General features: G+C 72.2%; 47 protein-coding genes and 1 pseudogene (2 of these 48 only partly in view). 10 read left to right on the top strand and 38 right to left on the bottom strand.

All coding sequences use genetic code 11. From position 1 onward, the window contains the following. The 3 genes from ACFWXC_RS04565 to ACFWXC_RS04555 all read right to left on the bottom strand — a co-directional run. On the bottom strand, window positions 1-101 hold the 5' portion of the coding sequence (locus ACFWXC_RS04565; protein WP_384472947.1) for a hypothetical protein. 304 nt of this gene lie to the left of the window's left edge; the window shows 101 of its 405 coding nt (coding positions 1-101); it begins with the start codon at window positions 99-101; its stop codon lies off the left edge, out of view. 153 nt (window positions 102-254) lie between these two features. Continuing rightward, entirely contained in the window at window positions 255-428 is a 174-nt protein-coding gene (locus ACFWXC_RS04560) for a CsbD family protein (RefSeq protein ID WP_384472944.1), read from the bottom strand. Between the two features lie 330 nt (window positions 429-758). Then, a complete protein-coding gene (locus tag ACFWXC_RS04555; RefSeq protein WP_384472941.1) occupies window positions 759-956 on the bottom strand; it encodes a hypothetical protein in 198 nt (65 codons plus the stop codon). Between the two features lie 394 nt (window positions 957-1,350). On the opposite strand from ACFWXC_RS04555, the gene ACFWXC_RS04550 reads away from it, so the two are divergent. Then, window positions 1,351-1,629 carry a hypothetical protein gene (locus ACFWXC_RS04550; RefSeq protein WP_384472939.1) on the top strand — a complete coding sequence of 93 codons (279 nt, stop codon included), beginning with the start codon at window positions 1,351-1,353 and terminating at the stop codon, window positions 1,627-1,629. A 102-nt stretch (window positions 1,630-1,731) separates the two neighbouring features. Here ACFWXC_RS04550 and ACFWXC_RS04545 read toward each other — a convergent pair. The 3 genes and pseudogenes from ACFWXC_RS04545 to ACFWXC_RS04535 all read right to left on the bottom strand — a co-directional run. Then, window positions 1,732-1,923: pseudogene (locus tag ACFWXC_RS04545) on the bottom strand (DUF5994 family protein); the annotation flags it as partial. A gap of 149 nt (window positions 1,924-2,072) precedes the next feature. After that, entirely contained in the window at window positions 2,073-2,333 is a 261-nt protein-coding gene (locus ACFWXC_RS04540; protein ID WP_384472936.1) for a hypothetical protein, read from the bottom strand. Between the two features lie 5 nt (window positions 2,334-2,338). Next, complete coding sequence (locus ACFWXC_RS04535; RefSeq protein WP_384472933.1) at window positions 2,339-2,677, bottom strand: hypothetical protein; 339 nt, start codon at window positions 2,675-2,677, stop codon at window positions 2,339-2,341. Between the two features lie 498 nt (window positions 2,678-3,175). On the opposite strand from ACFWXC_RS04535, the gene ACFWXC_RS04530 reads away from it, so the two are divergent. Next, window positions 3,176-3,433, top strand: coding sequence for a three-helix bundle dimerization domain-containing protein (locus ACFWXC_RS04530; RefSeq protein WP_384472930.1), 258 nt, complete (start codon window positions 3,176-3,178; stop codon window positions 3,431-3,433). Window positions 3,434-3,587: 154 nt separating this feature from the next. On the opposite strand, the gene ACFWXC_RS04525 is transcribed toward ACFWXC_RS04530, so the two are convergent. The 4 genes from ACFWXC_RS04525 to ACFWXC_RS04510 all read right to left on the bottom strand — a co-directional run bounded on the left by ACFWXC_RS04525 (window position 3,588) and on the right by ACFWXC_RS04510 (window position 6,226). Then, window positions 3,588-4,304 carry a GAF and ANTAR domain-containing protein gene (locus tag ACFWXC_RS04525; RefSeq protein WP_384472927.1) on the bottom strand — a complete coding sequence of 239 codons (717 nt, stop codon included), beginning with the start codon at window positions 4,302-4,304 and terminating at the stop codon, window positions 3,588-3,590. Window positions 4,305-4,380: 76 nt separating this feature from the next. Then, on the bottom strand, window positions 4,381-5,142 hold the full coding sequence (locus tag ACFWXC_RS04520) for an ANTAR domain-containing protein (RefSeq protein ID WP_384472924.1): 762 nt from the start codon (window positions 5,140-5,142) through the stop codon (window positions 4,381-4,383). Continuing rightward, complete coding sequence (locus ACFWXC_RS04515) at window positions 5,139-5,804, bottom strand: hypothetical protein (RefSeq protein WP_384472921.1); 666 nt, start codon at window positions 5,802-5,804, stop codon at window positions 5,139-5,141. The genes ACFWXC_RS04520 and ACFWXC_RS04515 overlap by 4 nt, the downstream gene beginning before the upstream one ends. Then, complete coding sequence (locus ACFWXC_RS04510; protein WP_384472918.1) at window positions 5,801-6,226, bottom strand: STAS domain-containing protein; 426 nt, start codon at window positions 6,224-6,226, stop codon at window positions 5,801-5,803. The genes ACFWXC_RS04515 and ACFWXC_RS04510 overlap by 4 nt, the downstream gene beginning before the upstream one ends. 710 nt (window positions 6,227-6,936) lie before the next feature. On the opposite strand from ACFWXC_RS04510, the gene ACFWXC_RS04505 reads away from it, so the two are divergent. Further along, on the top strand, window positions 6,937-7,341 hold the full coding sequence (locus ACFWXC_RS04505) for an SH3 domain-containing protein (RefSeq protein ID WP_384472915.1): 405 nt from the start codon (window positions 6,937-6,939) through the stop codon (window positions 7,339-7,341). On the opposite strand, the gene ACFWXC_RS04500 is transcribed toward ACFWXC_RS04505, so the two are convergent. Beyond that, entirely contained in the window at window positions 7,326-10,187 is a 2,862-nt protein-coding gene (locus ACFWXC_RS04500) for a BTAD domain-containing putative transcriptional regulator (RefSeq protein ID WP_384472912.1), read from the bottom strand. The genes ACFWXC_RS04505 and ACFWXC_RS04500 overlap by 16 nt on opposite strands. Window positions 10,188-10,640: 453 nt before the next feature. Between ACFWXC_RS04500 and ACFWXC_RS04495 the strand changes: the two genes are divergently transcribed. Continuing rightward, a complete protein-coding gene (locus ACFWXC_RS04495; RefSeq protein ID WP_384472909.1) occupies window positions 10,641-11,090 on the top strand; it encodes a hypothetical protein in 450 nt (149 codons plus the stop codon). 89 nt (window positions 11,091-11,179) lie between these two features. Here ACFWXC_RS04495 and ACFWXC_RS04490 read toward each other — a convergent pair whose 3' ends face one another. From ACFWXC_RS04490 to ACFWXC_RS04455, 8 genes are all read right to left on the bottom strand, one after another. Next, window positions 11,180-11,839, bottom strand: coding sequence for a TetR/AcrR family transcriptional regulator (locus ACFWXC_RS04490; protein ID WP_384472906.1), 660 nt, complete (start codon window positions 11,837-11,839; stop codon window positions 11,180-11,182). 83 nt (window positions 11,840-11,922) lie between these two features. Further along, a complete protein-coding gene (locus tag ACFWXC_RS04485; protein ID WP_384472904.1) occupies window positions 11,923-13,185 on the bottom strand; it encodes an oxygenase MpaB family protein in 1,263 nt (420 codons plus the stop codon). 14 nt (window positions 13,186-13,199) lie between these two features. Next, the gene (locus ACFWXC_RS04480) at window positions 13,200-13,649 is read right to left on the bottom strand and encodes a hypothetical protein (RefSeq protein ID WP_384472901.1); all 450 of its coding nucleotides are present in this window, start codon (window positions 13,647-13,649) and stop codon (window positions 13,200-13,202) included. Then, window positions 13,646-14,506 carry a fumarylacetoacetate hydrolase family protein gene (locus tag ACFWXC_RS04475; protein ID WP_384472898.1) on the bottom strand — a complete coding sequence of 287 codons (861 nt, stop codon included), beginning with the start codon at window positions 14,504-14,506 and terminating at the stop codon, window positions 13,646-13,648. The genes ACFWXC_RS04480 and ACFWXC_RS04475 overlap by 4 nt, the downstream gene beginning before the upstream one ends. Before the next feature lie 15 nt (window positions 14,507-14,521). Further along, on the bottom strand, window positions 14,522-16,204 hold the full coding sequence (locus ACFWXC_RS04470; RefSeq protein ID WP_384472896.1) for an FAD-dependent monooxygenase: 1,683 nt from the start codon (window positions 16,202-16,204) through the stop codon (window positions 14,522-14,524). Then, window positions 16,201-16,752: a VOC family protein gene (locus tag ACFWXC_RS04465; protein WP_384472893.1), complete on the bottom strand. Its 552-nt coding sequence runs from the start codon at window positions 16,750-16,752 to the stop codon at window positions 16,201-16,203. Before ACFWXC_RS04465 ends, ACFWXC_RS04470 begins: the two co-directional genes overlap by 4 nt. 68 nt (window positions 16,753-16,820) lie before the next feature. Continuing rightward, window positions 16,821-17,936 (bottom strand): NAD(P)-dependent alcohol dehydrogenase, encoded by a 1,116-nt coding sequence (locus tag ACFWXC_RS04460; protein WP_384472891.1) that lies wholly within the window; start codon window positions 17,934-17,936, stop codon window positions 16,821-16,823. 28 nt (window positions 17,937-17,964) lie between these two features. After that, entirely contained in the window at window positions 17,965-18,744 is a 780-nt protein-coding gene (locus tag ACFWXC_RS04455) for an MBL fold metallo-hydrolase (protein ID WP_384472888.1), read from the bottom strand. A gap of 158 nt (window positions 18,745-18,902) precedes the next feature. Between ACFWXC_RS04455 and ACFWXC_RS04450 the strand changes: the two genes are divergently transcribed. Continuing rightward, window positions 18,903-19,865 carry an amidohydrolase family protein gene (locus ACFWXC_RS04450; protein ID WP_384472885.1) on the top strand — a complete coding sequence of 321 codons (963 nt, stop codon included), beginning with the start codon at window positions 18,903-18,905 and terminating at the stop codon, window positions 19,863-19,865. A 164-nt stretch (window positions 19,866-20,029) separates the two neighbouring features. On the opposite strand, the gene ACFWXC_RS04445 is transcribed toward ACFWXC_RS04450, so the two are convergent. Together ACFWXC_RS04445 and ACFWXC_RS04440 are read right to left on the bottom strand one after the other, a co-directional pair. Beyond that, window positions 20,030-21,331: an amidohydrolase family protein gene (locus ACFWXC_RS04445; protein ID WP_384472882.1), complete on the bottom strand. Its 1,302-nt coding sequence runs from the start codon at window positions 21,329-21,331 to the stop codon at window positions 20,030-20,032. Between the two features lie 218 nt (window positions 21,332-21,549). Continuing rightward, a complete protein-coding gene (locus ACFWXC_RS04440; RefSeq protein WP_384472879.1) occupies window positions 21,550-22,719 on the bottom strand; it encodes a trans-sulfuration enzyme family protein in 1,170 nt (389 codons plus the stop codon). Window positions 22,720-22,872: 153 nt separating this feature from the next. On the opposite strand from ACFWXC_RS04440, the gene ACFWXC_RS04435 reads away from it, so the two are divergent. Next, a complete protein-coding gene (locus ACFWXC_RS04435; RefSeq protein WP_384472876.1) occupies window positions 22,873-23,316 on the top strand; it encodes an Lrp/AsnC family transcriptional regulator in 444 nt (147 codons plus the stop codon). A gap of 16 nt (window positions 23,317-23,332) precedes the next feature. Here the strand turns inward: ACFWXC_RS04435 and ACFWXC_RS04430 are convergent, their stop codons facing one another. Then, window positions 23,333-24,175 (bottom strand): PhzF family phenazine biosynthesis protein, encoded by an 843-nt coding sequence (locus ACFWXC_RS04430; protein ID WP_384472873.1) that lies wholly within the window; start codon window positions 24,173-24,175, stop codon window positions 23,333-23,335. 350 nt (window positions 24,176-24,525) lie between these two features. On the opposite strand from ACFWXC_RS04430, the gene ACFWXC_RS04425 reads away from it, so the two are divergent. After that, the gene (locus ACFWXC_RS04425; protein WP_384472870.1) at window positions 24,526-25,551 is read left to right on the top strand and encodes a helix-turn-helix domain-containing protein; all 1,026 of its coding nucleotides are present in this window, start codon (window positions 24,526-24,528) and stop codon (window positions 25,549-25,551) included. A gap of 69 nt (window positions 25,552-25,620) precedes the next feature. Here ACFWXC_RS04425 and ACFWXC_RS04420 read toward each other — a convergent pair whose 3' ends face one another. From ACFWXC_RS04420 to ACFWXC_RS04410, 3 genes are read right to left on the bottom strand one after another with little or no spacing between them, the layout of a single operon-like run. Next, complete coding sequence (locus ACFWXC_RS04420; RefSeq protein ID WP_384472867.1) at window positions 25,621-26,370, bottom strand: D-Ala-D-Ala carboxypeptidase family metallohydrolase; 750 nt, start codon at window positions 26,368-26,370, stop codon at window positions 25,621-25,623. Between the two features lie 45 nt (window positions 26,371-26,415). Next, the gene (locus ACFWXC_RS04415; RefSeq protein ID WP_384472864.1) at window positions 26,416-26,835 is read right to left on the bottom strand and encodes a hypothetical protein; all 420 of its coding nucleotides are present in this window, start codon (window positions 26,833-26,835) and stop codon (window positions 26,416-26,418) included. A gap of 27 nt (window positions 26,836-26,862) precedes the next feature. Further along, complete coding sequence (locus ACFWXC_RS04410; protein ID WP_384472861.1) at window positions 26,863-28,554, bottom strand: GH25 family lysozyme; 1,692 nt, start codon at window positions 28,552-28,554, stop codon at window positions 26,863-26,865. A gap of 358 nt (window positions 28,555-28,912) precedes the next feature. Between ACFWXC_RS04410 and ACFWXC_RS04405 the strand changes: the two genes are divergently transcribed. Further along, window positions 28,913-29,728: a hypothetical protein gene (locus ACFWXC_RS04405; protein ID WP_384472858.1), complete on the top strand. Its 816-nt coding sequence runs from the start codon at window positions 28,913-28,915 to the stop codon at window positions 29,726-29,728. 100 nt (window positions 29,729-29,828) lie between these two features. On the opposite strand, the gene ACFWXC_RS04400 is transcribed toward ACFWXC_RS04405, so the two are convergent. Continuing rightward, window positions 29,829-31,454 carry a protease pro-enzyme activation domain-containing protein gene (locus tag ACFWXC_RS04400; RefSeq protein WP_384472855.1) on the bottom strand — a complete coding sequence of 542 codons (1,626 nt, stop codon included), beginning with the start codon at window positions 31,452-31,454 and terminating at the stop codon, window positions 29,829-29,831. A 140-nt stretch (window positions 31,455-31,594) separates the two neighbouring features. Next, window positions 31,595-34,483, bottom strand: a complete 2,889-nt coding sequence (locus ACFWXC_RS04395) for an AAA family ATPase (protein ID WP_384472852.1) — start codon at window positions 34,481-34,483, stop codon at window positions 31,595-31,597. A gap of 1,141 nt (window positions 34,484-35,624) precedes the next feature. Between ACFWXC_RS04395 and ACFWXC_RS04390 the strand changes: the two genes are divergently transcribed. Beyond that, entirely contained in the window at window positions 35,625-36,503 is an 879-nt protein-coding gene (locus ACFWXC_RS04390) for an alpha/beta fold hydrolase (protein ID WP_384472850.1), read from the top strand. Between the two features lie 24 nt (window positions 36,504-36,527). Here ACFWXC_RS04390 and fxsT read toward each other — a convergent pair whose 3' ends face one another. The 5 genes from fxsT to ACFWXC_RS04365 all read right to left on the bottom strand — a co-directional run bounded on the left by fxsT (window position 36,528) and on the right by ACFWXC_RS04365 (window position 45,184). Continuing rightward, window positions 36,528-40,472, bottom strand: a complete 3,945-nt coding sequence (gene fxsT / locus ACFWXC_RS04385) for an FxSxx-COOH system tetratricopeptide repeat protein (protein WP_384472847.1) — start codon at window positions 40,470-40,472, stop codon at window positions 36,528-36,530. After that, the gene (locus tag ACFWXC_RS04380) at window positions 40,469-41,758 is read right to left on the bottom strand and encodes a TIR-like protein FxsC (RefSeq protein ID WP_384472844.1); all 1,290 of its coding nucleotides are present in this window, start codon (window positions 41,756-41,758) and stop codon (window positions 40,469-40,471) included. Before ACFWXC_RS04380 ends, fxsT begins: the two co-directional genes overlap by 4 nt. A gap of 121 nt (window positions 41,759-41,879) precedes the next feature. Continuing rightward, window positions 41,880-42,662, bottom strand: a complete 783-nt coding sequence (locus ACFWXC_RS04375) for an aminoglycoside N(3)-acetyltransferase (RefSeq protein ID WP_384472841.1) — start codon at window positions 42,660-42,662, stop codon at window positions 41,880-41,882. Continuing rightward, complete coding sequence (gene fxsBH / locus ACFWXC_RS04370) at window positions 42,659-44,848, bottom strand: radical SAM/SPASM protein FxsBH, inactivated beta-hydroxylase extension form (RefSeq protein ID WP_384472838.1); 2,190 nt, start codon at window positions 44,846-44,848, stop codon at window positions 42,659-42,661. Before fxsBH ends, ACFWXC_RS04375 begins: the two co-directional genes overlap by 4 nt. A 156-nt stretch (window positions 44,849-45,004) precedes the next feature. Continuing rightward, window positions 45,005-45,184 (bottom strand): hypothetical protein, encoded by a 180-nt coding sequence (locus ACFWXC_RS04365; RefSeq protein WP_384472835.1) that lies wholly within the window; start codon window positions 45,182-45,184, stop codon window positions 45,005-45,007. 256 nt (window positions 45,185-45,440) lie between these two features. Between ACFWXC_RS04365 and ACFWXC_RS04360 the strand changes: the two genes are divergently transcribed. Next, window positions 45,441-46,358, top strand: coding sequence for a DUF4231 domain-containing protein (locus ACFWXC_RS04360; protein WP_384472832.1), 918 nt, complete (start codon window positions 45,441-45,443; stop codon window positions 46,356-46,358). Window positions 46,359-46,395: 37 nt separating this feature from the next. On the opposite strand, the gene ACFWXC_RS04355 is transcribed toward ACFWXC_RS04360, so the two are convergent. From ACFWXC_RS04355 to ACFWXC_RS04330, 6 genes are all read right to left on the bottom strand, one after another. Next, entirely contained in the window at window positions 46,396-46,932 is a 537-nt protein-coding gene (locus tag ACFWXC_RS04355; RefSeq protein ID WP_384472829.1) for a hypothetical protein, read from the bottom strand. A 123-nt stretch (window positions 46,933-47,055) separates the two neighbouring features. Continuing rightward, complete coding sequence (locus tag ACFWXC_RS04350; protein WP_384472826.1) at window positions 47,056-48,093, bottom strand: rod shape-determining protein; 1,038 nt, start codon at window positions 48,091-48,093, stop codon at window positions 47,056-47,058. Between the two features lie 138 nt (window positions 48,094-48,231). Beyond that, on the bottom strand, window positions 48,232-53,016 hold the full coding sequence (locus tag ACFWXC_RS04345; protein WP_384472823.1) for an SAV_2336 N-terminal domain-related protein: 4,785 nt from the start codon (window positions 53,014-53,016) through the stop codon (window positions 48,232-48,234). Continuing rightward, window positions 53,006-54,031 (bottom strand): AAA family ATPase, encoded by a 1,026-nt coding sequence (locus ACFWXC_RS04340; RefSeq protein WP_384472820.1) that lies wholly within the window; start codon window positions 54,029-54,031, stop codon window positions 53,006-53,008. Before ACFWXC_RS04340 ends, ACFWXC_RS04345 begins: the two co-directional genes overlap by 11 nt. Window positions 54,032-54,061: 30 nt before the next feature. After that, a complete protein-coding gene (locus ACFWXC_RS04335) occupies window positions 54,062-55,726 on the bottom strand; it encodes a trypsin-like peptidase domain-containing protein (RefSeq protein ID WP_384472817.1) in 1,665 nt (554 codons plus the stop codon). After that, a protein-coding gene (locus tag ACFWXC_RS04330; RefSeq protein ID WP_351691914.1) for a CU044_2847 family protein crosses the window boundary here: on the bottom strand, window positions 55,723-55,797 show its 3' end. 264 nt of this gene lie beyond the right edge of the window; the window shows 75 of its 339 coding nt (coding positions 265-339); its start codon lies beyond the right edge, outside the window; its stop codon occupies window positions 55,723-55,725. Before ACFWXC_RS04330 ends, ACFWXC_RS04335 begins: the two co-directional genes overlap by 4 nt.

Below are 55,797 nucleotides of genomic sequence, written 5' to 3'. Positions count from 1 at the left end.
TCCGGACCGGGTTCGCGATCGGAGCTGCCGGCATCCGCCTCGATCACGGCCTTCTGCGGTGACTCGACGAACTGCTCCTGGACAGCGTCCCATCGGGCCATGCGGTGCTCGTGAACCTCGGGCGAAAACGGCAGCTCCGTACTCGGGGCCGAAGCGCCGCCAGACCGATGACGATCACAGCGGCTCGGCTCATTGAGCGTTGAGGCCTGCCGGGTGGCGTCCGCAGGGTCCGGGAACGGCCGGGGCGCTTTCTGTCACAGCTTGAAGCCGTCCTTGGCGTTGTCGCCGGACTGCTTCAGGTTTCCGGAGACCTGGTCGATCCTGCCGCGCCGCTCCAGTCGCCTGTTGCGAGTGGTCCGGCCGATGCGTTCCGTGACCAGGCCCTTCAGCACCTGCGTCTTGTGCTTGATCATCTGTCCGACGCTCATGGTCGGCCTCCTCATGGTGTGCGGGCGGGATCGAGTCTCGGAGCGGGCTACCTGCGGCTGTGTCGGCGCCGGCCCCCGCCTCGCCCGCGCTTCGCGAAGCCGAGAATCCAGAGGACCAGAAGGGCAGCGGCGACCCACCAAAGGGCCTGGATGGTGAAGCCGAACCCGAACACCACCAGGATCAGCAGAAAGAGAAGAATCCACAGGAGCACTGCCGGGCCTCCGGATCGCGGGAACTTACCTGACTTCCGCGGGGTCCGGGCGAAGCGGGAAGGCGGAATGCGTCACCCGAGTGATCCGGAGTGGCATGGCCCTGCACCGTGCTGTCAGTCAACGCCGGGCGACCTCCCTTGTCAACGGAGTGTCGACACTGAGGAGTTCGGTGAGCGGGGCAGGAGAAAGCGGAGCCTCGCCGGAGGCTTCGGCCGGCTCGGCCGGCGGCAGGATGCGGTCCTCCCACCAGGACAGGCCCAGCACGGTGGCGAGCAGGACGAAGGGGGTCGAAGCCGGAACGATCAGCGCGTACATGTGTACCGCCTGTCGGGAAATGCGTGCGACGCGGCGGGCAGCAGAAGGGTGCCCGCAGGGAGCGCATCGATAACGCGCCAGGAGCGAATCGAGTGGGGACGGCGGGCGCCGGAGTCGCCCGTCGGCGACGGGGCGGATTCCGGCACTGATGCGCGAGGTGCGCCCTCGGAGGAGCGCGAGAGGTGATCGACGCTGCCGGGGGCCAGGGCCGCACCACGCACGCTAGCCCTCGCCGTACTCCCCGGACAGATGCCAAGTGGCCATCCGGTTCCCACCGCTTCGGTCGGAAGCCGCGGACAAGGTCGCTGTCCGTAACCTCCAGGGAGGGCTAGTCTGTTGGAACAGGCCCCGGCCCCCGGCACTGATGCGTTGCTCCGCTCCGGGGAGGCCCGCCGTGTTCGCTCTGCTTCTCGTCCTGACCGTGGTCCTGTTCGGCCTCGGCTTTCTCCATCCCTTCTGGTGGGTGGCCGCGGCCGTGTTGCTCTTCGGCGTCACCCGCTACGGCCGCGATCGCGGGGGAGGCTGGATCCGTGGCGACGGGTCCGATCTCGGGGACTACCAGGACTACCGGGAGCGCCGGGACCGTCAGGACCGCTGGGACCGCCGCTACAGCCGGCAGAACCGGGCGCGCTGGAGGCGCGAGGACCGTCGGGACGATGAACACCGTGGGTGACCGGTGAACCGGCCTGGCATCCGGAGAATCCCGAGCGGCTACCGCCATGGCCATCGCGGCGCGTGCGGGCGCGGGAGCCGTCTCCGGAGGGATCACCAGGAACAGGAAGTGGTCCTGGTCGCCCCGGGTGACGATCATCGTGCTGTCCCCGATGGCGGACCAGTCGATACGGACCGGACGCCCCTCGACGACCAGGCGGCCCGGTGCGCTGTCCCACCCGCTCGCGTCGAGGCCGACGCGGGCGATGGGGCCCAGCCGTGCGGCCAACGCGATGAGCAGTCCGGGAAGCTGGCTCTCAGGGTCGCGCGTCCTCGGCCACCACGCGCCGTCGAACGTCCCCGTGCGACGGGGCGTCGTCGCAGGACCGCGGTGCCGGGGAGCACCGGCTCACTGCTGGTGTCCGCCAGAAGCCTGACGGGTTGCGTGGCGGGGAGCATGGCGACTCACTTCTCTCCTGCCCGAGTCCGGCGCCGTGGCCGGAGCCGTCCGCGTCCCCCGTCGTGGTGGTCACCGGTGCCGCTCGTTCCGGCACGACCGCGAGTCTTCTGCCGGGCCGACGGCGCAGATCCCCGGACAGCGGTCCGGGAGCGGCCGTAGGGGAAAGCGCTGATGCGGTCGTCGTGCTGGTTGTTGAGCAGATGGATCAGGAACACACCCACGGCCACCATCGCCAGCAGCACGACCACGGTCACGAAGGTCTCCATGGCCATCACGCCCTTTGCGCCGGATTCGGTGTCGGAAGAGCTACTGGCCTGATGCCGAGTACCGCACCGGTGACGGCCGGGATCCGTGGGCGTGTGATCGGAGCGCGTGCCTCGTGGCCTCCTTCGGCATCCCAGACGGCCTGCACGGCCCGGTCGGTCTCCGTCACGGTGCGCAGGCGCGCCGCCTCCTCCATCAGGCGGCCCGTGGTCGACGTGCGCAGTGGCTCGCTCACGGCGGCCATCAGCCAGGCGGCCGAGACGGGCGTCGCCTCGGTACCACGGGAGTGGGGCCACCAGGCGTCCTGCAGCAGTGCCGGTGCCGAACCGGTGAGAGACGACGGCATGCGGAGGGAGGGAGAGGAGGGCCGGTGTCCGAGGGTTGGTGTGTACGAAACGGCCGCAGTCATGATGCGAACCCTGCTCCGGACCGGTCGGAACCGCCCCGGCGTGATCAATCGCCGAAAATGACACGGGCGTGGGGGCCGGTGCGCGAAATACCCTCGGTAACTCCAGGCTACTCCGCCGGTCGGCCGTACGGACTCCGCCCACCGGTCGCGATGACACGCGACCGGTGGGCGGGGTCGGGGGCCGGGGCCCGAAAGACCCGCCTCACCCCCTGGAGCCTCCGCCGCTCGACATACCCCACCCCCCCCCCCGGGGCCCACCCCCCGCGACCGGTGGGCGGAGTCGACCCATCCGAGATGGCCAGTGGATGAACACATCCGGCGGGCCGTTGCACGGACGCGATCCGTGCAAGTGTGGGAAGCGGACGGCCCGACGCCGAGCACCCGGATACTGATCGGCTGCCCAGGCCGACCGTCTGTCAGAGTAAGGAGCGCGCCATGAGCGCGAACACGGCCGAGACCCGGTTGCCCGACACCCTTGAGAAGCTCACCGACCATCTGACTGCCCTCTACGCCGACCTGCTGACGGCCGCAGTCGTGCGGGACGTCGTGCAGGACTGCTACCAGCCGCTCAGCAACGCTCGCATCGCCACCTACGTGCCGATCCTCGTCGAGCACGACAGCCGCACCGTGCTACGACGACTCGCCCGGCGCCCCGGTCCCATGACTCCCCTTCGCGAGGAGTCCGACACCTGACCTGCGCGGCATGGACACCGTGCCCGTGGGGGGTTCCCACCAGTCCCGCCGCCGCGGAGAACAGCGCACGAGAAGACGGTGGAGGGGGCCTCACATCCTTGTGGCCACGGTCGTCGTCGCACAGTGGCGGCGGCCGTCGGTGGCGCCGATGGGGTCAGGGCCCCAGTCCGGGGAGGGGTTCGAAGCCGTCGATGAAGGCGCGGGCCACATCGGACAGGCGCCGGTTGTGGGAACGGGCGTAGCCACGCAGGGTGGTGAAGGCCTGTTCCATGTCGATGCCCTGGCGTTCGGCGAGTTTGCCTTTGGCCTGTTCGATCAGTACGCGGCTGTTGAGCGCGGTCTGCAGTTGTTCGTTGAGGATCGTGCTGCGGTGGGTGGAGCGCTGTTGCAGGAGGCTGATGGTGGCGACGTCGGCCAGGGCCTGGGCGATGAGTGTGCCCGCCGGGTCGAAGGGGCCGGGAGCGGCGCGGAAGAGGTTGAGGGCGCCGACGACCTCGTCCCGCAGGCGCATGGGCAAGGCCTGGACCGCCCCGAACCCGCTGCGGTGGGCCGCCGTGGCGAAGCGCGGCCATCGGCCGACCTCCAGGGTCAGGTCGGCGACGATCACGGGTGTGCCGGAGCGGAAGCACTCCAGGCACGGTCCTTCATCACTCTGGAGCTGGAAGAGTTCCAGCAGCCGTACCTGTTCGTCGGAGGCGGCCATCACCCGCAGTGCGCCGTCGTGGTCCGCGAGCAGCACCCCGGCGGCGTCGGCGCCGAGCATCGCCACGCAGCGGTCGGTGAGCAGGCGCAGGAAGTCGATCAGGTCGAAGTCGGCGACCAGGTTGTCCGCCAGTTCGACGAAGGTCTTGGCCAGGAGCTGCTGATTCATCGTGTCACCCTCGATTGAGACTATTCCCCCCGGAAGGGGCGGGAAGTCAGCCGGTTCAGCGATCGGCGCCGGTGCGTCAGGTTTGCTCGTCGTCCTGGTCCGGCTCCGCGTGCGGGGAGAAGCGAAGCCGGTGGGCCACCACGTCGGCGGCCACGTCCGCGAGCCGGCGCCCCTGCAGGTAGGCGTGGGCGCGCAGTCGTACGAAGGCTTCGTTGATGCCGACGCCGAGTTGGACGGTGAGGATGCCGGTGGCCTGGGCGATTTCCGTCCGGTATCCGCCCAGGTCGTCGAAGCCGCGGTCCGGCGACGGCCCGTCGGCCGGCTCACCCGTCTCGTCGATCCGGGCGTCGAGCAGGAGCAGCGTCGCGAGATCGGCGAACGCCAGCGCATCGGCCAGCTCCTCCGCGTTCAGCACGGTCGGCACGTCGGCGTACAGGTCCAGGACGCCCGGACAGATCGCCCCCATCTGCAGGGGAAGCGCGAAGACGGCGCGTGCCCCGGCTTTCAGGGCCGCATCCGTGAACACGGCCCAGCGGTCGTGCAGTTCAACGGTCAGCAGATCGGGAGTCAGGACGGCCGAGCCGTGCAGGAAGGCATCCACACAGGGCCCCTCGCCCAGGGTGAGCTGCAGCTCCTCCAACTGCTCGCTGATGCTGTCGGTGCTGCACAGCGGATGGCTGGCCGCGCCGCGGGACATCGCCGACAGCCCGGCCCCGCCGACCGGCAGCGCGGCCACGGCCGCGGTGCAGACGTCCACCACACCGACCCGGGTGCCGCGTCGCGCCGTCTGCTCGGCGACCAGCATCTGGATGCGGGCCGACCGGCTGCCGGACCTCACCCGGGCCACCGCGTCCAGGCGTCGTGCGCAGGTCCCCGCAACCGCGCCGTCGTTCGTTCACCGACGGGAAGCACCAGCACGCGGAGAAGTGTGGCGCCGATCGGCATCCAGGTCTCGCCCACGTCCAGCCACCCCCAGGAACGGAGCGCGGCGAGGGCGGGGAGATCGGCGCCGTCCACCAGGGTGGCGCCGAGCTTCGCCTGATGGCCGGCCAGCAGCCGGTCCTGTAACCGGCGGGCCACGTGCGCACCCCGCGGATGCGGACGGACCAGGATGTCGGTGACCGCGAAGACACCGCCCGGCGCGGTGAGTTGCCCGATTCCGCGCGACAGTGCCGCGTCGACCCCGAGCCACAAGCAGCCGTCGCCGCGCACCGGGAAGCCGAATGCGCATCCCACGAGGCGGTCCGTCTCCGCGATCACCAGGGCGAAACCCGGCCGCCGGATGTCGGCGGTGAGACGGTTCAGAAAGCGCCGGCGGCTGAGACGTCGGCACGCCTCAGGAGGCGACGTCTCGCGGGAGTCCACGTACAGATCCGTCAGCTTCCCGCTCAGATCCTGCGCCTGCCAGCGGTTGACCCGACGCAACCGGACCGCGTCCATGGTGGACGACTCGCTGTCATGGCGCTTTCGGGGTTGTCCCAGCCCTGCCCGGGCCGTCACCGCGCATCACCTGGGAGCACAGAGGCAAGCGGATGTGTCCGGCGCGGTGGGATGTGGGCGGCCGGAGCCGGGACACCCCCGGGAGGAGGCGACAGATGCCCGGACGGAACGCCGAGGAGCAGGAACCCGGAGCCGGTCAGGTCGAGTATCAGGCCCAGTGTCGGTGGCGGGTGGTGCAGTCGCAGGGTTCCGCCGGCCTCGGTGGATTTCTGCGCGGCGTGAAGGAAGGTGTTGAGGCCGCTGCAGTCGCAGAAGGTGACGGGAGTGAGGTCGATGTCGATGATGCGGATACCGTCGCTCAGGCACTGCGCCAGTGCCCTGCGTACCAGTGGGGCGGATTCCAGGTCGATCTCGCCGGCCAGGGTGATGAGTGCCCGATTCCTTCGGTCATGACGGTAGACGGTGAGCTGGGGGAGGGGCATGACGCCTCGGTTCGGAGGACCGTACGGCAGCGGACGCGGTGACGCCGGGAAATCCCGGCCTCCTTGGCGTGCTCTCGGCCAGGGCGTAGGTTCGGCGGAGGTGAAGCAACGGCTGGGTCCGCGGCCTGTGGTGCAGAAGAGCGGATCCACCCGGTTCCTTCCAGTGATGCGCCGGGTGGCGGCCGAAGACTCCGCTTCCCGCAGCCATCTTTGTCGATCAACGACAAGCCGCCGGGGTCTGGGACGTCCGTACAGCAGCATAGTCCTCAACCCGGTCCGGCGGGCGGTTCGCAGCCGTCCGCTCCTTGTACCGGGGCGATGCCAGGAGATGCCGCCACGCGGGTACGTCCCGTCTGCTGCACGGTACTTGGGCGGGCAGCGCGAAACACGGTGACCGACGGCCGCCTGGATACGACGGTCGGTGCACTGTCCGAGGAGTGGAACGGGTGACGGGCCTGGCAGCCGTCGTGGTGAACGTCGCGGTCAGGTGTGAGTGTTGACGGGTGGAGCCTCTGCGGGCTTCGTCCCTGTCAGGGGTCCTTGCCAGGCGCCGTGCCGGACGTCGCCGGACAGGCGGCAAGGTTCCGGCAAGGTTCCGGCAAGGCGGCCTGCCCATCGTCGTCATGTGCACCGAGGCGACCGCACCGGCCACCGGAGCGGAAGGTGCCGACGGCGCACGTCATCGCACATCCGCGTGCAGGGGAGGAAAAGTGAACAGGAACTTCAGCTCCAGGCTGGCCAGGTACGGTCTCGTACCCGTCGCAGTGGCCGGACTCGCCGTTCCGGCGGCCGTGGTCGGACTGGCCGCGCCCGCGTCCGCGTCCGCGGCGGTGACCTGCAACGTGACCGGCCCCAACATCGACCCGAGCCCCTATGTGAGGCAGACGGCGGGCGTCTCCGCGAACATGCGCTCAGGGCCCGGCACCGCTTGCGGTATCACCGGCTACGCGGACAACCGGGACGCCCTGAACTACTTCTGCTTTACCGGGGGCTTCGGGGTCTCCTGGACGTACCTCCAGAACGTCACCGACGGCACGTACGGGTGGGTGAGCGACTCCCTGCTGCCGAAGAACGCCGACGGGGTCAGGGGTTCCACGTCCTACTGCGGCTTCTGACCCGGAGCACCCCGGCCCCGGCCGTCGCCCGGCGGGCCGAGGTGGTGCAGCCGGGCGCGGACGCCGTCCGAGTCCGGGACGCCGAGTTCGTCGAGGATGTCCGCCGCGCGCCGGGCGGCCCGCCGTGCCGCTTGGGGCTCGCCGGCGGCCCGGTGGCTCTCGCTGAGGTGGGCCAGCACGTCGGCCTCGAAGTAGCGGTCCCCGAGACCGTGGAACAGCGCGACGGCGTTGCCGTAGCAGTCCGCGGCCCGGCGGTGGTCGCCGAGGTGCTGGTGGGCGTAGCCGAGGCTGTCCCAGGTGTCCGCCTGCCCGTCGCGGACGCCGAGTTCGGTGAAGAGCTCCAGCGCCTGCCCGCACAACGCCACACACCGGCGGTGGTCGCCGAGCTGCGCGTGATACCAGCCGACCGAGTTCAGGGCCCGGGCCTGCCCGGCCCGATGGCCCAAGGAGATGTACTGGTCGAGGGCCTCCTGGGCACAGGCCAGCGCTTCGGGGTAGGCGTCCCGCCGGGCGTGCAGGCGGGCCAGGTCGAGGTGGGTGTGGGCCAGCTCGGTCCGGTCGCCCAGGGCCTTGTGGAGATCCAGGGCGCGGGCCAGGTGGGTGAGCGCGTCGTCCAGCCGCATCAGGCGGGTGCACGCACGACCGAGGCCGCGGTGGGCGTCGGCTTCGCCGACCGGGGAAGCCGAGCGCAGTGCGGCGTCCAGCGCGGCCTCCTGCGCCGCGGCCCAGTCGGACCAGTGGCCGCGGCGCTGCAGAAACGTGGTCAGGGCGCGGGTCAGCTGCCAGGTCGGGGCATCCGGTGCGTGCGGGGCGGTGCCCGACCGGTGCACCACCGCGAGGAGTACGGGGTGCTCGGCTGTGAACCAGGCAAGGGCCTCTCCGTGGTCCGCGGCGTGTTCGGGGGAGACGCCGGGGACCGCGGGCGGCAGTGCGATCGGGTCGCGGTGCGGATCCAGCATGCGGTCGGCGGAGTGGGCGGAGTGCAGGTAGTGGCCGAACACGCGGTCTTCGGCCGCTTGCGTCTCGGCGGCGGCGTCCGCGGTCCCGGCGAGTTCGGCGGCGTACATCCGTAACAGGTCGTGGAGTACGTATCTGCCGCGCGAGTACTCCGTGACCAGGCAGCTGTCGGCCAGCACGGTCAGCAGCCGGCCCGCGTGCTGGAGGGGGAGCCCGGCCAGGCTCGCGGCGGCGGCCACGCTGATGTCCGGGCCGGGGTGTACGCCGAGCAGCCGGAACATCCGGGCGGCCTGAGGGCTCAGGGTGCCGTACGACCAGGAGAACACGGCCCGGATGTCCGCCCGGGTGTCCTCGTCGCCGAAGCTGTCCAGCCCGTCGGGGGAGTCCTGGGCGTCCCGGAGTTCGGCGGCGAGCCGGGCCAGGCCGAGCCGTGGCTCGATCGCCGCGCGGGCCGCCACGATCACCAGGGCCAGCGGCAGCCGTGCGCAGCGGCTCACGATCTCGTCCACCGCCAGGGGCTCGGACATCACGCGCTCGGCACCTGTCCGGCGGGCGAGCAGCCGTCGGCACTCCGCCGCGGGCAGCACGTCCAGGACAAGGCTCCGGGCGCCTTCCAGCGCGATCAGGCCGGAGAGCCGGTTTCGGCTGGTCACCAGGGTGAAGCACCCTGGACTGTCGGGCAGGAACGCCCGCACCTGTTCGGCGTCGCGGGCGTTGTCGAGCAGCACCAGCATCCGCCGTCCCGCCAGCAGGCCGCGGTACAGACCGGCCTGCGCATCCAGGCTCACCGGCATGTGCTGGGGGAGCACGCCCAATGCCTCCAGCAGCCGGGGCAGTGCTTCCGCCGGGGTCACGGGGGGCCGCGAAGGCTCGAAACCATGGAGGTTCACGTAGATCTGGCCGTCCCCGAACCAGTCGGCCACCCGGTGCGCCCAGTGGACGGCCACAGCCGTCTTCCCCACGCCCGCGGTCCCGGAGAGGGTCGAGACCACCGCCACCCCGGGGCCGCCGATGCCCTCCGCGAGGATCTCGTCGAGCTGGGCCAGCTCCTTCTCCCGGCCGGTGAAAGCCGGTACGTCCAGGGGCAGACGCGCCAGGACCGGCGCGGACCGCGGCCGTGCCGCAGGCGGCGGACCCTTGGCCTCGGCCGGCCCCGATGCGTCCTGAAGGATCGCCCGGTGGAGTCGCCGGAGCTCGGTCCCCGGATCGGCGCCCAGCTCGTCGGCCAGCCGCTTCCGGGCCTCGGCGAAGCACTCCAGGGCCTCGGAACCGCGCCCGGACTCGTACAGCGCCCGCATCAGCACGGCCACCAGCGGCTCCATGAGCGGGTGTTCGTCGATCAGCTCGGGCACCCGGCCGATCACCACCGCGTGGTTGCCCACTGCGGTCTCCGCGTTGGCCCACGCCGTGACCGCGTCCAGCCGCTGCCGCTGCCAGGTGTCGCGCATCCGCGCCACCCACTCCCCGGACAGTCCGGCGAGCGGCTCCCCGCGCCAGAGGTCAAGGGCCTCACGGAGCATCGTCACCTGCTCCGCGTCGCCCCGGCCGGCTCTGCGGGCGTCGGCGACCAGGCGATGGAACCGGTGGAGGTCCACCTCCTCGGAGTCGGTGTCCAGCACGTAACCACCGTCCCGCCGAGCCAGGCCCGGCGTGCGAACGGCGCCGGCGGCCGCCAACACCCGCCGGATGCGGGCCACATGCGCGTACAGCGCCTGACGCGCCCCCTCCGGCGGATCCTCACCCCACACGCGCCTCATCAAGGTCTCGAGCGGCACTGCCCGGCCGGCGTCCACCGCGAGCGCCGCCAGCACGCTCCGCCGCTGCGGAGGACCCACGTCGACCGGGCCTCGGCCCCACACCTCGACGGGTCCGAGAAGTCTGAACGTCACCACGACAACCCCCGGCGATCAGACGCGCACACCGTCCGCACCTTCCCCTGGCCGGTCGTCCCTTTCGCAGGCGTCGCTTCGGCGACACCTCCCAGGCACCAGGCCACGACACACGCTACGCACGCGTAAGACAGCCCGACAAGGTTGCGGCCAGCCAGGTCTCCTCCAGTGCGGCCGGACATCGGGCGGTCCGTCTCGGAGCGGGGCCGGGTGGCGCGTTCAGTGCTTTCGGGATCTGACCGGCGGGCGGGTGCGCGGGTCGTGATCCGGTCGGCCGTGGTGGTCTCCCCGGTGCGGTCGCACCCGCAACCGGCCCGACGACCGTCCCCGGATTCCCAGGAGTCCGGTCGGGGCGGCAGGGTGATGCCGCTCCCTGTCGTCCCGCGAGCCGCCGGTAAAATGAGGACCTCTGAGACCTGTGGGCCGGAGCGGTCGGAGTGGTTGGCGATGGACATGACGCTTCGAAGGATTTCCGCTGCGGACGCGGACAAGGGATTCCGGCATGTCGTATCCGGATTCTCGGATGAACGCGGCGGTGTGGAGGGCGAGTGCTTTCTCGGCCGCGAGTGGGAGGTCCTGGAGCGGATCCTGCTGGCTCAGGGGCCTGAGGAGATCGGCGAACTCCCCATCACCATGGGCGATCTCCTCGGTGACGACGACCTCGGCACCGCCTGCTTCTACCTCCCGCCGGACGAGGTGGCGGTCGCCGCCCGTTTCCTGGTCGCCGTCGACGCCGAACGGTCCGTCGCCGCCCACGCCGACGAGATCGCGAGGACGTTTCGCCACGGCGGCGTCCCGGCCGGCTACCTGGAGAACCTCGGCCGTTACCTGGAGAAGGTCCGTGATCTCTACACCGCGGCCGATCAGGCAGGCGAAGGCGTCGCGAAACTCGTCCAGGGCTGAGACCCGCCGCTCCGGACGACGGCCGGGGTGGCGGGCGTCGCACCCAGGTGAAGGGAATGCGGCGGCCGTGACGGTGCCGAACCGTGCGTTCAGCTGGGCAATGACAGTCCGTTGAGGAGCACTTCGGCCACGTTCTCCGCGTAGAGCCGCACGCGCGTCTCCTCCGTCGACGTCACCTCCGGATTCATCATCGAGGCGAGCGCGATCTGGCCGTAGAGCGCGGATCCGCCCGAAGTGAGCAGGAAATAGAAGGTCTCGTAGGGGATTTTCTTGATTCTGCCCTGCTCGTGCAGAAGCTCGAACACGGGCAGGTAGCGTGATCTTATCGGCTCGATGTAGTTGTGGTAGAGATAATCGAGCCGATCCGTGGCGGCCGCGCCTTCCAACGTGACAAGGCGGGCCAGATAAGGGCGAGTCGCCGAGTACTCGATGAAATTCCGGATCAGCATTCTCAGCCGCACCATGGGGTCGGCCGATTCATCGTCCGAGGCCACCAGGTAATCCACGAGGGGGCGAAAAGCCCAGTCGACGGCCGCCTGCCACAGTTTCGCTTTCGAGCCGAAGCGTTGGTAGAGCAGATTGCGGCTGACGCCCAGCTCGTCATTTACTGTCCGCAGCGACACTCCGTTGTATCCATGCACCGAGAAAGCTTCGATCGCGGCCGCCATGACCTGGTCGGTCGGGGCGAGTTGCGCGTCTTTGGGTGGACGTCCTCGTGGGCGGGTGACGCGTGGCGGATTTTCAGGCATGGGGTCAGCTTAGCGGCCCCGTCCTCTCCTGCGCGGGGGCGGCGGAGAGGACGGGGAGGCGGGTGGACAGGGTGGCTGTTCCTTTACCGGGTGAGTTTGTCGACGGGCTTGAACTTCGCTTCGCCGCCTTCGAGGTTCGTATTGAGGAATGCGTGGCGATCACGGCGGTTGACCTGGTCGATCCATCCGGCCACGCCGGGGACGTTCCGGCGCAGGGTCTCGCGCGTCAGGTTTCCGGGCACTCGGGCGAGAGGAGCGAAGCGCCACAGGCCGGCGCCGGGCAGGCCGGTATTCCGATAGCTTTCCTCGCCCAGGTAGAAGCGCGCATGACCGAGCTGTGCTTTGTAGCGCAGCTTTCCGTAGACCTGGCGCAGTCCCTTCGCGTCCTCCGGGGGAAGGTAGGTGTCCATGAACGACCGGCACAGTTCGCGGGAGTCGTCGTCGATCTTCGGCTGCTCGGAAAGCCCGAGCAGCAGGTTGGCCTTGAAACCCTCGGCCACCGTCTCCGGGTACCACGGCGCCTCGACGCCCATGAGATGTCCGACATAGCGCCAGTGGTGCATCATCGCCTCGACGTCGGCGTCGGTGGGGCGGTAGCCGAGCAGCTTCAGCTGCATCCCGGGGGCGAACGAGCTGAGCAGCAGGGTTCCGGTCTGCGCGAACTGGCTGATGGGCATGCCCAGCCGGTCCCGGTCCCACTCGGGGTGCGGCAGCAGGGTGTGCCGGATCATCGAGTGCAGGACGCGTACGAACACCGCGGAGCGGCGTCCCACGGCACCGGGCCGCATGGCTCCGGGCTCGGTGGTGTCGGTCCAGAGACGGGAGGTCTCCACGAACCGGCCGAACGCCGACCCGCCGGTGTAGGCGCCGGTCAGCGCGAGCGGCTTGGCGACGGTCTCCAGGCCGTACGCGTTGAACGTGGACATTCCGAAGAACGGGTACAGCTCCTTGTACCGCCGGAAGACCTCGGCACCGTGCTCGACCTTGTCCCAGTCCACCCACTCGGGGTCGGTGTTGATCTGGTCGAACAGCGCCACCAGTTCCGGGGACGGATCGCTGACGTTCTTGATGCCGCCGTGCAGCGCCAGCTCGACGTCCTTCCGGGCACGGGACCTGCCCCTGGGCGAGGCGAATGCGGCGCCGATGTAGGCGTCGCCCAGCCGGTCTCCGGTGTTCATGGCGCGCCCGAAGGCCTTCGCCAGGTCCTCGGGGACGTCGAGCCGGCACTTGGCGAAGCGCTCGAGTTGCGCCTTGAGGGCCTGGCCCTTGGGGCTCGCGGCCGTCTCGAAGTACGTGAAGATCGTGGGGATCGCCACTTCGGTCGGCTGCGTCGTCGACTGCGTCATTGATCTCACCGCTTTCAGGTGATCGGGGTGTTTCCGGTGGCCAGGTCGCCCGCCAGGTCGCGGGCGACGCGGAGGGCGGCCGCTTCGTCGGCCAGGGACGGGTCGCGGCGCAGCAGTCCGGTGACGAACGCCGCGCCGCGCAGGTCTCGTCGGGGCGGGCCGAGCAGCACGTGGGTGTGGGGACTGCCCTCGCCGAGCGAGTAGGTGTAGACCCGTTGCGAGCCGGTCACCCGCGTCACCGCGGCGCTCAACCGGGCGAGGAGCGGGCCGAGTTCGGTGGCCTCGGCGTTGTCCAGACCCGCGAGGCCCTCGGTGTGCCGCAGCGTCTGGACCGCGACCCAGCCGGGCGCCGGCAGCGCCGGATGCCCGGACACTCCCCAGTGCTCCGTCCGCAGCAGCCAGCCGGGATCCGCGTGCGCGAGCGCGAGGGCCCGTGCGCAGAGAAGGCATCCGTCGCTCGTCATGCCTCCGCCCGCCGTGCGCCGGCATGCGGAGGCGCGATCGTGCTGGTCAGCGTGCCGATCCTGGCGAGCGTCACCGACACCACGTCGCCCGCCGCCAGGAACCGCCCGTCCGCGATGCCGGTCCCTCCGGGCGTTCCGGTGAGGATCACGTCACCGGCTTCCAGGGTCAGGAACGAGCTGACGTACGCGAGGAGTCGAGGGACCGGGAAGATGAGCTCCGCCGTCGAGGAGCGCTGGCGTACGACACCGTTGACCTCGGTGGTGAGGTCCAGCGCGTCGTGCAAGCGCAGTTCGTCGGCGGTGAGCAGGGCGGGCCCGAGCGGCTTGAAGCCGTCGAAGCCCTTGGCGAGGGCCGGGCCGGCCATCGGCAGCGCCGGGTTCTCACCGAACTGGACGTCACGCGCAGAGATGTCGTTGGCGACGGTCCCGCCCGCGACGAAGTCCCAGGCGGTCGCCTCGGGAATGTCACGGCCGGTTCGCCCGATCACGACGGCCAGCTCGCCCTCGTAGTCGACCCGCTGCGGCGCGGAAGCCGGCAGGTGGACGACGGCACCCGGGGCGGTGACGGCGGAACCGGGGATCAGGTGGAAGCGGGGCCGGGCGGGCAGCGGGCTGCCCGTCTCGGCCGCGTGGTCCCGGTAGTTGAGGCCGATGACGACGATCTTTCCCGGACGCCTCACCGGGGGCGCGAACGTGGCGTGCTCCGGGCTGATCTCCTTGCCGGGCCGCAGGCCCGCCACCTCGGCCAGCCGGCCCTCGACGACGAAGTCCTCCAGCGATCGGCCAGGGGCGTCCAGAAGTCGCAGTCCGTCGGGGCCGACCCGTGCGATGCCGTCGCCGGTCTGTGCGAGCAGCATGATGGTCTCCGTTCCTCAGTTCGCGGGTTCCCGGGCGTCCCGGTGCCCGGCCGACCGGCCGACTACCTGGTCCACCAGCGCGTCGGGGTCCGCGGGGCAGGCGTCACCGCGCCAGGCGACGATGCCGTCGGGGCGTACGAGCGCGATGGCGCACCCGTACACCTGGCGGGCGCCGTCCGTGCCCACCCACTCCTCGTCGAGGGGGATGCCGCGGGTACGGAACGCCTGGGCCAGGGCCCCGCTGTCCACGGCGGGGGCGAGGTTGAGCAGGGTGAAGTGCCCGCGGAAGAGGTCGAGTACGGAGCTCCCGTCGGCCAGCGGGACATGCGGGGCGCGATGCCCGGGGCGCGCTGTCGGCACGTACTCCTCCGGGGCGGCGGGGGGCTCCGGGGTGCCGTCGGAGACGACGAGCGGCGACTGCGGGTAGTGCAGGCCGAGTTGGACGCCGAGTGAGCGCCACTCGGTCCGGCGGGTGGCCATGATGCGCTCGCCGACCAGGTCGCGCGCCTCCTTCCGGGCCGGGTCGTCCAGGGCCGGGTCGGGCAGGATCGCGTTGTCCGCACGGTAGTTGTGCCAGGCACGGCGGACCATGCGCTCGGCGTGCGGGCGGCGCTCGGTGGTGTACGTGTCGAGCAGGGCGTCCGGAGCCCAGCCTCGCAGCACGCCCTCCAGCTTCCAGCCGAGGTTGGCCACGTCGCCGAGACCGGTGTTCATGCCGTGCCCGCCCGAGGGCCACATGCGGTGTGCGGCATCTCCCGCCAGCAGCACACGGCCCGACCGGAAGGACTCGGCCACCACCGCGTCGCCGCTCCACTCCCGGGCGTCGAGCACCTCGACCTCTGCGACCGGGCAGTCGAGCGCGTCGGCGACGGTGGCACGCACCTCGGCGGCGGCGGGCGACTCGCCGTCCGCGAGGGGATAGGTGACCCGCCACAGGGCATCGCCGTCGAGCGAACCGAGGATCATGCGGCGGGGGTTGAGCAGGTAGTACTGCACGGCCGGGGCGTGCGGGACGCGGTCGCGCAGCCAGGGAAGGCTGACGAAGGCTCCCTGCCAGCGGGCCCGGACGTCGGCCGAGTCCCGCAGCGATCCGATGCCCAGGGCCTTGCGGACCGGGGAGGCCGCGCCGTCGCACGCCACCAGGGAGCGCGCCCGCACCGTCCGGCGGCCGTACGCCTGCGAGGAGAGCCGTACGGTGACACCGTGCGTGCCGTCCTCGAACCCGTCGCACGTCCACCGGTAGCGCAGGTCCACCGTGGTCTCGGCGGCGGCGCGCTCCCGCAGGGCGAGGTCGAACCAGAACTTCGGCCACCACACGCCCCCTTCGGGGCTCAGCCCGTGCGTGGTGTCGCGCCGGTCCGCGTTGCAGGGGCGGGGGAAGCGGGCCAGCTCGTACGTGGTCATGCGGGAGACGAAGGAGATGTCCCGCCGCGCGTCGGCGGGGAAGCCGCTGCGGAGTACGGCGGAGTCGGCGATGCCCCAACGGCGCAGGAGTTCCATGGACGCGGCGTCGACGGACTCCGCTGTCGGGTAGCGGACCACGCCGTCCTCGCGCTCCACGAGGAGCACGGACAGCCGGCGGGAGCCCAGTTCGACGGCGGCCGCGAGGCCCACCGGACCGCCGCCGACGATCACCACGTCGTACGTCGTGCCGTCCGGGAGGTTGCCGGTGGGGCCCGGCTCCGAGGTGAGTCTCATCGTTCCCAGACCAGTGCGCTCAGGTCCCGGCCGGACTCGCGGCCCGCCAGCAGACGCTCCGGGTCGAGCGGGAAGCCGCCCGGGTTGCTCCTGAACTCCTCGGTCGTCATGAAGTCCCCCATCTCCTGCCGAGAGGAGAAGTTGAGGGACGACAGCTCGACACGGTTCCCGTCCGGGTCAAGGTAGTAGAAGCTCGTCCCCGGGCCGTGGTTGGACGCCTCCACCGGAAGGAAGCCGGCCGCCTTCAGGGTGCTGTAGAGGTCCAGCAGGGCGTCGGCGGTCGGTGTCCGCAGCTGGAAGTGGTGCAGTCCGCGCGAGGACCTGCCCGGCCCGAGGTCCGGGCACTCGAAGACGGCGATGCGCTCGGTGTAGGGGTGCTCGAAGTAGAAGTCGAAGAAGCAGATGCGCGACGGCTCGTCCGGGTCGTCGGACGGGGGCGGTGTCATCTCCACGCTGCGCGGCTGACCGAGCAGCAGCGAGTAGAAGTCACAGAGGCGGTCGTAGTCGGTCGTCCGCAGCACGACCTCGGACAGACGAATCCCTGACATTGTCTTTCGTCCTTGCCTGATAGGGGAGTTGGCGGCACATAAGGGGCAGTTCACAGGGGGTCGGCGGCTCAGTGGACGAGGACGGCCTTGACGGCCGTCCCCGAACGCACCTCGTCGACGGCCTTGTTGATGTCGTCCAGGGCGTAGGTGCGGATCATGGCCTCCAGCGGGAAGCGGCCCTTGCCGTGGAGGCCGAGGACGCGGGGAACGAGGACCGCCGGGGCCTGGTGGCCGACGATCGAACCGGTCACGGTCCGTCCTTCGAGGAGCGCGAACGCGCTGGTCCGCAGGTCCGCGTCCGGGGCGACGCCGAGGATCGCGGCACTTCCCAGCGGGGCGAGCGCGGCCACGGCCTGCGCCATCACCTCGGGCACGCCGCTGGACTCCACGCTGAAGTCGACGCCCGGTCCGCCGGTCAGCTCCCGTATCCGCTCGACGGCGAGACCGTCGACGGCGTCGGTGGCGTCGACCACGTCGGTCGCGCCCAGGTGGGCGGCGAGGTCGAGCCGTGCGGAGTGCGGGTCGGTCACGATGATCCGTGCGGCGCCCGCCGCCGCGGCCGCCATGACCGCGCTCAGCCCGACGGCTCCGGCGCCGAAGACGGCCACCGTGCTGCCCGGTTCGACCTTCAGCAGGTTCCAGACCGCGCCCGCGCCGGTGATGACGCCGCAGCCGAGGGGAGCGAGCACGTGATCGGGCAGGTCCGTCTCGCCGACCTTGATCAGGCTGCTGGGCCGGCACAGCCCGTGTCCGGCGAAGGACGACTGTCCGAAGAAGTGATCGTGCACGGGCTCGCCCGAGGCGTCGCGCAGTCCGACCGAGCCGTCGGAGCGCCGGGCACCGAAGTTCAGCGGGAAGTGGAGGGGGCAGTACGCGGGCCGTCCGCTCAGGCAGTTCCGGCAGGTACCGCAGTAGCTGAAGCCGGCCACCACCCGGTCGCCGGGCCCGAACCCGGTGACGGCGGCGCCGACCGCCTCGACCACACCGGCCCCTTCGTGCCCGGCGACGACGGGGAGGGGCGTGGGCATACGTCCGGCGGCCACCTCCAGGTCCGTATGGCACAGTCCGGCCGCGGTGAAGCGCACCAGCACCTCGTCCGGGCGGGGATCACCGATGCTCAGCTCCTCCAGCGCGAAGGTCTCCTCGCTGTCCGGCCGGCACACCGCCGCTTTCACACTGTTCATGGCAAGCCCTTCGGAGGGGGCGGCCGGTTCATCGGAGCGAGACCGGTCGCAGTTCGGGGAAGTGCGGGCCGACGAGCGGCGTGTCCGTGGCACGCAGCGTCTCCAGCCAGACGGCCCGGGTGGCCGCCGCGGCCGGCGCGTCCCAGTCGAAGCCGCAGCGCCAGTGCGGGTGGTCCAGTGCCGCCGGGTGGTGGAAGAGGTCACCGACCAGGGCGAGGCTCCGGCCCCGCGACTCGATGAGGGCGACGGATGCGCCCGGTGTGTGACCCGGCGCGTGCACGAGACGCAGCCAGTCGTACGGGGAGACGGAACCGCCCTCCCACAGCACGGCCGCGTCCCGCAGCGGAGCGACCTTGCCGCGTACGGCGTCGTCGGCCTCGCCGTCCACGAAGTGCTTCCAGTCCTCGGCATGGATGTGATGCCTGGCCCGGGGGAACGTGGGCACGCCCGCGGTGGAGGCCCAGCCCACGTGATCGATGTGCAGATGGCTGAGGACCACGTCGGTCACGGAGCCGAGCGGGCAGTCCAGCTTCTCCAGCCGCTCCGGGAGGAGTTCGCGGACCGGGGGCAGCGCGCCGTCGGGCAGCAACTGCGGGGCGAGCCCGCCGCCCAGGTCGAAGAGGACGCGATGTCCGCTCCGGTCTCTGGCCAGGAATCCGCCGAACGGGATCTGAAGCATCCCGTGCCGGTCGAGGACGCCGGGCAGCGCCTGCCAGACGGACACCGGAACGTCCGGGTAGAGCAGGTTCGGCGGCATCGGTATGACGCCGTCGGTGAGGGGTTCGACTGTCACATCACCTATCTGCATGCCTCGACCGTAGCCATTAAAGTGTCGAGCGTCAATTTAATAGGTCCTGAGGATGGCGCCATGGTTAGGCTCGGGCTGCTGCTATGGGCGTTTAAATTGACGATTGACATTTTGCTGCTTAGGGTCGGAGGCACACCACAGAGCAGAGGAGCACCGTCGTGCCCGGTCAACGGATTGATGTGCACACTCATGGCGTCTCGGACGAGGCGATGACGGCGATCGCGGGCCGGGGCTTCCGGCCGACCGGCGGATACCGCATCTCGGTGCGTTGGACGCCGGAGGCCGCGCTCGCCTACATGGACCGGCAGGAGATCGCCGCCCAGCTCGTGTCCATGCCGATCTCGTTCGCCGGGACGGACGACGCCCCGGACTTCGGGACGCGCCTGGCCCGGCTGATCAACGAAGGGCATGCCGAACTGATCGCGAAGCATCCCGGCCGCTTCGGAGCCTTCGCGACGCTTCCGGCGGACGGTCCCGACGAGGCGCTGGCGGAAGTCGCGTATGCCCTGGACGAGTTGAGGCTCGACGGAGTGGTGCTGACCTCGAACGTCATTGGGCGCTACTTCGGCGATCCGTCCCTCGAACCCGTCCTCGCCGAGCTGGCGCGGCGCGAAGTGCCGGTCTTCGTCCACCCCGAGGACTGCCCGCACATCGACGTCCTCGGCTTCGGCCGGCCGAGCTCGATCGTCGAGTTCCCCTTCGACACCGCGCGCACCATCACCAACGCGCTGTACACCGGTGTCTTCCGGCGGCATCCCGGGCTGCGGCTGATCCTGGCGCACTGCGGCGGGGCGCTGCCCACGCTCGGGTGGCGGATCGGCGAGCACACCGTGATGGGGCGGGGGCCGGCGGACGCGGACATCGATCCGGCGCACGTGGCGGAGGTGCTGCGAGGGCTCTACTACGAGACGGCGCTGGCCGGAAGCCGCAACTCCCTGCTGCCGACGCTCGAAGTGACCTCGGCCGACCACATCCTGTTCGGCACCGACTGGCCTGCGGCCCCGGAACCCACGGTCGTGCACACCATCGAGAACCTCACCGGCTTCGACGGCTTCACCAAGGACGAACTCCGGGGCGTGGAACGCGACAACGCGCTCAGGCTGTTCCCGAGGTTCGCCTGAGCCGGTGCGCGTGTCTCTGCGGTCGGTCCCGACGGCAACGGCCGGAAGACGAATCCGCTGCCCGCGCGTTCGCCGCAGGGCCGGTCGTCAGGGTGTGGCCGGCCACGGACCCGCCTCCCTGCCCCCCCCGGTGCACCGCTGTGGAGTCCCCGCCCGTTCCGTGGTCAGTTCCGGGTGTCCGGGCGGGGGTGCCAGGTGCCGTCGAGGGGGATGCCGGCGGCTGCGGCGATGCGGTCGCGTGAGGCGAGCAGCCGGTTCTTCAGCGGCGCCAGGTCCACGTCCACCAGGACGCCGTCGCGTTTGACCACGCGGCCGGCGACGAGGACGGTGTCGACCAGGCCGGGATGGCCGGCGCTGACGACGGTGGCGGCCGGGTCGGTGACCGGGAAGACGTTCAGGTCGTCGGCGCGCAGCAGGATGACGTCGGCGTCCTTGCCGGGCGTGATGCTGCCGGTTCGGGCGTCGAGTCCGCACGACCGGGCGGCGTCGACGGTGGTGAACGCCAGCAGGTCCCGGGAGCGCAGGCCGCCGTCCAGGCCGCGCTGCACGGCGAAGGCGGTGCGCATGGTGGAGAACATGTCGCCGCCGACCGAGGGGACGTCGTCGACGGACAGCGTCGGACGCAGGCCCGCGGCCAGCGCCCGGCCGGTCATCGGCCAGCCGAAGCCCATCTTCAGCTCGACGTCCGGGCTGATCGACACCGAACTGCCCGCGTCGGCGAGCATCCGCAGCTCCTCGTCGCTGACCCCGTTGGCGTGCACGAACGTGGTGGTGTCCCGCAGCAGACCGTGCTCGCGCAGATCGGCGACCGGGCGTTGCGTCCCGTCGGAGGCGATGTGCAGGCTGGTGCGCAGGCCGAGTTCGGCCGCCAGCTCCAGCTCCCGGGCGACGGTGTCCATGCTGGTGTCCTCGGGCCCGCGCAGCCCCAGCGCCATGGTGACCAGGCCGTCCCCTGCCAGGCCGGAGCGGACGCGGCGGATGTCGGCGTCGACGGGGTCGGGAGTGCCCCAGCCGGCGCCGAGGCAGAAGACCGACCGCCCCGGCGCGTCCCGCAGTGCGGCGACGGCGGCGTCCTCGTGCGCGTGGGTCCCCGCGACGTGGTACCAGTCCAGCATCGTGGTCACGCCGGAGTGCAGGGCCTCCAGGCGGCCGAGCAGGGTGCCCGCGTAGACGTCCTCGGGCTGGTAGTGGGGCTTGACCGTGCCGTGCATGGCCACCGCCCACTCGGGGAACGTCCAGTCCGCGCCGACACCGCGGAACGCGGTCTGCCAGGTGTGGCGGTGGTTGTCGACGAAGCCGGGCATGACGATCCGGCCGGTAGCGTCGATCACCTCGGCGTCCGGCGCGTCGATATGTCCGGCCACCTTGACGATCACGCCGTCCTCGATGAGCACGTCACCGCGGTCGAGATCTCCGACGGCCGGGTCCATGCTGACCACGGTGCCGCCGGTGAGCAGGGTTTTCATCGGGGGAACTCCTTCACGGACGCTTGCTGTTCGTTCAAGATCGTGTCGTGGCGGCCGTCGCGGTGGACGGCGCGCCGATGTGCGGTCGCCGCGCAAGGTGTCGGCGGTGTCGGCGGTGTCGGCCGTGTTGGCCGTGTTGGCCGTGTCGGCGGGGTCCGTCCACGGCTCCCCGGTCCCGGCCGCCGTGCGGCGGGAGTCGCCGCCGCGTGAACGGTCGCTCAGGTGCTCACCGCGTCGGCCGCGGCGAGCGCGTCGGCGACCAGGTCGGCCGTGTCCTCCGTGCCCGCGGCCAGCCGGACCAGGCCCAGCGGGACCGACTCGGCGAGCTGTTCCTCGCTGAGCATCCCGCGCCACATGGACGCCGGGTGCACGGCCAGCGATTCCACGCCGCCGAGGCTGGCCGACCGGCGCGGGTAGCGCAGCCGGCCGAGGAAGTCGTCGGCCGTCTCGTAACCGCCGGCGAACTCGACGGCCAGCACTCCGCCGTAACCGCTCATCTGGCCGGCCGCCAGCTTGTGCTGCGGGTGGGTCGCCAGGCCGGGATAGTGCACCCGGCTCACGGCCGGATGCCCGTGCAGCGCCTCGGCGAGCGCGAGGCCGTTGGCGTTGTGCCGCGCCACCCGCAGCGGCAGGGTGCGTATGCCGCGCAGCAGCAACCACGCGTCGACCGGACCGAGCGTGGCACCGGTGAGCAGGCCGACCTCCCAGATCCGGTCCAGGAGCCCGGCCCGCCCGGCGATCACCCCGGCGGACACGTCGGTGTGGCCGTTGAGGTACTTGGTCGCGCTGTGCCAGACCAGGTCGATGCCGAGGTCCGCCGGCCGTTGGTTCAGCGGGGTGGCGAAGGTGTTGTCCGCCAGGGTGAGCACGTCGTGCGCGCGGGCGAGGTCCGCGACGCCGCGCAGGTCGGTGATCTGCAGCAGCGGGTTGCTCGGTGACTCCACCAGGATCAGACGGGTCCGCGGGGTCAGTGCCCTCGCGTACGCCTCCGGGTCGGTCTGGTCGACCAGGGTGGTGGACACGCCGAGCCGCGGCAGCAGGTTCAGCAGCACCGACGCCGTGCCGCCGTAGGTGGACCGCTGCCCGATGACGTGGTCACCGGCGGACACCAGGGCCAGCACGGCGGTGGTGAGCGCGGCCATTCCGGACGCGGTGACCATCGCCGCCTCGGTGTTCTCCAGTTCGGCGACGACGGCCGCGACCTGGGCGTGGTTCGGGTTGCCGAAGCGGGTGTAGAAGTCCTTGCCCCGCGGGGCGACCGCGCCCCGCGCGAACGTCTCCCCGTCCTCGGCCCAGAACGCCGCCGTCTGGTAGATGGGCGGTGCCACGGCGCGGCTGGGGTGGACGTCGCGATCGGCGTGGACGGTGATGGTGCTGGTGCCCGGCATGGCTGCCCTTCCGTGGACCGTGGATACGACGTCATCCACGGTGGCCGACCGGCGCCCCGGGGCGAACAGGTCCGGGCAATGTTGGCAGCAAATTGCGTGCGGAGCAGGCGCACAATTGTGGTACGCAGGCCGATGGAGCAATAATCTGCCACCATGGACGATGTCGATCGGTCGATTCTGGCCGTGCTCGAACAGCACGGCCGGATCAGCAACGCCGAGCTCGCCGCCCGGGTGGGACTGTCGCCGTCGCCCTGCCTGCGGCGCGTGCGTCAGCTGGAGGACGCCGGGGTCATCCGCGGCTACCGCGCGCTGATCGATCCCGCCGCGGTCGGCCGCAGCCTGCGGGTGTTCGCCGGGGTGCGGCTGATGCGGCACACCCGTGCGGACGTGGTCGCGTTCGAGGGCGCGATCATCCGGCTGCCCGAGGTGGTCGCCTGCCACCACATCACCGGCAACTTCGACTATCTGCTCCAGGTCGAGGTGACCGACCTGCCCGCCTACGAGGACTTCCACGCCAACCAGCTGGCCGGCCTGCCCGGCGTGGCCACGGTGACCAGCTACGTCACCATGAAGACACTGTCGCCCGGCGCCGCCTGACGCTCCCGGTGACGGGTCAGACGGCGATGGTGCCGCGGACACAGACCGTGGCGGCGCCGCTGACCCACACGGTGCCGTCCGGGTCCGCGGTGATCTCGATGCTCCCGGTCCGTCCCAGCCGCCGCCCCTGGGAGACCCGGTAGGCGGAGGGTGCGGCACCGGTGGCGGTGAGCCACTGGCCCACGGCGGCGTTCATGCTGCCGCACGCGGGGTCCTCGGGCACGCCGATGCCGGGGGCGAAGGTGCGCATCTCGAACTGGTGAGGGGAGCCTTGGGGGTGAGCGCCGATCGCGCCGACCATCGCGGCCGGGATGAGGGAGAGGTCGGGTTCGAGGGCGAGGACCTCCTCGGCCGTGGCCAGTTGGAGCACGGCCCAGCCGGGACCGTTGTCGACCCACTGATGGGCCACGACGCGGTCGCGTGTGATGCCGAACGCGGTCGTGATCCGGTTCAGGTAGTCGTCGTCGAGGGCGCCCTCACGTACCCGGGGCGGGGCGGCGAAGGACAGGGTGCCCTCGCCGTGGCGCACGGTGACCAGGCCGGCGGCGCACTCCTGCACGATGCGGTCGGCGTGCCGCGGCAGGCCGCCGCCGTCCAGCCAGGCGCGCGCGGAGCCGAGGGTGGGGTGCCCGGCGAACGGCAGCTCGTCCTGGGGCGTGAAGATCCGCAGCCGGTAGTCCGCCTCCGGGGCGGTGGGGGGAAGGACGAACGTGGTCTCGGACAGGTTCGTCCAGCACGCCACGCGCTGCATCTCCTCGTCGCTCAGATCGGTCCCGTCCAGGACGACCGCGACCGGATTGCCGCCATAGGGGCTCGTGGAGAACACGTCGACCTGTGCGAATGAACGTGTGCGCGGCATGGTCGTCAACTGCCTTTCGATAGCTCCCGCGGCGGACCCTGCGTGTCTCGCGCACCGGCGGAGGCAGGTCCATCCCAACGGGTGCCCGCCCCGCCGGTACAGGGCCACCCGCGACAAAGTGGACTGACCGAGCGGGGGCTGGAGGGCCGGCCGACGGACTCCGGGGCCGCCGCGGAGGCGGGATTCCCCGGTCGACGCGAAACGAGCTGACGGTCATTACTGACGTGCTGTCAAATATGACCACCAGAACGGTCGTTGACGGTCGTATGGCGATATCGAAAGGACGTACGCGCGCCATTCCTGCGGTGTAGCTTCTACCCGTCAGTAGAGGCTTGAGCAAGGGGGGACGCGTGGTTGCCTCTCCGCAGACCGAAAAGTTCGCCGCCCACCTGCGGATGCTGAAGGACCGCAGCGGCCGGGGTTACGACCGCCTCGGCAAGGAGGCGGGCGTCAGCGGTTCCAGCCTGCACCGGTACTGCTCCGGCCTCAGCGTCCCGACGGACTACCGGGTGGTGCACGCTTTTGCCAAGGTGTGCGGCGCCAGTGCGGAGGAGCTCCGCGAACTGCACCGGCTGTGGGCGCTGGCGGACACCGACCGGGACGTACCGGCCGCGACCGCCGAGGAGAACCCGGTTTCCCCGCCGGAGGTCATCCCCGAAGAGACCGTGAAGCCGCGCCGGTCCCGGTGGTCCGAGAGACTGTCCTCCCGTCCCGCGATGCTGGCCGCCGTGGTCGCGGTGGTGCTGGTGGCCGGCTTCGTGTGGCTGCCCGTCGGGAGTTCCGCCGGTGACGCGCCGGTGACCGGTGGCGGGCTGCTGTACTCACCCGCCTGCAAGTCGGTGAGCATGGGGCAGCACGACGAGTGCGTGCGCGAGGTCCAGACCCTGCTGACGCGGGCCAGGGGCACGCTCGCCGTCGACGGCGACTTCGGGCCGGAGACCCTGCGCAGACTGACCGCGTTCCAGGTGCTGGCGGGGCTGCCGGCCACCAACGTGGTCGACGACGCCACCAAGAAGGCGCTCTACGCACAGCAGGTGAGCATGACGACCTGGTCGCCGGCGAAGGTGGCGAAGCGCGTCCGTGAGGTGTTCGTCGAGGATCCCGGCACCGCCGTGGCCGTCGCCCGCTGCGCGTCCTTCCTCGACCCGCTGTACGTACTGCCCAACACCAACGGCAGCCGCAACTGGGGCGTGTTCCAGATCTCCGACGCCCGCCTGCGGGAGCTCGACGGCACCCCGCTGCGGGCGTTCGACCCGGACTGGAACATCAGGGCGGCCCACCGGCTGTGGAGTGTCCGGCACGACTTCCACGACTGGCCCTCGTGCGAGGCGGCGCTGAAGAGCACGCCGACGGGCAAGGCGAAGAGCAAGCGCTGAGGCGCTGAAGCCCGGAGCTCCGGGTACCGAAGCGGCGGTACCCGGAGCTCCGCTCCCCCGAGGGCGGCGTCAGACCGTGCCGTTCTCCCACCACCAGGCACGGCCGAGGTCGGCCCTGCTGTCGACGTGCTGGTGGTCGACGGTGTACGTCTCCAGCCCGGAGAACCCGCAGGTCTCCGCCTTCTGGTAGACGGTCTTGGTGGCCACGCCCGGCACGTCGAGGTCGGCCGCCGTGCCGTACAGGTGCATGCTGTCGCTGGCCCCGCCGATCTCGGCGTTGTGCGCGATGCTGCGGAAGCCGGAGTTGACCGTGATCGGCTTGTCGCCCAGCTTCTTGCGCAGCGCCTCCAGCTTGTACATGCAGCGCCGGACGTTCTCCTTCACCTGCGACGCGCTCAGCTTGCCGCCGTTGAAGGTGCCGTCCGTCTGGTTGTAGAACTCGGTCCAGTTGAAGTGGAGCGTGGAGCCGTCCGACTGCTCCAGGGCGTTGAGCTTCGCCTGGGTGTTGGGGCCGACCTCGGCATCGGCGCTGAGACCGTACGCCGCCTGGAACCGGCGTACGGCAGCCGCCGTACCGGGGCCGAAGTCGCCGTCGATGCCGACCCGGCTCTGGCTGGCGCTGTCCGCCGCCCAGCCCGCGATCCGGATCTGCAGTTCGGTCACGTCGGCACCCGTCGCGCCCTGGGTCAGCGTGCGCGACCACGCATAGGCCTGTGCGGTGCCCGAGAACAGCAGCTGGCCGAAGGCGACGCCGGCACCGGCGGCCAGCGTGCCGCGCAGCATGGTGCGGCGGTCGATGGGACGGAAGGAGGAGGTCATGGTCGTCCTTTCGGGAACTCTCGGTGACGGTGGTGCGGGCAGAGGTCAGTAGGCGATCTGGAACGTCACGTTCTGCGCGTCGGTGTCGTAGGGGCCCACCCGCAGGACGAAGTGGGTGCCGTCCTTGACGTCGGTGGCGACGGTCGCCCACTCGGTACCGTGCAGGGAGTAGGTGTCGTCGTTGTTGCACTTGCTGGTGTGGTCGACGAACACCACGCAGGCGTACAGGAACACCCCCGCCGGGCTGTCCGTGAGGAGCCTCATGTTGATGTCGTTGCACCGCGAGGATGTCGTATAGGTGCCGTAGGACACGGGTGACGTGGAGTAGTGGTACGTCAGGGTCTTCGCACCGCCGTAGCAGCTGGTCGCGGTGGCCGAGGGCTGTGCGGAGGCGGGTGCGACGCCCACGCCCAGCAGCGCGGCCGCGGTGATCAGGACCGAGGCGAACGTCCTGTTCCTGGTCATGGTTGGTCTCCGTTCGGGTGAGGGGGGTCAGAAGGCGATCTGGATGGTCGCGGAACTGCCTTCCAGGTCCACGCCGTTGGGCACGGTGAACTTGGTCCCGTCCAGGACGTCGGTGGCGATGGTCGTCCAGCTCCAGCCGACCCTGGTCCAGCGGTTGCAGACGCCGGTCTTCGCGAACTTCACGCAGGCGACGACGTACTCCGCGTCGCCGCCGACGACGCGCATGTTGATGTCGTTGCAGCGGCTCGTCGTCCAGTACGGGCCGAAGTCGAGCACGTCCCCGTAGTGCACCGTGACCGCTCCGCCGTAACAGCTCGTGGCAGTGGCGGTGGCGGCCGAGGCGGCTGACGCCGAGGCGGTGAGACCGGAGGTGCGGTTGGCCAGCCGGTCCAGGTCGGCCTGGGTGCCGTTGAACACGTCCGCGGTCGCCGGTGCCTTGATGCCCGGGAACAGCGCGGCGTCGGTGTACTGCCACATCGCCCAGGTCGTCGAGCCGTTCGGCACCGGCGGCTGGGTGATCGACTGGCGGTAGTCCGCGAGTTGCAGCGGATACCGGGCGAAGGCGGTGGTCGAGCCCAGGCAGTCGTCCAGGAAGGACTTCTGGGTGTAGATGACCGGGGTACGGCCGAAGGCCGCCTCCACCTTGTCGAGCCAGGCCCTGGCGTCGGCCACCGTGCCGTAGGTGGGGCAGCGTCCGGTGCCGTCGTCCATGCGCTCCAGGTCGAACACCGGCGGCAGGTCGCCCGCCCGCTGCCCGGTGTAGCCGGTCGCCCGTACGGCGGCGATGAACCGGTCGGCCTGCGCGGCACCCGTGTCGGCCGCGGTGCCCGTGTAGAAGTGGTACGGCGCGACGGCCAGCCCCGCCGCCCTGGCCGCCGGCAGGTCGGTGGCGAGGTATTCGTCGGTGACGTTCAGGCCCCGGGTGGCCTTGACCGTCGCGAACTCGACCCCCGAGGCCTTCACGGCCTTCCAGTCGATCGGCGCGCCGCCGGGGTGCTGGTACTTGGCGGTGTCCAGACCGTCTATCGGGTAGCCGGCGGGGCGCGGCGGCGTGCAGTACGTGTTACGACTGGACCAGTCCACGAGTTTCGCCCAGGTGTTGGGGCCCACCACGCCGTCGGCACTGAGATTGGCGCAGTGCTGGAACTCGATGACCCGGCTCTCGGTGCCGCCCCCGAAGTCGCCGTCGATCGTCAGCGGCGGGTAGTGGAACGGCTCCATGGCCAGGTTCAGCCGGCACTGCACCTCCTCGACCTCGGTGCCCTTCGCGCCCTTCTGCAGGCTCGGGCGGGTGTCGGTGTGGCCGCACACGGCCGTCTGCGCCGTGCCCGCCGTGCCCTGGGTCGCGCAGGTGTGCGGCTGGGCGGCCCAGGTGTTCAGCGCGGCCCAGGTCTGCGGACCGAGCACGCCGTCCGCGTCCAGCCCGGCGCACCGCTGGAACTCCTTGACCCGCGTCTCCGTCGCCGGCCCGAACGAGCCGTCCGCCGCGATCGGCGTGTACCGGCTCGGCTTCGTCGCCAGGCCGAGCTCGCACTGTGCCTCGACGGTCGGGTCCCCCGTCGAGCCCCGCTGCAGTGTGGGCTGTGCGCTCGTGTGCCCGCAGACCGCGACCGCGGCGGCCGCGGCGGACTGCGCCGCCTGTACCGTCGTGGACCCGTACAGGGGCAGGACCGCTGCCACGGCGAGGGTCAGACCCCGCAGAAGCGTCCTTCGTCCCATCTGGTGTTCCCCCTCAGATCGGTGACCGGGAGGCCCCGGCAGGGATCAGGCTGGCAGGGTCGGCCCCGCAGCGGATCCGCTGCTCCCCGGCAGGGACGCCGGGACAGTCGCACGCCTGTGACCTGCGGGGACGGAGTACCGCTGGGATGCAGTTGGGACAGCAGACACGAGGTCCGTCGTGGCCGGCCCGGCCCGCCCGCGCGGCGGATGCGGACATCGGTCCGGAGAACGGTCCGGAGAACGGTCCGGAGAACAGGGCAACCGGGACCGACCCGCGCGGGTCTAGCCACCGGTGACACACCAAGAGGCCTCGCCGTACGACGAGACGGCGAGGCCGGCCATCCCGAAGGGGGACTCCATGCGCATCCGCCCGGCCGCCGCCGTCGCGTCCCTGACGACCGCCCTCGCCGTGTCCGTGATTCCGGCAACCGCCCAGGCAACCGCCCAGGCAGCCGCCCAGGCGGCGGACCCGGCCACGGCCGGCGGTACGGCGTTCTCGGACGTCGTCGTCAACGGCGGCAAGGACGTCGTGCTCGGCCTGACCACCAGAAAGACCGTCACGATCACCTGGACGGCCGAGGACCCGGACGGCGTCGCCGCGTCCTGGGCCTACCTGTGGCACGGTCCGAACACCGACGACGCCGACGGCATCCTGCCGCTGTACCCGCCGGCGGGTACCTGCACCGCGGCCTCCGCCGACCGCACCACCGTCACCTGCAAGGTGAGCTTCGGCGTGGACGCCGCACGGGACTTCCGCCGCAACGGCGTCGCCGGCACCTGGAAGGTGCTCGCCGCTGCGCAGGACACCGGCGACGACTGGACGGAGACCGACGTCGCAGGCACGGCCCGGTTCAAGCGCCTGGCCAAGGTGACGGTCAACGCCTCGCCCGAGCCGGTGAAGAAGGGCCGGAACGTCACGGTCACGGGCAGGCTCACCCGCGCCGACTGGGAGAGCGGCGGGTACACCGGCTACCAGGGGCAGCCGGTACGGCTGCAGTTCCGCAAGAAGGGCAGCTCCACGTACACCACCCTGAAGACCGTCACCGGCGGCAGCGGCGGAGCGCTGCGGACCACGACCAAGGCGAAGGCGGACGGCTGGTTCCGCTTCCTCTTCCCCGGCACCGCCACCACCGGCCCGGCCACCGCCGCGGGCGACTTCGTCGACGTCAGGTGACGGACCGCCCTGTCCGGAGGAAAGGCCCGGCCCCGGGTCCCGGATGCAGGACTCGGGGCCGGGGCCGGGCCGGACGCACCCGGTGGTTCAGGAGGTGGGGTCAGCCGAGGAGCTTCGTGGCCAGGGTCGAGGCGTTGTACGAGCCCCAGCCGGTGGTGAAGTCCCAGCCGGAGGCCGCGGAGTAGGCGCCGTTGCTGCCGCTGGTGATGTCGTGGAAGCCGGTGCCGCTCGCTGTGTAGAGGGCCGGGTTGGCGAAGCCGAGGTTGGCCTTGCCCTTCGCCGCGGCCTGCTGGTTGTAGAGCGCCGCGAACGCCGCCCACTCGGGGGCCGCCGCGCTGGTGCCGCCGACCGAGGACCAGGAGCCCTGCGAGTAGATGGAGACGCCGGGGCTGGGGTTGGCGTGCGCCGAGACGTCCGGGACCTGGCGGTAGCCGCCGCCCGCGCTCTTCTGGACGGCCGTCTGCCAGCTCGGGATCTTGAAGACGGAGGACTTGCCGCCACCGCCGCCGGACCAGGCCACCTCCTTGCTGAAGGCGTTGGCGGAGGTGACGGTCAGCTTGGTGCCGCCGACGCCCGTGACGTACGGGTCGCTGGCCGGGTAGTCGACGGAGGTGCCGCCGTCGCCCGCGTCGTCGGAGCCGTCGTCACCGGAGGCCGCGTAGAAGCCGAGGCCCTCGGCGGCGCCCGCCTTGAAGACGGCGTCCACCGCGTTGATGTTGGAGGTGGTGCGGGCGCTCTCGGCGGCGCCCCAGCTGATCGAGGTGGTGGGGATGCCGCTGTCGACGATGGCCTGGTAGGTGTCGACCTCGCCGGCGTCGGAGTTGGGGCCCTCGAACACGGTCACGTTCGCCTTCGGGGCGATCGCGTGCAGGACCTCGATGTCCAGTTCGACCTCGACCTGGCCGTCACCGAGCGAGCCCGAGCCGCCGTCCACCTTGGACACGGTCGGGGTGGGCGAACCGAGGCTGTAGTTGGTGTCGTACTTGGTGATGTTGGACTGCTGGAAGCCGTCGAACTCAAGGAGCGCGATCTTCTGGCCGCTGCCGGTGTAGGTGCTGGAGACGTTGTAGCCGCCCTTGAGCTGGGCCGGGGTGTAGCCGCCGCCGGGGCCGTCGTGGGGGGAGACGGTGCCCGGGGTCGCCTGGTGGTGCAGCTGGACGCGGTTGTTGAGGCCTGCCACGTCGCTGACCAGGGAGGCGAGGGAGGACGGGAGGGTCGGCGCGCTGTCGTTGGCGTAGAAGGCGCGGCCGGAGGCGGCGTCCTTCCAGGTCGACAGCTCGGTGCCGAAGGCCTTCTGGAGCTGGGCGGCGGTGCCGCTGGCGTCGACCAGCAGGTTGCCCGAGTGCACCTTGCCGACGGTGACCCCCTGCGAACGCAGGTAGTCCCGGAGCTTCTTCACCTCGGCGTCGGTCCGGCCGAACCGGGCCGCGAACTGCTGCTTCGTCAGGTAGTGGCCGTACGAGGCCGAGTGCGGGTCGCTGACCTTCGCCACGAAGGTGTCAAGTGCCGTACCGCCGCGGGGAGTCAGGCTGATCGCCACCGATATCCGCTTGCCGGCGGCGACCTTGCCGGTGCGGGACGCGTTGTGCTTCAGGCCGGGCAGGACGTCCCCGGCGACGGCGGCGCGGGCCGTGTGCGGGGCGTCGGACGCGTAGGCGGCGGGGACGACCGCCGTGACCAGGGCCGGCGCGGCGACCAGACCGAGCAGTTTCAGGCGTGACTTCACCGAAGTCCTCCGGAGGGGGTGGGGGGTGGGGAGGGTGTCCCGTAGGCGGAATCCCGTAGGCGGAATTCCGGAGGCGGAACGGGATCACCGTAGGAACTGCGGCCCTGCCCCCGTAAGCGGGGTAACCCTTGCGTTGCGTGTTAACTGCGGGTGTCGAAGGTGCGGGGGACGCGGACGCGCGCGGGCTGACTGATCGTCATCGGCGCTGCGGTGGCAGCGGTTCGGTCGTCGTCGACCGCGTCCACCGCAGCTCCGGACGCGATGACGGCGACCGCCATCGCGTGCGCCAGCGCGGTGCGCGAGCGGACGCCGAACTTGCGGTAGACCCGGGACAGCGCCCCCTCCACCGTCTTGACGCTGATGAACAGCTCGGCGGCGACCTCCCTGTTGGTCGCCCCGCCGCCGACCAGTTCGGCGATCCGGGCCTCCGCGGGCGTGAGTTCGGGCCCGCCGGCGCCCGTCTCGCCGCCGCGTTCCCCGGCCGCCTGCCGGGCCAGCTCGTCCCGGGCCCGGGACGCGAGCGGGACCGCGCCGATCCGGGTCGCCGTCTCCAGGGCCTCGGCGAGCGCCTCGCGGGCCGCGTTGCGGCGGCGGGCCCGGCGCTCGACCGCGCCGAGTGCGATCAGGGTGCGGACCAGCTCGACGGGGAGCGGGAGGTGGCGCAGGCGTTCGACGGCGGCGCGCAGCCGTACCGCCCCCTCCTTCGCCCGGCCGAGGCCCGCCTCGCGCAGGCCCTCCGCCCGCTCCAGCGCCGCCAGTACGCTGCCGGGCGCGCCGTCCGGCAGGCGCGCGCGGGCGTCGCGGAGCACGGCGCCGGCCGCGTCCGTCTCGCCCAGGACGACCAGGGCCTCGGCCAGGTCGGCGTACCAGTGCAGCAGGGGCGGGTCGGCGGCGCACATGGCCTCGCCCAGCTCCTTGACGCGCTCCAGCGCCTCGACCGCGGCCGCCGCCCCGCGCGGATCGCCGCCGAGCAGTTCGGCCTGCCCGAGCACCGCGAGGGCGCGCAGCAGGAACAGCCGGTCGCCGTCGGCCTCCGAGGCCTGTACCGCCCGCGCGGCCAGCCGCCGGGCCTCGTCGGCGGGTCCGCCGGCGGTCGCGGCGAGTGCCGCCGCGTACAGCGCCGGAGCCGCCTGGGGCAGGGCGCGCGAGCAGCGGGCCGCGGTGCGCAGCGCCTCACGGCAGTGCCCGGCGCGGACCTGGATACGGGTCAGCGCCACCAGGGTGGCCGTCACCTCCTCGGCCCCGGCCGACGCGCCGATCTCCTGGAGGAGCCGGACGACCTGGTCGCGGGCCTCGGTCACCTGGTCGGAGTCCAGGGCGAGGATCGCCCGCATCCGGATCAGCCGCCGGCTCTCCGGGCCGCCGCCGGCGCCGCCGACCAGGGCGAGCGCTTCTTCCAGCGCGGCGTCGGCGGCGACCGGCTCCCCGGCCAGGGACCGCACCCGGGCGAGGGTGGCGAGCGCCCCGATCCTGGTGTCCGTGTCGCCCGCCGCGGCCGCCTGCCGTGCCGCCCGCCGGGCCTGCCGGGCCGCCTCCGCCAACTCCCCGCACAGCAGCCCCCGTACGGCGGCCCAGTGGTGCAGCCGTGCCTCGGAGCGCGGATCGCCGGCCGCGTCCCGGAGGCCTTCCGCGATCAGGTCCTCGGCGCTCTCCAGCGCCTGCCCGGCGCCGAGCAGCAGGACCAGGCGGGCCCGCACCCGCTGGGCCGCGGAGCCCGACCGGGCGAGGACGGCCCCGGCGGCCTCGCCCGCTTCCTCCGGGCGTCCGGCGTCGCACGCGTACTCGGCCGCGGCCAGCAGCCGTTCGGCATGCTCCGTCGGGCGGCCGGCGGGGGTGCGGCGGGCGGCGAGAGCGGCCAGTTCGAAGGCGGCGCCGGGGGAGCCGTCGCCGCGGGCGGACTCGGCCGCGGACATCAGGGTGCGGGCGGTGGCCTCGTCCTCGTACGGGTGGGCGAGCGCGAGATGCCGGGCCCGGTCCACGGGCCCGGCCGCCGCCTCGGCCAGCCGCGCGTGTGCCCGCCGCCGGCCGTGCTCGGGGGCGTCGGCGTGCACGGCCGCCCGCAGTACGGGGTGCCGGAACCGTACGATCCCGTCGGCGTCGGCCGTCGCGATGCCGAGCCGTTCGGCCTCCGCGAGGTCCGCCGCGGGGTCGGGGAGCCCCGCGGCACGCAGCAGGGTCAGGGTGGGGCGGGCGGCGGCGCTCGCGACGAGGAGGGTGTGCCGCACCGCCTCCGGCAGCGAACGGGCCTGCTCCAGAAGGAGGTTGCGCAGTCTCGGGGGTACGGGCGGGGTCGCGCCGAAGCCGAGGGGCGCCGGGGCGTGCCGGGCGGCCCGCCCCAACTCCCGTGCGTACAGGGGGTTTCCCGCGGCGGTTTCCTGGACCGCCCGCAGCAGGGCCGGGGGCAGGTCGGCACCGAGGTCGGCGCGGACGAGGCGGGCCGTCTCGCCGTCGGTCAGGGGCGGCACGGGGAGTTCGACGGTGCCGGGCGGGCAGCAGCGCAGCCGTTCGGGCTGCCCGCCGTCCGCCACCCGCTCGGCGGCGAGCATCCGGATGCCGGGACCTTCGAGACGGCGTACGGCGAAGGCGAGGACCTCGGCGGTCGGTTCGTCGAGCCACTGCAGACCGTCGACGACCAGCAGGACGGGGCCGGTGGCGGCCAGGGAGCGCAACGCGTCGAGGACGGCGACGCGCACCGCGAGCCGGCCCCGGTCGGCCGCCGGCTCCGGGCCGCGCAGCAGGGCCGCCCGCAGTGCTGTCCGGGGCTCGGGCGGCAGGGTCTCCAGGCAGCTCTCCGGGACCTGTGCGAACAGGCTGACGAGCCCCGCGAAGGGGAGCCGGGTCTCCTCCTCGGCGGGCGAGCAGCGCAGTACGGTGCCGGCCGGCGGGGCGTCGGCGGCCAGGGCCTCGGCGAGAGCCGTCACGAGCGTGGACTTGCCGATGCCGGCGGGACCGTGGAGGAGCACTCCGGGGCGTGCCGCGGCCTGGACTCGGGCGGCGTCGAGCAGCGCACGGCGCCCGGTCAGAAACATGTGTTCATGACAACCGTCGGTGATCGGCTTGTCAATGACATCGGTCACCTCCCGGACCCGGTGAACCCGTCCGCCGTCCCGCAGGGTGCCGCGCTCCGACGAACCGTCACGGTGACTCCGCCCCCGTCGTCGGCGAGCGCCCGGTCGTATACACGGAAGGAGCGGATGCGGTCGCGAGGAACGGGTCGCCCGAGTACACGGACTTGCCCGGCGTCCCGCACGGCGCGCAGGCCTGCGGTGTGCGTCATGCGCGGACCCCCGCCAAGTCCTATGTCGTTACCCGGAGATGACGTCGCGTTGCGAGGGTGTCAAACGACGGGCACGGCGGCGGCGAGGTTTCCCGAACGGTGTCCGGCAGGCCGAACGAGGTGAAGCGGAGGGGAGAAACAGTTCGCCAACTCGCGGCGCTCATGAGGCTTGGAGGTACCGGTCGCGGGGCATGGCCCTCCTACCGGACGGCAGGCCCGGTCAGGGCTCGGCAAGAGGAGGGCGTCATGGACGGTCGGATTCGCGTGCGCGTTGTTCGTCGGCCCGCTCCCCGTGGACAGGAGATCGACCGCAGGACGCCTTCCGGGCGGATCCTGCCGTACTAGGACGCAGCCTTCCCGGCGGGACGGCGGGACGGCCGGCGGTCGGCGGGCACGGGGCTGCCGTGCGCACCGGCAGCGGGGAGGCACCGCGGCCGACCCGCCGGCACCGCACGAGGTGCCGATCCGGCAGGTCGCCGGCGACCGGTACGACGAGGCCTGGGCGTTGACCAACCTCGGAGCGGCTCTCTCTCACCTCGGACGAAGGGAGGAGGAGGCCGAGGCGCTGCCGACGGCTCTGGAGTCGTACGGAAGGTTCGGCGACACCCTCCTCACCGCTCACACCCTGCGGAATCCCGCCCTGTGCGCGCGGTCGCAGGGCGACACGGACACCGCCCGCGCCCACCGGACCCGCGCCGCCGACGCCTGCACCCGGGTGGGAGCGGATACCCATGCCGCCTGTGCCTGCGCAATCGCCCGCGGCCGATCCGGCCGCTTCGCGAGGCGCCCCGGATACAAGCCGGTTGACCTGCACGTTCGTTTCATGGTCTGGCTCTGTGGGCAATGGTCGTGCAACGTGGTCCCGGCCACGGCCGCGGGAGGGGGACACGGCGGTGCCTGATCTGGTGCGGACGGCGAGCGGGCGGCAACTGCGGGTGGAGGTCTCGGGGGATCCCCGGGGGCGACCGGTGTTCCTCCTGCACGGCATGCCCGGCAGCCGGGTCGGGCCGCGGCCCCGGCCGATGTTCCTGTACCAGCACGGCGCCCGGCTCATCAGCTTCGACCGGCCGGGGTACGGGGGTTCGGACCGCCGGCCGGGACGCCGGGTCGTGGACGCCGTCGAGGACGTGACGGCCGTGGCGGACGCCCTCGGCCTCGACCGGTTCGCGGTGGCCGGCCGGTCCGGTGGCGGACCGCACGCCCTCGCCTGCGCGGCGCTGCTGCCGGGCCGGGTGACGCGGGCGGCCGCCCTGGTGGGGCTCGCGCCGCGGGACGCCGAGGGGCTCGACTGGTTCGCCGGGATGACACCGTTCAACGTCCTGGAGTTCCATACGGCCTTCACCGACCCGGAGCGGTACGTGGCCCGGATCATCCCGCGTTCGGCCGTCATCCGCAGCAACCCGGGGCGGATGCTGGAGGAACTGCGCTCGGACCTGACCGAGGAGGACCGGATGATCGTCTCCGACAGCAACATCCGGTCGATGCTGCTGCGCACCTACCATGAGGCGCTGCGCACCTCGGCGTACGGCTGGATCGACGACGCGTTCGCGCTGACCAGCCCGTGGGGCTTCGATCCGGCGCACATCGGGGTGCCGGTGCTGCTGTGGCACGGTGCGAAGGACGTGTTCTCGCCCGCCTCCCACTTCTCCTGGCTGGCCGCACGGATTCCGCGCGCCAAGGCCGTCCTGGAGCCGAAGGCGGCCCACTTCGCGTCGCTGCGCGCGCTGCCCGACGTACTGGACTGGCTGCTGGCGGGCACGCCGCGGGAATGACGGTGCGTCACCCGCCGCGTGCGCTCACACGGCGAGCGGCTCCAGGTCCCGGTACACCCGCCGTTCCTCCAGCGCGAAGCGGGTGATGCCGTTGTTCTCGCCGAGTTGCTGGCGCAGCCCCTTCAGCTTCCGGACCGTTTCCTCGCGCAGCGCCCGGGCCTCGTCCAGGCGGCCGAGGGCGGCCAGGGTGAGGGTGCCGTTGCCGACCACGGCCAGGACCTCGGGATGCTGGGCGCCGAGGTCGGCGCGCAGCGCGTCGGCGCTGTGCTTCTCCCGCTCCCAGGCCTCCTCCAGCCGGCCGGTCTCGGCGAGCACGATGGCGTAGTTGGCGGAGCAGAACTGGGTGTGCGGGTGGTGGGCGCCGAGTACCTCGGTCATGCGGTCCAGCACCTTCTGGAACACCTCCTCGGCCCGCTCCCGGTCACCGCAGCCCCAGTGGAAGACACCGAGGTTGTTCATCGCGGTCTGGGTGTAGGGGTGGGCCTCGCCCGGCTTCTTCACGTACTCGCCGAGTACCTTCTGGGCGACGTCGCGCGCGGCTTCCGGGTCCTCGGCCGCGAACAGGTCGGCGGCGAGGTTCAGTTCGCAGGCGAGCGAGTCCGGGGTGGACGCGGTGTACTGCGTCCGGTACTGCTCCAGGGTCGCGGACGTCAGCCGCCGCGCGTCCTCCAGCTCGCCGGTCCGGCGCAGTGACACCGCGAGCGACTTGGCGCACCGCAACGTGCCCGGGAACTCCTTGCCGAGCACGCGCTTGTGCTGCTCGTACGCCTTCGACAGCACGGCCACCGACGTGGTGTACTCGCCGACCTCGCGCAGGTCGCGGCCGAGGTTCTCCGCGGACGACAGCGTGTAGATGTGATCGGCGCCGTGGACCTGGGTGCGGCGGGCGAGGGTGACCTCGTCGATCTGCCGGGCGTCCTTGTACCTGCCGACCATGCGCAGGGCCAGGGCGAGGTTGTTGGCCGCGTTCAGGGTGCGCGGGTGGGCCTCGTAGAAGAGGTCGCTGAAGCCGTCGTGCGCCTCCCGCGCCAGCCCCACCGCCTTGGTGTACTCGCCCAGCGCCGCGAGGTCGCTGGAGAGGCCGGAGGTGGTGATGAACGTGTGCGGGTGCCGGTTGCCGAGCAGCCGGCGCTGCCGCCCGAGCACGTCGTCGTCCATCTCCCGCGCCTCGACGTACAGCCCTTGGGAGCGCAGCACGTTGGCGAGCTGGCAGCGCAGGTAGAGGTACTGCTCGTCGTCCCCGCCGAGGGGTTCCTTCCAGTGGTCGAGGAGTTCCTCGGCGAGTCGCTGCGCCCGCGGGAACTCGCCGCGCTTCCACAGATAGCGGACGCGGTCGATGAGCAGCCGGCGCGGCTCCGGCTCCGTGCAGTTGCGGATGTCGGAGGCGGTGAGATGCGGCCAGATGATGTCGAACTGCGGCCAGTTCTCGCGGTTGTCGGTGGGTTCGTCGCCTTTGGGGCGGGCTCCCCTGAGGACCTCGTGCACCGTGTGCCGGGCCTGGCGCCGTTCCTCCTCCGACATCTGGGAGCGGATCACCGCCTGCACGAGGCGGTGCACCTGGATCGAGCGGGAGATCTGGTCGACCTTGGCGAGTGCGAGCTGGCCGATCTCCCGCACCAGCTGGCCGATCAGCAGGCTCTCCGTCAGGGTGGGGTCGGCGGGGCGGAGGGCGGCGAGCATCTCGTCGCTGTCGTAGAGCAGCTTCGAGGAGATCGGTTCGGCGGCGAGGAACGCGCACAGTTGCAGCAGCCGTACCGAGGCCGGCGAGCGTTCCTTCAGCCGCTCGATGGAGATGTTCCAGGTGGCGGCCACCGTCTCGGGATAGTCGGCGGGCTGGTTGAGCCCCATCACCGCGGCGGTCTCCTCGGTGAGGCGGCGCAGGTACTCGGCCGTCGGCATGGCGGTCTCGGCCAGCCAGGCCCCGGCCTGCTCCACCGCGAGCGGCAGGTCGCCCACGGCATCCGCGACCTGGTCGGCCTCCGAAGGGCTGAGCCCCGGGGCACGCCGGGACAGGTGCTCGACGCTCTCCTGCCGCTGGAAGACGTCGACCGGCAGCGTCTCCCCCTTGTCCGACCACGCCTGGTTCCGCGAGGTGACGAGGATGTGCCCGCCGCCGGTGGTCGGCAGATAGCCGGCGAGATCCTCCGGGTCGTCGGCGTTGTCGAAGACGAGGATCCACCGCTTGGTGGGGTTGCCCCGGGAGAGCATGCGTACGGCTTCCTTGCTGGCCAGCGCCATGTCCTCGCCGCCGGGCGCGCCGATGCGGGAGCCGAGTTCGGCGAGCGTGGCCACCACGTTGTCGATGTTCTCGGAGGGCACCCACCACACCAGGTCGTAGTCGGCGCTGAAACGGTGCACGTACTCCAGCGCGATCTGCGTCTTGCCGACCCCGCCCATCCCGAACAGCGCCTGGTGCTGGGGCAGTACGGCGGTCATGCCGCTGCGCAGCTGCTCCCGCACCTTTTCGAGGATGTAACCCCGGCCGGTGAAGGTGCTGTTGCGTTGCGGCACGTTCCAGTGGTCCGGTACATGGCCGGGGAACCGGGGTGCCGCCGGTCCGCCCTTCGGCACCTGCCCGGGCAGTTCGAGCGCGCCGAGCAGCGCGCCCTCGCATCCGGCTTCGTCGAGTCCGTGCAGGTCGACGAGGTCGGCCTGGTGCTGGTACGAGTCCGGCGGCTGGACCTCGTCCACCTGCACCGGTATCAGCGATCCGGGCGGCCCGTCAGAGCCGGCGGCCGGGCCCGGCAGGCTCTCGGTGTGCCGGGAGCCGTACAGCGCCTTGGACCACAGGAGCAGGGCGCGGGTGCCGGGGGCGGGACTGTCGAGCGGTCCGGTGACCAGGTCGTGCAGCGTGACGGTGCAGCCCGCCCGCTTCAGCAGCGACTCGATCCAGTCGGCCCACATGCGGTTCTCCGCCGCGTACACGATCGCCACCCGCGCGCCGGTGGCCTGCGGCCGGCGCCGGATGAAGGCGTCCCGGCTGCGCAGCCGCACCGGTTCCGGGATCTGCGGCAGCGCGGTGACCTCGTTGTCGGACACGGCCGCGGTGAGTCGTTCGAAGGCGGCCAGCAGGGACTTGGGGTCGCCCTTCTTGTCCCCGACGACGGCGAGGGTCTCTTCGTACGCATAGTACGGTTTGTACGGTATTTCGACGCTGCCCCAGTAGGCGGTGACCTCGTCGGCGCTCAGCCGCTCGCCGCCCGGCCCCTTCGGCAGTCCGGCGAACTTCAGCCGGGCCACCGCGCGGCCCGCCTCGACCTTGTCCTTCTCGCCGTCGTCGACGCGCATCGGCACCGGCAGTACCCGGATCTGCCGCTTGCGGTGCTCGTCGCCGACGCTGTGCGCGACCTCGGCGGCGCCGTCGATGGACTGGTCGCTGAGGGTGAAGCAGTCCACGAGGAGGTCGGGCATCTGGAGGGTGCAGATGTCCGCGGTGTCCGACAGGCCGGTGCGCGAGTCGATCAGGACGTAGTCGTAGGACCGTTTCATGCTGTCGCGCAGCGCCTCCAGGAACATGCCGCCGTTGAGGCGGTCGTAGAAGTTGTCCCACTCCAGGGAGGACGCCGTGCCCGAGTAGGCGCGGAACTGGCGGCCCGCGGAGAGGAAGTCGAGCGAGCCGCCGTTCTCGAAGGCGAGTCCCTGCCGTTCGGGGGAGAGCGAGACGGCGTGCTGTTCCACGTCCGCGAACTCCAGGTGCCAGGGTCCGGTGCGGCTGATTCCGTCCGTCGCCGCCCAGGCGTAGTCCTGGAGGATGTTGAGGACGCCTCCGGTGGCGGTGAGCACGTTGGGATCCAGGAACGGATGGAAGAAACGATCCAGCCCCGGGGCTTCCAGATCCCAGTCCACGGCGAGGACCCGTTTGCCGTTGGCGGCGAGGATCCACGCCGTGTTGGCGAGCGCCATCGTCCGTCCGGTGCCGCCCTTGTACGAGTAGAAGGTGATGATGCGTCCGTCCGTTGCGGCCGTCATGCCTCTCCTCGGGGGTCGTCTCCCGCGTCCGGACCGGACTGCGGGTAGGGGTCCGCCAGACGGGGTCTGGGGATGTGCGGGCCCGGCGGCAGTCGGACCTCCGCGTTCTTCAGGAACTGCCGGGTCGTGTAGGCCACCACGTCGGGCAGTACCTTGGTGAAGGACTTGAGCGTGGGGACGCCGTTGACGGCGATCCGGGTGTCGCCGCGCCGGGCCCGCTCCAGGATGGTCGGCATCACCCGCTCCAGCTCCTCGGCGAGCCGCCGCCCCTCCGGCCCGTGGTTCTGCAGGTCCGCCCGGCAGCGCGGCACGATCGCGCTCACCCACGGTCGGGCGTACGCGTCGAACGTCTTCAGTCTGCTCCGGCGTTCCTCGTCGCTCAGCGCCCACTGGTCCACGAGCAGGATGCCGGGCTGCCGCTCCGCGGATCCGTGCGGCTCCTCGGCGGGGTTCTCGTCGTCGAAGGCGGCGACCGTCACCCGGTAGTCCAGGGAGCGGATCAGTTCCTCGGCGTGCGTGGACAGCGCGCGCGCCGACTCGGTGTGGTACGGGTTCCAGTCCAGCGCGTCGTCGCCGTACGGCCGGGCGTCGCGGTGCTCCGGCACGGAGTCCTCGGTGGGGGCGGCCACGGTCAGCCGGATGTGCCGGGGTCCGGTGCCGCGCGGTTTGAAGGCGCTCGGCGTGCTCTCGTAGTCCCGGGGCCGTCCGGGCGGCAGCCGGGCCTCGCGGGCCGCCTGCACGATGCGCTCGGCGAGGCCGAACACGGTCTCGTCGTACTCGTCGCGCAGCCGGCTGAGCTTGATCAGCCCATAGATCCCGTTGTTGAGGTACCGCCCGCCCGACGACGCGTCCTCGACGTGGATGTGCCGTACGGAGTCCGGGAGTTCGCGCATGTCGACGCGTGTCCACAGGGCGGGCACGATGGCCGAGGCGGTGGCCGTCCCGGTGGTCCTGGCGTTCAGCATCCGCTCGTGGAACGCGTACCACTCGCGGCCGCACATCTCGCTGGAGAAGTAGCGCGGCGAGAACAGCGGCACGAACACCCGGCAGGCGGCGAGGTTCTCGCTCAGCTTCTCGGGCCAGCCCTCCCCGGAGCGCATCTCCCGGTCCATGAAGCCGGCCGGGGAACCCCCGGGCAGGTCGGTGAGCGCCATGATGTGGCTGCACAGGTCGTTGAACAGGACCCGCACCCAGTGGTCCGGGTCCCCGCTGTCCGGACCCCACTGCGGGGTGTGGGCGTACGACAGGAAGAAATAGGGCCGGTTGTCCGGAACCCGATCCTGCACCCGTTCCCCCATGTCCGCACGTCCCCCTGCCCGTCGGCAAGCCGCTGGACCGCCCCCGTCGCCGGTGCCTCCGCCGGACTCAACAATGTGCCCGACGGACACCGTTTCCGGTTCACTGTTTTCAGGCCAAAGCCCGACGATATCCGGACATCTGATTCCTGGCATGGCCCACCAGGTCCCTCATGCTGCAGAGCACGACCCCTTTCGACGCCCATTCGGCCTCGGCGAGCAGCCGGCGCGGCAGCCGGGAGCCGATCTCGCCGAAGTCGCTGTCGTCCAGGGCGAGATCCCGGTACGAGACCCAGTTCCCCTTCTCGTCCACCACGCACCGGTACGTGCGCCGGGGCGGCCTCGGCCGCGTCAGGTACTCGGCGTAGTGGAACGCGCTGCACACCTCGAACCCGACGCGCAGCAGCAGGATCTGGGCGTCGGCGGCGTACAGCCGCGCCATCGGGGAGAGCCGGCCCAGGTGGCTGCGCATCGGGTGCCGGCGCAGCAACTTCCCTGCCCCCGGCCCGAGTCCGGCGAGCGAGGTCTGCGGATGGGCGCTGCGCACTGCGCCGTGCGTCGACCGCACGCACTCGGCGAGCGCCCCCATCGTCGGGCACTCGGTGGCGTCCGGGTCGAACGGCGGCATCGACCCGCGGTACTCGGCCGCTTCCGCCTCGCTCAGGCCCGCGACGGCATCCTGGTGGGCCCGGGACGTGTCGGAGTTCTCGGGCGTGAACGCGGGCACGATCAGGGTGCCCGCGGGGCCGAGCGCGGCCAGCAGTGCGTCCCGGACCGGCTCCGGGGCGACTCCGGTGCCGCTCAGCGAGGCGTGCACCATCAGCACCCCGCCCCGCCGGACGCCCAACGAGCGCAGTAAGCCGCCCAGTTCCGCCGCTTGTGTCACTTCGGTCATGGTGCCTCTCGGGTGTTCGTCCACTGCGACCACATGCGGGCCACCAACACGGCCCCGGTCGCCGTCAGTTCGGACTCGGGTAGCAGGGTGAGCGCCGTGAGCGCGTGTGCCGCCTCCTCGTACGCCCCCCGGCCCAGCTCCTCGTCCGCCCGGTCCAGCAGGGCGCCGGCGGGGCTGCCCGGCCGGTGCAGGTCGGCCGTCTCGCGCAGGGCGGTCAGGCGGGCCCGGCGGCCGATGCGCGGGAGTTCCCGGGCGAACTCCTCGGGCGTCACGTCGACCGCCACGCCCAGTGCCCCGAACCCGTGGGTGCCGAGCACCAGACCGCTGCCCGCCGCCAGCGGGGTGAGGACGGTGGGGCGGAACGCACCCGGGTCGGAGTGCCGGTCCGGCGCGTCCTTCCCGAGCAGTTCGTAGGCCCGGGCCATCCGTTCGGCGAACTCGCCGCACTCCAGCGGCGGGGCGACCGGGAAGGGATAGCAGTCGCGGTAGGGGTCGGCGTCGTCGACCAGCGGGCCGTCCTGAACCGGCAGCCGGTCGACGGGGCGCCAGCGCGCGGAGACGGGAACCTCGTCGAGGCGCACCCAGCCCCGGCCGGACTCGCGGTCTTCGCGCGCCGGGAAGGCGTCCGGTGCCGTCTCGTGGCCTTCGCGTACCCGGAAGGCGTCCGGTGCCACGGTGACCTCGACGCGGCCGGGGGCGTCCAGGCGGTAGGTGCCCCAGGTGGGCAGGTGCAGCCGGGTTCCGGGCTGGTCCCAGGACAGCGTGGCCGGTACCCCCGCCCGCAGGGCCGCCGCGGCGGCCAGTGACATGAACCGGGCGGTGTCGGCGGGGCCGCGCAGGGAGCGCTGGAGACTGGTGCGCACGTAGGGATGCGCCAGCACCTCGTCCAGACGCGGGGCGGACTCGGGGTCGGCGTCCAGGGCCAGCAGCAGCCGCCAGGCGTCCGCCCAGTCCGGCTCGGACGCCAGGTGCTCCTGCGCCCGGCGCAGCAGCACACGGTCCAACTCCAGTTGCGCCCAGGCGAGGCGGGTCGAGCCGAGCACCGCGGGCGCGAAGGAGCGGTCGGTCACCCGGTCGGCGATGCCCTCGACCAGGGAGCGCAGATCGCCGCAGAAGACACTGGGGTTGTCGAAGCCGTTCCCCGAGCTGTACCGGTGCCCGTACAGGCCGCCGCCGCAGGACCGCACCACCGGGCAGCGGCGGCAGGTGTCGCTGAGCCCGTCGACGCCCGCCTGCCGGGCCCGGACACCGGGGTGCGCGGCGAACTCCGCGAAACCGTGCCGGAAGACGTCGTACCCCGTCTCGGGAGCGCCCGCGTAGGCGGTCTTGAGCCAGTCGGCCTGCTCGAAGGTGCCGTCCGTCTCGATCACGGCGAGGTCGCTGGGTGCCAGACCCAGTGCCTCGGTCAGGGGCGGCCCGCCGCGCAGGGTGCTGAGCACCGAGTCGAAGGTCCGCACCGGCATCGGGCGGCCCTGCTGCTGCCAGCGGTCGAAGACCGCGAGCAGCCAGTCGGCATACGGGGTGGTGGCCTGGGCCGGGTTGGGCGGCGGGCTGTCCCAGGTGGAGTGCGGAAGCAGGTAGTCGATCCGCGGCGGGGCCAGTTCGGTGAGGGCGTCGTGCACCGCGACGGGGTCGTTCGCCACGTCCACCGTGCACAGCACTCCGCTGAACAGGTGGCGGTACTCGGGTTCCTGGAGCAGCCGGATGCCGCGGACCACGCGGTCGTGGCTGCTGCGGCCCCTGCGGTCGAGCCGGTGCCGGTCGTTGGCCGCACGGTCGCCGTCGAGCGACACGCTGACCCGGACCCCGAACTCCCGGCAGACGTCGAGGTGGCGCCGGTTCAGGGTGACCGCGTTGGTGTGCATGCGCAGGTCGAGCGCGGTCAGCGGGGAGAGGGCGCGGGTCAGCTCCGCGCAGATGTCCCGCAGCCGGGCCGGGCCCACCAGCAGTGGCTCACCGCCGTGCAGGATCACCGAGACGGACTCGAGGCCCCGTGCGCCGGCGTGTTCGGCCAGCCGGGCGGCGACGGCGCGCACGGTCTCCGGACGGATGAAGGTCGGGCGGGACCGCCAGCTCTGGTCGGCGTGCTGATACACGTAACAGTGGTCACAGAGCAGATCACACCTACTGTGGATCTTGAGGACCAGCTGTCTCAGAGGTGGGCCGTCGGGCGACTTGCTCGTCACTGGAGGCAGTCTGTCAGACTTCCCATGCCCGAGGCGCCCCAAACCACGTAACCGGTGGGCACATTGACGCCCGTCGGTTCACTGACGTGGGCGCGAGCGGCAGGCGTGTTCGCGGGGCGCACCCACGTCCGTGTGAACGTTCTCGGGTCCTCGTCCTCAGACCGCCGAGTTGAAGTCGATCGACTGCCCCACGGGACGGTCGGCGGCATCGGTCACGCGGCCCGCGGTGCGCGCTGCGGCGGCCCCGCGCGGGTCGATGTTCGCCAGAGGCGTGTGCCGCGCGGACGACCCGATGGTGGGGTGGGTGCGCTCGTTGGGCATCGTGATGAGGTTCATGATTGTTCGTCGCTCCGGTTCGGGTGAGGGGAACGGTCCTGGACACGGGTGTCCCGTCGTCGTGGTCGACCCCGGGTGGCCCAAGGGATGGCGAACCGTCGAGCGAGTCTGGTCCCGATGATGCGGACCCTATACCAGGAATGCCCTGCGCACGTCTTGTGTCCGGGGCGCCTTTCCGTCCTCATTGATTTCTCAAGCCTGTTTATCGGGGGCGCGCGAAAGCTGTCGGGGGCGCGCAGGGAATTCGGGGGGCGTCATGGGGGCCGCTGCTACTCCGGTACCGAGCACCACGCTCGGCGATCGGGATCTGCCGCCGTTGTTCCGAGTGAGTGATCAGTGGGCGTTACGCCATCAGAGTGACTCGTTCCGCGCGGTGCGTACGCACCTGATCCTGCTTCTTCTGGCCACCACGGCCGCTGTTTTGACCGAACAGGCATCCGGTCATGTCATGACGGTGCTCGCCGCCGTGCTGTACGGGCTGACGATCGCCCTCGGCCTGAGCACCTCGCGCCGTCGTTCCCGCGCCCACTGGCAGGCGCATCGGGCGGCCGCCGAGCTGCTGAAGTCGCTGGCCTGGCAGTACATGGTGCACGGCGGCCCCTTCCACTCCCATGTCGCCGACCCGGACGCGGTGTTCGCGGAGCGCCTCGAAGAACGCCTGCGCGAGCTGCGCAAATGCGGCTGGGAGGACTCCCGCGTCGAAGCCGAGGAGCGGGGAAGGGGACAGATAACGCCGCGCATGCGCGCGGAGCGGGCCAAGTCGTACACGACCCGCCGGGACCTCTACCTGCGCGACCGGCTCCTGGAGCAGGCCGTCTGGTACAAGAACCGGGCCGCACGCGCGCACCACGCCGCGGCCCGCTGGTCGACCGTCACCGCGGGCCTGACCCTGCTCGCCCTGGCGGCCGCCCTGCTGCGGACCGTCGGCCTGCTCGGCGGCGCGGACCTCGCGGGGCTGCTCAGTGCGGCCGCCGCGGGGGGTGTCGCCTGGCAGGAGGTACGGCGGCACGGCCCGTTGACGTACGCCCACTCGCTCATCGAACAGGATCTGGAGACCACCCGGATCGCCATGGCCATGACGGTGAGGGAGGAGGGCTGGGCCGATGCGGTGGGGGAGGCGGAGCGTCTGATGTCCCCGGCGCACACCGAGTGGCTTGTGCGCTTCGGCACCTGATGCCCCCGGCGATCCCGCCGCGGCCGGCGGGCCGGACTCAGTCCCGCCGCACCCCCGGCTGCCACAGCACCGTCACCGGCACCCCGCTGCGCCGCGCATAGGCCACCACGTCGCCGGTACCGCCCAGGCCGCGCGCAGGGCTGCCGTCCCATACGGCGATGAGGTGGTCGGAGTGATCCACGATCCAACGGCCCGCCGCGAAGTAGGCCTGTTCGGGCGTCGGCTGGACGGGCAGGTCGACGCGGGTCGTACAGGACCTCAGGATCCTGCGGTACGCGGCCCGCGCCTCGTCGTCGTCCAGAAGGGACTCGTAGTCCGTGCCCGGGATCACGGCCGTCACCGGGATGCCGTGGGCGAGGGCGATCTCCGCGAACAACTGGTCGGTGCCGGCCGCGAGGCAGCTCAGTGCCTCCAACTCCACGTCGGGGTGGCTGAACCGGTGCCGCAGGGCGGAGCGGACGAGGGGCAGGACGGACGGGGGGATCGCACGGTGTCCGGTCACGCCGACGCGGGTGACGGTCAGCCGGGGGACCGCTGTCGCCTCGGCGAGGTACTCGGTGAGATCGGCTGTCACGGAACGTCCCCTCCCGTCACCATCGGTGAGTCCACCCTAAACGAGGGGCGACAAGGTGCGCAGGGGGCGCATCGGCTCACACCGGTGCCCGGCCGACGGGGACGGACGGATGACGGGGGAAGTTCAGGCGGCCAGCGGGCCCAGCACCAGGGGCTCGATCCGGCCCTCCAGCATCGCCCCGATGCCCTGGACGACGCACACGTCCGGCCGTTCCGCGATGTGCACCGGCATGCCGGTGGCCTGCCGCAGCAACTGGTCGAAACCGGGGAGCAGCGCCGAGCCGCCGACCATCATGATGCCGCGGTCGGCGAGGTCGGCGACCAGGTCGGGCGGGCAGTGCCGCAGCACCTTGCCGATCCCGTCCAGCACTCCGGTGAGCGGCGTCTGGATGGCATCGCGTACGGCGGCGGTGTCGACCCGCACGCTGCGGGCGAGGCCGGTGGCCACGTCCCGCCCGTGGATCTCGGTGGAGGTCGGCCCGTCCGGGGTGAGGCCGTTCCCGGACAGGGCGAGCTGCAGCGGCCGTACCGACTGGCTCGGCAGCATCAGTTCGTGCTCGTGCCGCAGATGCTGCACGATCGCGCGGTCCACGGCCTCGCCGCCGACGGGCAGCCGCTCGGCGCACACGATCGACCCGAGGGAGAGCACCGCGACCTGTGTCGCCGCGGCCCCGCAGACCAGGATCATGGTCGCCTCGGGCCGCTCGACCGGCATCCCGCAGCCCACCGCGGCGGCGATCAGGGTGTCGACCAGCTCCACCCGCCGTGCCCCCAGCCCCGCCAGCGTCTCGATGGTCGCCCGCTGGGCCAGCGGGTCGGCGTCGTGCGGGGTGCAGGCCGCCGCCCGCAGCCGGGGCTTGCGGCGCAGCGAACGGCGGATCTTGTCGCCGAGCAGATGACGCAGCATCCGCTGGGCGATCTCGATGTCGACGACGGTACCGCCCGAGATGGGGCGTACGACGCGGATGTAGTCGGGCGTCCGGCCCGTCATCTTCTCCGCGAACTCGCCGACGGCGATCAGGGCGCCGGTCCGGGTGTTCACGGCGGCCACGGAAGGCTGGTCGACGACCAGGCCCATGCCCTTCACATACACCCGGGTGCGGGCGGCCCCCAGATCGACGGCGAAATGGCAGCGGCGCAACTGCTCCAGACTGACGGTCACGGCAGATCCTCCCGAGTGCGCGGGCCGTACGGGGTGGCACCGCCGGTCGGCGGCCTGCTTCGCATCCTCCGGGGGATCCGGACGGCGCGCCTTCGGGGGAGGGCCGGGCGGGGCGCGGCTGAATGGGGGGTTTCCCGACTAGAGGGTGCGGGCGGCTTCGAGGAGGGGACGCAGGCCCGGTTCGCCGCCGACGTGGAAGAAGGGGACGTCGGCCTGCCGGGCCGCCTGCCGTTCGGCTTCGGTGGCGCCGACCATCAGACACTTCGAGGGCCGGACGCCGAGGTGCCGCAGGGCCCGTGCCACCACGTGCGGGTCGGGCATCAGCGGCGAGTGCAGCCCGTCGCGCCCGTGGACGCCTCCGTGCAGACAGTCAAGGAGCCCGCGCCGGTGCAGGTAGGCCGTCGCCGTGTAGGGATCGCAGTCGGTGACGACCGCCAGCTCCAGGCCCATGTCGGCGAGCGTCCGGATCACCAGGTCGGCGTCGGGGACCGGCACGGACCGCTCGGCCGACCGCGATTCCAGCGCCGCGAGGCGCGCGCGCAGCTCCGGGGAGATGTTCCGCGGGTCCAGCGCCGGGGGACGGCCGAGCGGATCAGGACCGAGCAGGCGGGCCAGCAGCGGGATGTCCGGGGCCAGGTCGTCCGGGCCGAGCCGGGCCAGCGTGCCGTCGAAGCCGAACACGACCGCGTCCGCCCGGCGCAGCCGGGCATTGAGATCGACCCGCTCCGGACGGGCCGGCGGCACGGGGTAGGGGTCGTGGGTCGTCGTCAGCGTGAGATCCCAGTGGATGGAGAGGCCACGCAGTGCGTTCCGCCCCGGTCCGGTGCCGAGTTCGGCCTGCGCCTGGTTGACGTAGGTACGCGGGTAGGTCTCGGACAGGTAGCGAAGTTGCCCCCGCAGGCAGTTCACCACGGCGTCGGACGCGGTGGTGAGAATGCCGAGGGCGGCCACCTGGATCAGGTCGGTGATGCGCCATCGTGCCTCTCCCACGGCACGGAAGGGCCCCTGGGACACGTCCAGCTCCAGCCGGTGCTCGGTGAGGCCCACCTCGTAGTAGCCGGTCGCTTCGGGGATCCGCGCGAAGCTGAATCTGCCGTCGCCTCTGATCTCGTACACGACCGTCCTGGTCTCTCCCACCGGCTCGGGAAAGGAGTCCCCGTCCGGCAGCCGATAGGGCCCGTGCACGGGTGGCTCCCCGCCCGCCCCGTCGTACAGCGGACGCGTCAGCAGGCACAGCCGGTACCAGCCATCGCCGGTCCCCCGGCGCAGCGGCAGCAGCAACGGGGCGAGGTCGTTGTCGTCCTCCAACTCGTCCCGTAGCAGTTGCGGTACGGCGATGATGCCGCGCCGGTCGTCGGCCGCGTCCAGCATGCGGCGAACCGTCGACGGGGCCGGGGCCTCGGCACGGCCGTCGTCGTGCACGCAGGAGAAGGTCACCAGCCATCTGATCCCGCCCAGCTTCAGCACCTCGTCCTCGAACCGCCGCATCGTGGCGAGGACCAGCGGCAGCCCGGCGACGTCCGGCTCCGTCTGTACCGAGTAGCCGTTGCCGTGGGCGGTCATCACGTACTCGCCGGCGCGCAGTGCGGCGTCCGCCAGCAGCCGGGTGACCGCGCGGCCAAGCGCCGCCACGTCGTCCGGGTGCCGGGGGGCGTCGGCGAAGTCGAAGGTGACCAGGGTGCGGTAGGTGGGCGGGGGCGGCCCCGCGGCGGGGGCCACGGAGCCGGCGTCGGGATCGTGTCCGTCCTCGGTCTCGTGGGGCGGCTCCTCGCCCAGCGGGTCGTCCACCGCGAACAGGCTCTCGGGTACGACGTTCTGCGGCAGCGGCGCCTCCTGGCCGGCGGTCGCCTCCTCCTCGATCGCGAAGATCGACGGCAGTGACTCCTCGGTGGGGAAGGAGCCCTCCGGCTCGTCGGGCGCCCGGAACTCCGGGGCCGGGCCCGGGTACTCGTCCCCGTCGCCCGGTTCGTCGAACTCCGCGCGCAACTCATGCCCTATGGCCCGGAGTTCGGGGTCGGTGCCGCCGGCCAGCTCGTACTCCTCGTAGACCTCCAGCGCTTCGTCGGTACGGCCGAGGCGTTGCAGCGCGATGAGGAGCAGCCGCAGGAGGTCCTCCCGGGAGGGATACGTCCGCAGGAGGTCGGTGAGCCGGTGGGCCGCGCGCTCGTACTCGCCCAGGTCCAGGTCGAGTTCGGCGACCTTGCGGTGCAGGGCCAGGCGGAGTTGCTGGAGTCGGGTGCGGGCGCTGCGGGCGGCGGGGCCGGGGACGTCCGCGAGGGGGCCCGCGCCCCGCCACAGGCCGAGTGCCGTGTCCAGGCGGGCTCGTGCCTCCTGGAGGTCGCCCTGGTCGGCGAGCCTGGTGGCCGTTCGCTCCAGGCCCTCGCAGTGGACCAGGTCCAGATAGTCGGCGCTGGCGTGGAGCGCGTAGCCGTCGGGAAGGGTGGCCAGGACGCCGGGGCCGAGGGCCTCGCGCAGCCGGGACGCGATCCGGTCCACCTCCCGCGCCGCGTGCGCCGGCTCCTCGCCCCGGTTCCACAGCCCTTTGCACAGGGCGTCGCGGGTCACCTCGCGGCCGTGCCGCAGCAGCAGCATGGCCAGCGCGGCGCCCTCGGCCGGGCCGAAGTCCGGGGAGCTGGAGGCGAGTTCGGCCGTCAGCGGGCCCAGGACGTGGTAGAAGCGCCGCCCGTCGTACTCCTCCTGGGCCCACAGCAGCAGCTCGCCGTCCGCCAGCCGGTCCCTGCCGGAGGCCTGCTGCGGCGGCGAGGACATGAGCAGGGTGAGGGCCTGCGCGTACGGCCGGCGCAGTGGCTCCGGCAGGTGACCGAGCTGTTCCGGGGCGAAGGGAGGCACCAGCCGTGAGGTCCCCGCGGCCAGCAGCAGCATCACCTCGCACAGCGCCGACAGGTCGTGCGCCCGCCCCGGCGCCCCCGACGTCCGGCCCGGAACGAAGCCGCCCAGCTTGACGGTGCCGTCGGGCAGCAGCATCACCCGGGACATGCCGACATCGCCGTGGCTGAGACCCGCGTCGTGGAGGGCGCCGACGGCCTGGGCGAGCTGGGCCCCGACCGACACCAGCAGGGGACCGGGCAGCCGGTAACCATGGGGTGCGGCAAGCGTGTTGAGGGGGACCCCGGCCACGTACTCCATGGCGATGTACGGCGTTCCGTCCTCGATGCCGACGTCACTCACACCGACGAGATTGCGGTGCCCGGCCCCCCGCAGGCGCTCGCCGTCCCGCAGGAACGCCTCCCGCCGTGCCGGGTCGGAGAACGGCCGGTACAGCCGCAGCACCACCGTCCGCCCCGTCTCCGGGTCCTCCGCCAGCCACACGGAACCGTTCGGCAGGAACCGCCGGACCAACCGGTACCGCCCGCCGAGTCCCTCCGGCACCGCCTCCGCCCCGGCACCCCCCGTCAGCCGCCGCACGCTCTCCGTCCGCACCGTCGCGAACGCCTCGCCCTCCCCGCCCTGGGAGGTGCCGCCCGCCGCGGGGGCCACCGCCCGGAACTCCCCGGGTGCCGCCCCCGCCCGGTCCTCGATCAACTTGCCCACCCGGGCCAGCAGTTCGCTCGTACCGTTCCGGGCCGCCCGCGGCAGGGTGCGCAGCAGCAGCTCACGCACGCCCGGCCGGAACGCGTACGACCCCGGCGGCCCCGGCACCGCCACCAGCACCCCGCTCACGATCACCTCCGCCAGATGCTGCGGCCGCGGATCCGGCTCCACCGCCCGCTGCACCAGCCGCATGACCGGCAGATCGGGCCGGCCGACCGCGAGATGCCCCGCCAGCCGGAACGCCTCGGGGGACGCGGTCGCCCGGAACCGCAGGACCAGTTCCTCGGCGGAGAGAAGGGACACGTCCGTACGGGAGTCGCCCCGCACGCCGCCGTCCAGGAGCGCGGCCGCGCCCGGGAACCGTGCCCCGCCCGCCGACGCCACCAGCCCGGCCCAGTTCGCCAGCCACCGCGGCCCGGCGGCCTCCAGCACCGGCAGGACCAGCGCCCCCTCCGGCACCTCCTCCTCGTACGGCGTGAAGGTGAGCGCCGACGTCGGGGCCGCCGGGAACGGCGCCGACAGCAGTCCCGGCGTGGCCGGTAACGCCGTGTCGCGCCACAGGTGTTCGGGGAGCGGCTGGAGCAGGGCCAGCGGCATCTGCCGCGCCCACCGCCGCAGCGTGCCGTACCACCGCGTGCCCGCCTCGCCCGGTCGCCACTGCGGGCCCATGCAGTCGCTGATCAGGAGCGTGACCGTGCGGCCGTCCCCGGGCAGCCCCGCGTCGCTCACCGTGCCGTCCGCGGCCGACCGGTGCACCGTCACCGTCCGGAACACCCCTGACTGGGCCAGCGCCGTGTGCAGTTCGCGGAGCAGCGGGTGCCAGACCGGCATCGTCGGACCGTCGTCGTACACCAGGTTCAGCCGCAGCCAGCGTTCCCGTGCGGGGCGCAGGACCGGGAGCCACCACTCGGGGGCCGCGCCGAGGCGGGCGATGCGGTCGGCGGTGGCGGGTTCGTCGAGACGGTGGCCGGACGGGGCGTCCGTACGGCGTTTGAGGGGGCGCAGGGAGCGTTGCAGGGCCAGCGGGTGGCGCAGCATCGGTGGCGCGGGCGCCAGGAGGGAGGCGTACGTGCCGGGGGACGTGGTCGGGGAGGGGAGGTGGAGCGGGGTGCGGGTGGGCTCCTCCGTGCTCCCCGCGGCCGGGGGCTCCGCCGGGTCGGGCGGCGGCGGGGCGGCGGGCTCTCCGGGCGGCGGGTCCTGCCGTACGGCCGCCTCTCCCGGCGGACCCGCCGGTTCCCCCTCGGCCTGTTCCATCCGCCCCGCCAGCCACAGCAGTTCGGCCAGTTCCCGCGGGGTGGGGCGCACGCCGCCGCCCGCCTGTGTCAGCAGGCCGGCGAGGCGGGCGAGCGGGGCCGGGTGGTCAGAAGGCATCTGTCCGGGTGGCCTCGCCGAGGTACGGCATCAGCTGTTCGGCCAGTTCGTCCAGGGACCTGTCGTTCAGGTCGGAGGACCGGGCCAGGTAGATGGCGTTGAGGAGCTGGTCGGTGGCGAGGTCGCCGCCGCCGACCCGGGACAGGAACCGGGTGATCAGCGATTCGGCGTAGGTGTCCGGTTCGCCGAGGTGGGCACGGACGATCCCGGCGAGCTGCTGGTCGTCGGGCTGGCGGAGCCGGAGCGTGACGCAGCGGCGCAGGAAGGCCGGCGGGAACTCGCGTTCGCCGTTGCTGGTGAGGACGACGAACGGGAAGGCCCGGCAGCGCACCCGGCCGCGCTCCACGCCGACGCGTTCGTCGGTGCCGTCGACCATCACCTCGGCGGCGGGGGAGTGCCGGGCGGCGCGGACCAGTTCGGGGATCTCGTACTGGCCCTCCTCCAGGACGTTGAGGAGGTCGTTGGGCAGGTCGAGGTCGCTCTTGTCGATCTCGTCGATGAGCAGGGCGCGGGGCCGGCCGTAGGGCAGCAGCGCGGTGCCGAGCGGGCCGAGCCGCAGATGGTCCTCGACGCCGGACTCGGGGACGGGGGCGCCCGGTGCGAGGGCCGCGGCCGACTGGCGGGCCGCGTAGAGGCGGGAGAGCGGGTCGTACTGGTAGAGGCCGTCGTGCAGGGTGCTGCGGCTGGTGATGTTCCAGCGCAGCACCGGGCCCAGCCGCAGCTCGCGGGCGACCGCGTAGGCGAGGGAGGACTTGCCGGTGCCGGGCGGGCCGGTGACCAGTAACGGGCGGCGCAGATAGAGGGCGGCGTTGACGAGCTGGACCGTGTTCGGGGTGGCCTGGTAGGTCGCGGCGCGGTGGGTGCGGTCCGGCGAGGTGGCCGAGGTGTCGTCGGCGTCGGCGGGGGTCGCCAGTTCCGGGCCGCCGTCGAAGGCCCGCCAGGGCGGCGGCGCGGGCAGCTCGGTGATGCCGTCGTGCGGCTCCTTCGTACCGGTGTAGACGGGCCACAGGGGCATGGGGGTCCTTCTCCGTTGGCGGCGGCGGGGTCAGGCGACGGGGGTGTGCAGGCTGGCGGGCGGCTCGGGGTAGCAGCGGGGGTCGTCCCAGAGGAGCTGGACGTCCCGCGCCCAGTGGCCCTCGGGGTCGAGGGCCGCCGCCTCCTCCCGCAAGTGCCATATGCGGAGCGGGAGTTCGGTCGGCGGGACGCCGGCGACATACGGGCTCAGGGCGTCGAGGAAGGCGCTGCCCGGGCACGGTCCCGCGTGGTCGGTGCTCGCGCAGCCGGTGCGCGGCCACAGCAGCACCGGGACCGGCATGTTCACGCTGGCCTCGAAGTGCTCCGGGGCCGCGGCCGGCGGGGCGCCGAAACCGGCCAGGGCGGCGTCCTCGTCCCGCAGGCGCTTGCGCAGGCCGAGGGGGTGCTCGGTGCTGCCGCAGTCCACCCGGTGCAGGACCGTCCTGCCCGGACTCCCCTCCAGGGTCCGCCACTTGCCGGCCAGCTGGTGGCGCAGCCGCGCGCTGCGGTGCCGGGAGCGGTCGGTCACCACCAGCGGGTGCGCCAAGCCGAGCGGGGTGGAGTCCTCGGGGCCGCACTCCCAGTGCGCGACCGGCTCGTTCAGCCACTCGCGGGGCAGCACGAAGGTGAGCAACGCCTCGGCGTCCTGGGCGAGATGACCGAAGGCGTCGTCGACGCGCTGCTGGACGTAGGCCCGCACGTCGCCGCGCGGCAGCCGCTCCACGGCCACCGGCCGGCGCTGCCCCTCCCGGTATGCCGACACCCGCACCGTGACCTGCTCCTGGCCCTCGCCGCTGCGCTCCAGCTCGACCACGATGGGCGCCCAGCCGGCCGTCCGCGCAACCGCCGGCGGCCGTGGCTCCAGCAGCGCCCGCAGCCGGTCGGCGAACTTCTCCACCGCCTCCGGGTCGTCCACCTGCCACTGCACGTACGCGGCCGCCTCCCGCAGCGAGGCGAACCCGTCCGCGGGCGGATCCGGCGCGAAGGGGCCCGCCGCGTCCCGGTAGAGCTGGTCGGGACGGCAGTCCAGGCCGGCCTCCTCGGCCCGCCGCACCAGGGTGTGCAGCCGCCGGGTCGCGGCCGGGTTGTCGGCCTCGGGCGCCGGGACCAGCGCGCCCAGGTCGTACCAGTAGCGGGCCATGACCTCGGTGGGCAGCATCCGCCCGATCCGGACGCCCGCCTCGTCGGAGGCCTGCGCGACCATCCCGACCACCCGGTCGTCCGGCAGTGCCAGGGCCGCCCCGCTGAACCCGCCCGCCAGCGGCTGCCCGTGCGCCGAGGCGGCCTCCAGCTGCAGCCACTCGTCGGCGATCAGCGTCCGGGACACGGCACGGTAGCGGGCCTGCACCCCTTCGTCGAAGCCCGCCGGGAAGCCGTACGCCACCAGGTGCGCCCCGTCCTGCTCCGCCCCCGGCGGCGCGAACCGGGCCGGCCGTAACGGCACTTCACGGTCCAGTTCGAGTACGGCGAGGTCGCCCGGGTCGGTCCAGCCGCCCGCCCAGCCGCCGTGCACGGCCACGGTCGCGGTCAGCCCGCCCAGGTCCCGGCGGTTCGGGAAACTCACCGTCAGCGGCGCCCACTCCCGCTCCTGGACGACATGCGCGCAGGTCAGCACCGTGCGGGGGGCGACGAGGAAGCCTGCTCCGGACACCGCGCCCCCGCACTCGATCCGGGCGTGCCAGGCAGCGCGGCTCATGTCGCGTCGGCAGCCCCGGAGGCCCAGCTCAGCCGTACCACCAACTGCCCCTCGGCCGCGCCCTTGGCGAT

Source organism: Streptomyces sp. NPDC058683 (genome assembly GCF_042716195.1).
Lineage (GTDB): Bacteria > Actinomycetota > Actinomycetes > Streptomycetales > Streptomycetaceae > Streptomyces.
The sequence above is the reverse complement of the archived record's forward strand: the minus strand, read 5'-3'. Positions and strand labels throughout refer to the sequence as shown.

What these genes read in the sequence shown, in the direction of transcription:
- ACFWXC_RS04340 (WP_384472820.1), bottom strand. Translation starts at nt 54,031, where the DNA reads ATGCCCCTGTGGCCCGTCTACACCGGTACGAAGGAGCCGCACGACGGC.
- fxsT (WP_384472847.1), bottom strand. Translation starts at nt 40,472, where the DNA reads ATGACGGCCGCAACGGACGGACGCATCATCACCTTCTACTCGTACAAG.
- ACFWXC_RS04335 (WP_384472817.1), bottom strand. Translation starts at nt 55,726, where the DNA reads ATGAGCCGCGCTGCCTGGCACGCCCGGATCGAGTGCGGGGGCGCGGTG.
- ACFWXC_RS04365 (WP_384472835.1), bottom strand. Translation starts at nt 45,184, where the DNA reads ATGAACCTCATCACGATGCCCAACGAGCGCACCCACCCCACCATCGGG.
- ACFWXC_RS04420 (WP_384472867.1), bottom strand. Translation starts at nt 26,370, where the DNA reads ATGACCTCCTCCTTCCGTCCCATCGACCGCCGCACCATGCTGCGCGGC.
- ACFWXC_RS04460 (WP_384472891.1), bottom strand. Translation starts at nt 17,936, where the DNA reads ATGAACAGTGTGAAAGCGGCGGTGTGCCGGCCGGACAGCGAGGAGACC.
- ACFWXC_RS04445 (WP_384472882.1), bottom strand. Translation starts at nt 21,331, where the DNA reads ATGAAAACCCTGCTCACCGGCGGCACCGTGGTCAGCATGGACCCGGCC.
- ACFWXC_RS04530 (WP_384472930.1), top strand. Translation starts at nt 3,176, where the DNA reads ATGAGCGCGAACACGGCCGAGACCCGGTTGCCCGACACCCTTGAGAAG.
- ACFWXC_RS04435 (WP_384472876.1), top strand. Translation starts at nt 22,873, where the DNA reads ATGGACGATGTCGATCGGTCGATTCTGGCCGTGCTCGAACAGCACGGC.
- ACFWXC_RS04540 (WP_384472936.1), bottom strand. Translation starts at nt 2,333, where the DNA reads ATGGAGACCTTCGTGACCGTGGTCGTGCTGCTGGCGATGGTGGCCGTG.
- ACFWXC_RS04415 (WP_384472864.1), bottom strand. Translation starts at nt 26,835, where the DNA reads ATGACCAGGAACAGGACGTTCGCCTCGGTCCTGATCACCGCGGCCGCG.
- ACFWXC_RS04490 (WP_384472906.1), bottom strand. Translation starts at nt 11,839, where the DNA reads ATGCCTGAAAATCCGCCACGCGTCACCCGCCCACGAGGACGTCCACCC.
- ACFWXC_RS04525 (WP_384472927.1), bottom strand. Translation starts at nt 4,304, where the DNA reads ATGAATCAGCAGCTCCTGGCCAAGACCTTCGTCGAACTGGCGGACAAC.
- ACFWXC_RS04535 (WP_384472933.1), bottom strand. Translation starts at nt 2,677, where the DNA reads ATGCCGTCGTCTCTCACCGGTTCGGCACCGGCACTGCTGCAGGACGCC.
- ACFWXC_RS04475 (WP_384472898.1), bottom strand. Translation starts at nt 14,506, where the DNA reads ATGCTGCTCGCACAGACCGGCGACGGCATCGCACGGGTCGGCCCCGAC.
- ACFWXC_RS04410 (WP_384472861.1), bottom strand. Translation starts at nt 28,554, where the DNA reads ATGGGACGAAGGACGCTTCTGCGGGGTCTGACCCTCGCCGTGGCAGCG.
- ACFWXC_RS04555 (WP_384472941.1), bottom strand. Translation starts at nt 956, where the DNA reads ATGTACGCGCTGATCGTTCCGGCTTCGACCCCCTTCGTCCTGCTCGCC.
- ACFWXC_RS04375 (WP_384472841.1), bottom strand. Translation starts at nt 42,662, where the DNA reads ATGACCGAAGTGACACAAGCGGCGGAACTGGGCGGCTTACTGCGCTCG.
- ACFWXC_RS04405 (WP_384472858.1), top strand. Translation starts at nt 28,913, where the DNA reads ATGCGCATCCGCCCGGCCGCCGCCGTCGCGTCCCTGACGACCGCCCTC.
- ACFWXC_RS04395 (WP_384472852.1), bottom strand. Translation starts at nt 34,483, where the DNA reads ATGTTTCTGACCGGGCGCCGTGCGCTGCTCGACGCCGCCCGAGTCCAG.
- ACFWXC_RS04440 (WP_384472879.1), bottom strand. Translation starts at nt 22,719, where the DNA reads ATGCCGGGCACCAGCACCATCACCGTCCACGCCGATCGCGACGTCCAC.
- ACFWXC_RS04430 (WP_384472873.1), bottom strand. Translation starts at nt 24,175, where the DNA reads ATGCCGCGCACACGTTCATTCGCACAGGTCGACGTGTTCTCCACGAGC.
- ACFWXC_RS04495 (WP_384472909.1), top strand. Translation starts at nt 10,641, where the DNA reads ATGACGCTTCGAAGGATTTCCGCTGCGGACGCGGACAAGGGATTCCGG.
- ACFWXC_RS04510 (WP_384472918.1), bottom strand. Translation starts at nt 6,226, where the DNA reads ATGCCCCTCCCCCAGCTCACCGTCTACCGTCATGACCGAAGGAATCGG.
- ACFWXC_RS04360 (WP_384472832.1), top strand. Translation starts at nt 45,441, where the DNA reads ATGGGGGCCGCTGCTACTCCGGTACCGAGCACCACGCTCGGCGATCGG.
- ACFWXC_RS04560 (WP_384472944.1), bottom strand. Translation starts at nt 428, where the DNA reads ATGAGCGTCGGACAGATGATCAAGCACAAGACGCAGGTGCTGAAGGGC.
- ACFWXC_RS04465 (WP_384472893.1), bottom strand. Translation starts at nt 16,752, where the DNA reads ATGTCAGGGATTCGTCTGTCCGAGGTCGTGCTGCGGACGACCGACTAC.
- ACFWXC_RS04485 (WP_384472904.1), bottom strand. Translation starts at nt 13,185, where the DNA reads ATGACGCAGTCGACGACGCAGCCGACCGAAGTGGCGATCCCCACGATC.
- ACFWXC_RS04470 (WP_384472896.1), bottom strand. Translation starts at nt 16,204, where the DNA reads ATGAGACTCACCTCGGAGCCGGGCCCCACCGGCAACCTCCCGGACGGC.
- ACFWXC_RS04345 (WP_384472823.1), bottom strand. Translation starts at nt 53,016, where the DNA reads ATGCCTTCTGACCACCCGGCCCCGCTCGCCCGCCTCGCCGGCCTGCTG.
- ACFWXC_RS04480 (WP_384472901.1), bottom strand. Translation starts at nt 13,649, where the DNA reads ATGACGAGCGACGGATGCCTTCTCTGCGCACGGGCCCTCGCGCTCGCG.
- ACFWXC_RS04455 (WP_384472888.1), bottom strand. Translation starts at nt 18,744, where the DNA reads ATGCAGATAGGTGATGTGACAGTCGAACCCCTCACCGACGGCGTCATA.